The 57,671-nt window shown below is 71.2% G+C and carries 41 protein-coding genes and 1 tRNA gene (2 of these 42 running past the window's edge); 9 read left to right on the top strand and 33 right to left on the bottom strand.

From position 1 onward, the window contains the following. Positions 1-1,242, top strand: the 3' portion of a protein-coding gene (locus WQ53_RS08510) for a mannose-1-phosphate guanylyltransferase/mannose-6-phosphate isomerase (RefSeq protein WP_052631775.1). The gene continues 156 nt to the left of window position 1, outside the view; the window shows 1,242 of its 1,398 coding nt (coding positions 157-1,398); the start codon falls outside the window, past its left edge; the stop codon is at positions 1,240-1,242. A gap of 225 nt (positions 1,243-1,467) precedes the next feature. Beyond that, entirely contained in the window at positions 1,468-2,319 is an 852-nt protein-coding gene (gene kdsA, locus WQ53_RS08505; protein ID WP_052631774.1) for a 3-deoxy-8-phosphooctulonate synthase, read from the top strand. Positions 2,320-2,542: 223 nt separating this feature from the next. Here the strand turns inward: kdsA and WQ53_RS08500 are convergent, their stop codons facing one another. Beyond that, entirely contained in the window at positions 2,543-3,181 is a 639-nt protein-coding gene (locus WQ53_RS08500; protein ID WP_052631773.1) for a phosphatase PAP2 family protein, read from the bottom strand. 377 nt (positions 3,182-3,558) lie between these two features. Between WQ53_RS08500 and WQ53_RS08495 the strand changes: the two genes are divergently transcribed. Further along, positions 3,559-3,635: transfer RNA gene (locus tag WQ53_RS08495), tRNA-Arg, on the top strand. A 106-nt stretch (positions 3,636-3,741) separates the two neighbouring features. On the opposite strand, the gene WQ53_RS08490 is transcribed toward WQ53_RS08495, so the two are convergent. The 29 genes from WQ53_RS08490 to WQ53_RS08355 all read right to left on the bottom strand — a co-directional run bounded on the left by WQ53_RS08490 (position 3,742) and on the right by WQ53_RS08355 (position 44,031). Then, positions 3,742-4,674 carry a hypothetical protein gene (locus tag WQ53_RS08490; RefSeq protein WP_052631772.1) on the bottom strand — a complete coding sequence of 311 codons (933 nt, stop codon included), beginning with the start codon at positions 4,672-4,674 and terminating at the stop codon, positions 3,742-3,744. A gap of 20 nt (positions 4,675-4,694) precedes the next feature. Next, positions 4,695-9,419 (bottom strand): DUF4157 domain-containing protein, encoded by a 4,725-nt coding sequence (locus WQ53_RS08485; protein ID WP_052631771.1) that lies wholly within the window; start codon positions 9,417-9,419, stop codon positions 4,695-4,697. 25 nt (positions 9,420-9,444) lie between these two features. Next, complete coding sequence (locus tag WQ53_RS08480) at positions 9,445-14,712, bottom strand: eCIS core domain-containing protein (protein WP_082112919.1); 5,268 nt, start codon at positions 14,710-14,712, stop codon at positions 9,445-9,447. 11 nt (positions 14,713-14,723) lie between these two features. Continuing rightward, complete coding sequence (locus WQ53_RS17040) at positions 14,724-15,290, bottom strand: hypothetical protein (protein ID WP_158497827.1); 567 nt, start codon at positions 15,288-15,290, stop codon at positions 14,724-14,726. 24 nt (positions 15,291-15,314) lie between these two features. After that, complete coding sequence (locus WQ53_RS08470) at positions 15,315-16,817, bottom strand: hypothetical protein (RefSeq protein WP_052631768.1); 1,503 nt, start codon at positions 16,815-16,817, stop codon at positions 15,315-15,317. Positions 16,818-16,827: 10 nt separating this feature from the next. Beyond that, entirely contained in the window at positions 16,828-21,129 is a 4,302-nt protein-coding gene (locus tag WQ53_RS08465; protein ID WP_052631767.1) for a DUF6519 domain-containing protein, read from the bottom strand. Further along, positions 21,126-23,807 (bottom strand): hypothetical protein, encoded by a 2,682-nt coding sequence (locus WQ53_RS08460; RefSeq protein ID WP_052631766.1) that lies wholly within the window; start codon positions 23,805-23,807, stop codon positions 21,126-21,128. Before WQ53_RS08460 ends, WQ53_RS08465 begins: the two co-directional genes overlap by 4 nt. Then, positions 23,804-26,680, bottom strand: coding sequence for a hypothetical protein (locus WQ53_RS08455; protein WP_052631765.1), 2,877 nt, complete (start codon positions 26,678-26,680; stop codon positions 23,804-23,806). The genes WQ53_RS08460 and WQ53_RS08455 overlap by 4 nt, the downstream gene beginning before the upstream one ends. Continuing rightward, on the bottom strand, positions 26,680-28,569 hold the full coding sequence (locus tag WQ53_RS08450) for a hypothetical protein (RefSeq protein WP_144409277.1): 1,890 nt from the start codon (positions 28,567-28,569) through the stop codon (positions 26,680-26,682). The genes WQ53_RS08455 and WQ53_RS08450 overlap by 1 nt, the downstream gene beginning before the upstream one ends. After that, positions 28,562-28,951, bottom strand: a complete 390-nt coding sequence (locus WQ53_RS08445) for a GPW/gp25 family protein (RefSeq protein WP_052631763.1) — start codon at positions 28,949-28,951, stop codon at positions 28,562-28,564. Before WQ53_RS08445 ends, WQ53_RS08450 begins: the two co-directional genes overlap by 8 nt. Before the next feature lie 10 nt (positions 28,952-28,961). Then, on the bottom strand, positions 28,962-29,237 hold the full coding sequence (locus tag WQ53_RS08440; protein WP_052631762.1) for a hypothetical protein: 276 nt from the start codon (positions 29,235-29,237) through the stop codon (positions 28,962-28,964). A gap of 16 nt (positions 29,238-29,253) precedes the next feature. Beyond that, complete coding sequence (locus WQ53_RS08435) at positions 29,254-29,595, bottom strand: hypothetical protein (protein WP_144409276.1); 342 nt, start codon at positions 29,593-29,595, stop codon at positions 29,254-29,256. 15 nt (positions 29,596-29,610) lie between these two features. Further along, a complete protein-coding gene (locus tag WQ53_RS08430; protein ID WP_052631760.1) occupies positions 29,611-30,513 on the bottom strand; it encodes a phage baseplate assembly protein V in 903 nt (300 codons plus the stop codon). Between the two features lie 9 nt (positions 30,514-30,522). Then, positions 30,523-31,734 (bottom strand): phage late control D family protein, encoded by a 1,212-nt coding sequence (locus WQ53_RS08425; protein ID WP_052631759.1) that lies wholly within the window; start codon positions 31,732-31,734, stop codon positions 30,523-30,525. Between the two features lie 9 nt (positions 31,735-31,743). After that, on the bottom strand, positions 31,744-32,028 hold the full coding sequence (locus WQ53_RS08420; protein ID WP_144409275.1) for a LysM peptidoglycan-binding domain-containing protein: 285 nt from the start codon (positions 32,026-32,028) through the stop codon (positions 31,744-31,746). Then, the gene (locus tag WQ53_RS08415; protein ID WP_052631757.1) at positions 32,018-32,680 is read right to left on the bottom strand and encodes a hypothetical protein; all 663 of its coding nucleotides are present in this window, start codon (positions 32,678-32,680) and stop codon (positions 32,018-32,020) included. The genes WQ53_RS08420 and WQ53_RS08415 overlap by 11 nt, the downstream gene beginning before the upstream one ends. 14 nt (positions 32,681-32,694) lie before the next feature. After that, positions 32,695-32,970 (bottom strand): hypothetical protein, encoded by a 276-nt coding sequence (locus tag WQ53_RS08410; protein ID WP_052631756.1) that lies wholly within the window; start codon positions 32,968-32,970, stop codon positions 32,695-32,697. Next, positions 32,967-33,416, bottom strand: a complete 450-nt coding sequence (locus tag WQ53_RS08405) for a hypothetical protein (protein ID WP_052631755.1) — start codon at positions 33,414-33,416, stop codon at positions 32,967-32,969. The genes WQ53_RS08410 and WQ53_RS08405 overlap by 4 nt, the downstream gene beginning before the upstream one ends. Before the next feature lie 89 nt (positions 33,417-33,505). Continuing rightward, positions 33,506-34,621 (bottom strand): hypothetical protein, encoded by a 1,116-nt coding sequence (locus tag WQ53_RS17035; protein WP_052631754.1) that lies wholly within the window; start codon positions 34,619-34,621, stop codon positions 33,506-33,508. Continuing rightward, a complete protein-coding gene (locus WQ53_RS17030; RefSeq protein ID WP_158497826.1) occupies positions 34,618-34,773 on the bottom strand; it encodes a DUF6760 family protein in 156 nt (51 codons plus the stop codon). The genes WQ53_RS17035 and WQ53_RS17030 overlap by 4 nt, the downstream gene beginning before the upstream one ends. Next, on the bottom strand, positions 34,770-35,531 hold the full coding sequence (locus WQ53_RS08395; protein ID WP_144409273.1) for a hypothetical protein: 762 nt from the start codon (positions 35,529-35,531) through the stop codon (positions 34,770-34,772). The genes WQ53_RS17030 and WQ53_RS08395 overlap by 4 nt, the downstream gene beginning before the upstream one ends. 13 nt (positions 35,532-35,544) lie before the next feature. Then, entirely contained in the window at positions 35,545-36,024 is a 480-nt protein-coding gene (locus tag WQ53_RS08390) for a phage tail protein (RefSeq protein ID WP_052631752.1), read from the bottom strand. A 36-nt stretch (positions 36,025-36,060) separates the two neighbouring features. After that, a complete protein-coding gene (locus tag WQ53_RS08385) occupies positions 36,061-36,546 on the bottom strand; it encodes a phage tail protein (RefSeq protein ID WP_052631751.1) in 486 nt (161 codons plus the stop codon). Positions 36,547-36,556: 10 nt separating this feature from the next. Continuing rightward, complete coding sequence (locus WQ53_RS08380) at positions 36,557-39,232, bottom strand: phage tail sheath family protein (protein ID WP_082112918.1); 2,676 nt, start codon at positions 39,230-39,232, stop codon at positions 36,557-36,559. 69 nt (positions 39,233-39,301) lie between these two features. Further along, positions 39,302-39,655 (bottom strand): hypothetical protein, encoded by a 354-nt coding sequence (locus WQ53_RS08375; RefSeq protein ID WP_052631749.1) that lies wholly within the window; start codon positions 39,653-39,655, stop codon positions 39,302-39,304. Continuing rightward, complete coding sequence (locus WQ53_RS08370; RefSeq protein ID WP_144409272.1) at positions 39,652-41,916, bottom strand: ATP-binding protein; 2,265 nt, start codon at positions 41,914-41,916, stop codon at positions 39,652-39,654. Before WQ53_RS08370 ends, WQ53_RS08375 begins: the two co-directional genes overlap by 4 nt. Further along, positions 41,913-42,473 carry a DUF4255 domain-containing protein gene (locus WQ53_RS08365; protein ID WP_052631747.1) on the bottom strand — a complete coding sequence of 187 codons (561 nt, stop codon included), beginning with the start codon at positions 42,471-42,473 and terminating at the stop codon, positions 41,913-41,915. Before WQ53_RS08365 ends, WQ53_RS08370 begins: the two co-directional genes overlap by 4 nt. 70 nt (positions 42,474-42,543) lie before the next feature. After that, on the bottom strand, positions 42,544-42,792 hold the full coding sequence (locus WQ53_RS16750) for a hypothetical protein (protein ID WP_052631746.1): 249 nt from the start codon (positions 42,790-42,792) through the stop codon (positions 42,544-42,546). A 228-nt stretch (positions 42,793-43,020) separates the two neighbouring features. Beyond that, positions 43,021-44,031 carry a sigma 54-interacting transcriptional regulator gene (locus tag WQ53_RS08355; protein WP_052631745.1) on the bottom strand — a complete coding sequence of 337 codons (1,011 nt, stop codon included), beginning with the start codon at positions 44,029-44,031 and terminating at the stop codon, positions 43,021-43,023. Between the two features lie 449 nt (positions 44,032-44,480). Here WQ53_RS08355 and WQ53_RS08350 point away from each other — a divergent pair, with 449 nt between their 5' ends. Then, a complete protein-coding gene (locus WQ53_RS08350; protein ID WP_052631744.1) occupies positions 44,481-45,683 on the top strand; it encodes an AGE family epimerase/isomerase in 1,203 nt (400 codons plus the stop codon). 208 nt (positions 45,684-45,891) lie between these two features. Here WQ53_RS08350 and WQ53_RS08345 read toward each other — a convergent pair whose 3' ends face one another. Further along, positions 45,892-46,833: a carbohydrate kinase family protein gene (locus WQ53_RS08345; RefSeq protein ID WP_236685840.1), complete on the bottom strand. Its 942-nt coding sequence runs from the start codon at positions 46,831-46,833 to the stop codon at positions 45,892-45,894. A gap of 4 nt (positions 46,834-46,837) precedes the next feature. Then, positions 46,838-48,148 carry a sugar MFS transporter gene (locus WQ53_RS08340; protein WP_052631743.1) on the bottom strand — a complete coding sequence of 437 codons (1,311 nt, stop codon included), beginning with the start codon at positions 48,146-48,148 and terminating at the stop codon, positions 46,838-46,840. 166 nt (positions 48,149-48,314) lie between these two features. Between WQ53_RS08340 and WQ53_RS08335 the strand changes: the two genes are divergently transcribed. The 4 genes from WQ53_RS08335 to WQ53_RS08320 all read left to right on the top strand — a co-directional run bounded on the left by WQ53_RS08335 (position 48,315) and on the right by WQ53_RS08320 (position 56,075). After that, the gene (locus WQ53_RS08335) at positions 48,315-48,653 is read left to right on the top strand and encodes a hypothetical protein (RefSeq protein WP_052631742.1); all 339 of its coding nucleotides are present in this window, start codon (positions 48,315-48,317) and stop codon (positions 48,651-48,653) included. A 198-nt stretch (positions 48,654-48,851) separates the two neighbouring features. Continuing rightward, positions 48,852-49,247: an I78 family peptidase inhibitor gene (locus WQ53_RS08330; RefSeq protein ID WP_052631741.1), complete on the top strand. Its 396-nt coding sequence runs from the start codon at positions 48,852-48,854 to the stop codon at positions 49,245-49,247. A 609-nt stretch (positions 49,248-49,856) separates the two neighbouring features. Then, the gene (gene gltB / locus WQ53_RS08325) at positions 49,857-54,332 is read left to right on the top strand and encodes a glutamate synthase large subunit (protein WP_052633998.1); all 4,476 of its coding nucleotides are present in this window, start codon (positions 49,857-49,859) and stop codon (positions 54,330-54,332) included. Positions 54,333-54,596: 264 nt separating this feature from the next. Beyond that, a complete protein-coding gene (locus WQ53_RS08320) occupies positions 54,597-56,075 on the top strand; it encodes an FAD-dependent oxidoreductase (RefSeq protein ID WP_052631740.1) in 1,479 nt (492 codons plus the stop codon). 201 nt (positions 56,076-56,276) lie between these two features. On the opposite strand, the gene adhP is transcribed toward WQ53_RS08320, so the two are convergent. Continuing rightward, entirely contained in the window at positions 56,277-57,305 is a 1,029-nt protein-coding gene (gene adhP / locus WQ53_RS08315) for an alcohol dehydrogenase AdhP (RefSeq protein ID WP_052631739.1), read from the bottom strand. A gap of 162 nt (positions 57,306-57,467) precedes the next feature. Between adhP and WQ53_RS08310 the strand changes: the two genes are divergently transcribed. Next, positions 57,468-57,671 carry the start of a DUF4203 domain-containing protein gene (locus WQ53_RS08310; protein WP_052631738.1) on the top strand. Its footprint extends 384 nt past the window's final position, so the window shows 204 of its 588 coding nt (coding positions 1-204); it begins with the start codon at positions 57,468-57,470; its stop codon lies off the right edge, out of view.

Raw genomic sequence — 57,671 nt, 5'->3', positions numbered from 1 at the left:
CTGGTCGCCAACGAAGACCACCGCTTCATGGTCGCCGAGCAGTTGCGCGAGGTGGACTGCAAGCCGGCCGCGATCCTGCTCGAGCCGGTGGGCCGCAACACTGCTCCGGCCATCGCCGCGGCTGCGCTGCAGGCCACCGCCGATGGCGAAGACCCGCTGCTGCTGGTGCTGCCCTCGGATCATGTGATCGCCGACGCGGCCGCGTTCCGCAGCGCCGTTTCGCAGGCGGCAACCGCCGCCGAGGCCGGGCGACTGGTGACCTTCGGGATCGTGCCCACTGGCCCGGAGACCGGCTACGGCTACATCAAGGCGACTGCAGGCGAAGTCGTGCGCGATGTGGAGCGCTTCGTCGAGAAGCCCGATGCGGCCACCGCCGAGGGCTATGTCGCTTCCGGCGAGTATTTCTGGAACAGCGGCATGTTCCTGTTCCGCGCCTCGCGCTATCTGGCCGAGCTGGAGCGCCACGCCCCGGCCATGTTGACCGCCTGCCGCGCAGCCTTCGCCGCGGCCCGCCGCGACGAGGACTTCGTGCGCCTGGACAAGGCCGCCTTCGCCGCCTGCCCGGCCGACTCGATCGACTACGCGGTGATGGAGAAGACCGCCGACGCGGCGGTACTGCCGATCGCGGTGGGCTGGAACGACGTGGGCAGCTGGTCGGCGCTGTGGGAGGTGGCCGAGCAGGACGGCAACGGCAACGCCCACCATGGCGACGTGGTCGCGCTGGACTGCCGCGATACCCTGGCCTGGGGCGACCGCCGGCTGGTGGCGATGATCGGCCTGCAGGACGTGGTGGTGGTCGATACCGACGATTCGGTGCTGGTGGCGCACAAGGACCACGTGCAGGACGTCAAGACGGTGGTGGCGCGGCTGAAGGCCGCCGGCCGGCCGGAGCCCACCTTCCACCGCAAGGTCTACCGGCCGTGGGGCGCCTACGATTCCATCGACATGGGCGAGCGCTTCCAGGTCAAGCGGATCACGGTCAACCCCGGCGCCGCGCTGAGCTTGCAGATGCACCATCACCGCGCCGAGCACTGGATCGTGGTCAGCGGCACGGCCGAGGTGACCCGTGGCGAGGAGGTGCTGCTGCTGTCGGAGAACCAGAGCACCTACATCCCGCTGGGCGTGACCCACCGCCTGCGCAACCCGGGCAAGGTGCCGCTGGAGTTGATCGAGGTGCAGTCGGGGAGTTACCTGGGTGAGGACGATATCGTCCGTTTCGAGGATGTGTACGGGCGCGCGTGAGGCGCGGCCGGGGCTGTTGTAGGAGTTGGGTACGGCCGGCGACGCGATGTGGTGGGGCGGTGCGGTGCCTGCCTCGTTTCGATCAGCGTGGAGGTTTAACGCGGGGACCATCTGGTCCGCCTCGCGTCGCGCACTGAAGTACGCTCCTACAGGAGGGGCCGGTGCAGCTGTAACGGCGTTTGGGCAGGCGCATAATTGGCGCCTGTCCTCCGCCGGAATCCGCCCATGTCCGTCTCCGTCCAGATCGATGACCGCGTCCGCGTCGCCAACGACGCTCCGTTCGTGCTGTTCGGCGGGCTCAACGTGCTGGAGGACCTGGACTCGACCCTGCACGCGGCGGGGCACTACGTCGAGGTCACCGGCCGGCTCGGCATCCCGCTGGTGTTCAAGGCCTCGTTCGACAAGGCCAACCGCTCCTCGATCAAGTCCTACCGCGGGGTCGGCCTGGAGGAGGGGCTGCGCATCTTCCAGGAGGTCAAGGCCCGCTTCGGCATCCCGGTGATCACCGACGTGCACGAGCCCTGGCAGGCCGCGCCGGTGGCCGAGGTGGTGGACGTGCTGCAGCTGCCGGCGTTCCTGGCCCGGCAGACCGACCTGGTGGATGCGATCGCGCGCACCGGGCGGGTGGTCAACATCAAGAAGCCGCAGTTCCTCAGTCCCACCCAGATGCGGAACATCGCCGACAAGATCCGCGAGGCCGGCAACGAGCGCATCGTCCTGTGCGAGCGCGGCAGCCAGTTCGGCTACGACAACCTGGTGGTGGACATGCTCGGTTTCCGCGAGATGGTCGAGGCCACCGGCGGGCTGCCGGCGATCTTCGACGTGACCCACAGCCTGCAGCGCCGCGAGGCCGGTGCCGAGGCGTCCGGCGGGCGCCGCCGGCAGGTGGCGGAACTGGCGCGCGCCGGCATGGCGGTGGGGCTGGCCGGGCTGTTCCTGGAGGCGCACCCGGATCCGGACCATGCGCGCTGCGATGGGCCCAGTGCATTGCCGCTGGCGGTGCTGGAGCCGTTCCTGGCGCAGGTCAAGGCGATCGACGACCTGGTGAAGGGGTTCGAGCCGCTGCAGATCCGCTGACGCGACGCTGTTGTAGGAGCCGGGCTTGCCAGCGATGGACGGCGTCGGCACAGGCGACGCACTCATGGTTCCGACGCCCGTGTCGCCGGCTGAACCCGGCTCCTACAGAAAAGCCGGGCGGCGTGGCTGTTGTAGGAGCTGGCTTCAGCCGGCGACACGACGACGTCGGCACAGGCGACGCACTCGTGGTTCCGACACCCGTGTCGCCGGCTGAAGCCGGCTCCTACAACGGGGGTGGGGTGCGCCATTGGTGCCGGTCGACTGGTGAGTCGCGGTCGGCCAGGGTCGCGCCGATGGTGGCGAACCAGCGCTCGCTGGGCAGCGTGGGCGCCGGGTGCCGCCACAGCCACAGTGCGGCCAGCAGGCACAGCGCGCCAAGCGCGGCGGTGGGCCCTCGCGGCCAGCGGTAGTCCCGCAAGGCATGCAGTCCATACACGGCTGCCGCAACGCCCAGCGCCGCGCCGGCCAGCACTTCCGACGGCGGGTGCGCGCCCAGTGGGACGCGCGAGATGCCGACGAGCGCGCCGATCAGCCAGCCCAGCCCGGCGGCGGTACGCCGCCAGGCCCGGCGGCGCGGCGGCACCAGCAGGGCCAGCGCCACCGGCCAGAACGCCAGCGCCATGACCGTGTGTCCGCTGAAACAGGTCAGGTCCCAGGCGCGGATGCCGGTGCCCCAGCCGTAGAAGGCGATCTTGCTGGCCGCCACCAGCGCCGCCGCCAGGCCGACGGCGCACCACCAGCGCAGCACGGCGCCGCGCGCGGCCGGTTCGCGCAGCGCCAGCAGGCCACCGAGCGCCAGCACCAGCGGCAGCACGAACAGGGCGCTGCCCGGTGCAATGAACAGGTGCCAGTTCCAGGTCATTCCTGCGTTTCCTTCGCGACGCTTCGCGGCCACCCTGGCCAGGCCCGCATTGTGGCCGATGCATCGTGCCGCTGCGCATCGCGCTTCACCCACCGGTGCTGGTGCCGCAGGGCGTGCAGGTGCCGGCACCGCCATCGTCCCCGCGCAGGCCGGGACCCAGCGTCTTTCGCCCGCAGTCCGGCATCGTCGCAGAGTTGGAGTCACTGGATCCCGGCCTGCGCCGGGACGACGGGTGGCAGGGCGCAGGTGACTTCCTCATCCTCCCGACGCCCAGGTCGCCGGCAAGCCCGCACTCCTGCACGGGAAGGCGGCACGGGGTCCGTGGGGATGCCACGGCAGGGCCCGGCATGGCGTTTTCCGCTACAATGCCCGGCCACGCGCCCGTAGCTCAGCCGGATAGAGTAGTGGCTTCCGAAGCCATTGGTCGGGGGTTCGAATCCCTCCGGGCGCGCCATCTCTGAACTGGCTTTCAGCCACTGCCTGCTCTCTGCCCATGCCGGCAGCAGCCCGGAACACCGGGTCGAGCCCTCCGCGGCCAGGTACGCACCGCCTCGCTTCGATCAGGCGACCCAGTCCGGCGGCGTCGGCGTGGGGCGGTAATCGGTGTCCAAGCGTTGTTCGACGCCGTCGACCACCGTCCAGCATTCGAGTTCGCGCAGCCACAACGCATGCAGGTGGCGCCGCGCGTCCTCCGGCTTCGGGAACACGTAGGCCAGCCGCTTCAGCGGCTTGCCGTCGGCGAGCGCTCCCTGCTTCAGCGCGGCGCGCGCATCGAGCAGTTCCACCGGCTTGGGCTCCCGGCCCAGCACGACCATGCGCAGCATCTGTTCCCCGGCGTCGTAGAGTCCCGCCAGGGCCGTCTCGAAGACGTAGGGAATCTGCAGGAAGCCCCCTTCTTCGTCGATCCCCATGGTCCTGTACCCCGGTCTGGCCTGTGACCACGCGGCCTTCGCGGGCACGTCCAGCGCATGGAACTGGACCAGGCTGACGTCGGCCGCCCCCTGCAGCAGTCGCCATGGCCCGTACTGCAGCCAGCGGCGCGACACCAGGCGCTCATGCCCGGCGCCTTTGAACGCGCAGCCCCAGCCGTGCGGGTAGTGGTTGCGGCCGAAGCTGGGACGGCGGTACTTGGTGCTGGTGCTGGCCCACTCCGGATACAGGGAGGCGAACGAGGCCACCTCGAACGGCGCGCGCTCCAGCAGTTCCAGCGCGGCACCGGGATCGGGCGTGAACGGGAAACGGCCGGCCACCAGGCCGCTGGGATAGCGGATCAGCGACTCGCTCTGGTCGGCCGTGAAATAGGCCGCCACGACGCCCTTCGCATTGGCCGCCGTGCGCTCCAGCCAGTCGGCCGCCGGTCGCCTGTCCTGGTAGTCGACGACCCATTGCTCCGGAACGCGCCCGGCCCAGGCATGGGCCACGAACCAGCGCAATGCGGCCTCCGGGTCCGGGCCTTCCAGCGCGAGGCCCCAGTATTCGTTGTTGTCGGTCATCGGCTGCCTCCGTCCGGGATTCACAGGGCCGGCAGGCCAAGCTTAGTGCGGAAGTCCGGCTTCAGCAGTACGTCCTTGTTGCTGGCCGTGACCTTCACGACCTTGCCGTCGGTGGCGTGGAACTCGAAGGTGAGCGGGGCGCCCGGGTTGGCGCTCAGGATCTGGTGGGCGAGCGATGCGTTGGCGATCCCGCCCTTCGGATCGAGGAAGGCCACCGATACCTGCTCGATCCTGCGCGGCGCGCCACCCGACGGCTGCACCTTCTGGCCGACCATCGCCAGCATGTCCTCGATCTGGCCGCGTTCGCGCGGGCCGAGCCGGGTGGTGACGTTCTTGATCTCGCGCGCGCGGGTGCCGTCCATGCGGTCGATCGTGCGCCCCTGCGCGACGGCGCTCTCGGGGACGCCCTTGGCGGCCGCCAGTTCCGCCGGACTGATGTCCACGTGCACGGTGCTCTTGCCCGAGCCGAACAGTTCGGCGTACACCCGCTCGCCCAGGCTGCCGCGCTCCTCCGGTCCGAGCCGTTCGCTCAACCGCAGCATCTCGTCCATTCCGGCCGCGCGCCTGGCCTGCGCCGGATCGCCCGTGGCCTTGAGCACTTCGCGGTAGCGGGCGGTCTTCTTCAGGTAGGCGGGGCTGGTGATCTGTTCGACCAGCCGGGCCTTGAAGACGTCCTTCACCTTGCCGCGGACGGTGTCGTAGGTACGGCTGCCCGGTTCGGCTATCGCATCGATCACTTCCTTGCGCGACTTGACCAGTCCCTGGTCCAGCAGCATCTCGACGAACGCGCCGAAGGGCGTGTCGGCCTGGTAGCCGCCCAGTTCGCGGAAGGCCTGGAGGGCGTCGGTCCCCGGTTCGAAGCGCTCGGGTTCGTAGGGACGGTCGTCCTTGACGAATTTGCGCTGCTTCTCGTCGTAGTAGATCTTCTCCCTGCCCGGCTTGGCCACCACCTCCAGCTGGCCCTTGCGGAAACGCCATCGATAGCCGTCGGGCGCCGGGGGCAGCTTGCGCTCGATCCGCATGCGCTCGCCGGCGGCCAGCCCTTCGGCTGCCACGTAGCCGCGGCCCAGGGCGTTGCCCATCTCGATGGCATTGAAGACCGCGGCGTGTTCCTGGTACTGCAGTTCGAGCGAATCCAGGTCCCGCATCAGTTCGTTCTGGCGGGCCATGTCGCGCCGGTCCGCGGGCTGGTCGGCGATGGCGGCCAGTTCCGCATGGCGCTCGCGCATCATGCGATCGAGCTTCACCAGCTCGAACCTCGCCTCCCATGCGCGGCTGCCGATCTGCGGCCGCTTGGCCGCGGGTCCCTTGAACAGGTTGATGAAGAGATCGCGCAGCTGGCGGATGCGCCCGCCGGTACCCGAGTACTTGAGCATCAGCTCGGCCACGGCGGCATGCGTCTTGACGTCGGCGGCGGTGGCCCCTTTCCCGATCTGTATCTGCACGTCGGTGATGAGGCCGTTGCCGCCGCGCTTGTAGACCACGCGCGCGTCCGTACCCATGCCTTCGACCACCGCCACCTTGCCGTGCAGCGATCCGGGCACGCCGCGCAACTGTGCCTTGCCGGGCTTGTAGCCCACTGCGGCGGGGGCGGGGGCGGGAGCCGCGGCCGCGTCCCCGGCCGGCGTGGCGGCGGTGGCTTCCGGCGTGGCGGCTTTCCCCGGCGCCTTGGCGACGGGTTCCGGTGCGGCGGCCTTCGCCGGCGCCTTGCCGGCGGGTTCGACGAATTCGCCCTCCTTCACCGTGCGCTTGCGCGGTTTGCCCTGCACGTCCAGCGGTTCCTCGAAGCTCAGGCTCGCGTCCTTGCCCTTGCTCGATTTGTCGGGGCGCTTGCCGGGCCCATGGGCTTCGCTGAACAGCTTCTCCGAGACGGGAATCGCGGCCTGCTCGAACCAGTTCAGCAGCATCGTCAGCTTCTTGCGGCGCAGCTCGCGCGGGTCCGCGTCCGGATCGGTCTGCGATTCCATGAGCGTGTTGAACAGCTGGTAGCTGATCACGATGAACTGGCCGCCGTTGATCAGCTTGATCGCGATCCTGCTGCTGCTGGCCACTATCTCCAGGCCGCGCGAGCCGGCCTTGCCCACGGTCGACAGCTTGCCCAGTCCGAGGGTGGCGATGTTGATCAGGTCGAACACCGCTTCTTCGTCGACCTGGAGGTCGTCGTACACCGCGCGGTTGACGATGTTGTAGAGGCTGGATCCGGCCTGGATCGGGGCCAGCACGGCCAGGATTCCCAGCGATGAACCGCCGGTCAGGGGCGCCGCCAGGATCGCCGCGATGGTGAGCGCGTGGGCGGCATCGTCGACGGTTTCCTTCAGCTGCGCCTTGATCGACATCTCCAGCTTCATCGGATTGGGCAGTTCGGACTTCCACTTCTCGTAGGGCTTGGGCACCTCGTAGCTGATCCAGCCGCGCCCGCGGTTCAGGTTGCGGCGCAGGTCGGTCATCGCATCCAGCCACGCGTCCTGCCGCCCGGCGCCCAGGAAGCCGCTGGCGCTGCCGGTGAAGGTGCGGCCCGTGGCACCGGTGACGTCGGCGATCACCACCTCGAGCTTGTCGGCGGCGATGTACCTGCGTTCGCCGACGTGGAACGACAGCTCGGTCCTCTGGCTGGTCACCTCGTCGACCAGCATCGCGCGCATGTATCCCACCGGATCGATCTGCGAATCGCGGCTCGACAGTGCGCCGCGCATGCGCGCGATCACCGCGTCCAGGATCTTGAGCCGCGCCCGCAGCTTCTCGAGCTTCGCCTCCTTGAACGCGAGGTATTTTTCGCCCGGTGGATACTCGTCGGATTCGAAATAGGCGATCTGCGACCTGAGCAGGTTCTGCTCGGCCACCTTCGCGTTCAGTGGATCGCTCCCGGCGGCGGCGAGGTCCTCGAAGTAGCCCAGCATCAGCGCCTTGTAGGCGCGCTCGGACCGTTTTATGACCACGTCGCCTTCGCCGCTGGCGATTTCCTGGTCCAGATCCGCCAGCGCGGCTTCGACCTGGGCGCGGTTCTTCTCCGCGTCGGCCTTCAGTTCATCGCCTCCCGACAGCGATTCGCGGGCCACGTCCTCGATGTCGTACACCGACACCATGACCCCGGACACGGAAGTGGCGCGGCGGTACTTGGCGTCCTTGGGAACCACCTGGGTCGCCAGGCAGCGGACGAAGTAGTCCCCCTGCTCCTTGAACGGGACGTCCATCACGTCCTCGGTGGTCAGCTGGTTGGGGCCCCCGGTGATCGCATTGATGACCGTCATCACCGCCTGCCCGGTCATGGCCAGCGCGGTGCGCACGTTCCGGGTCTGCGATTCGACCGCGGAACGGAATACGCTTTCCGGGATGCTCTGCCGGCGCCGGTCGCCCAGCATGGCCTGGCGATCGTCCTTGAGCTGGCGCTTGCGGCGCGCGAAGCCCTCGGCCGCCGCATCCCAGCCGGTCGTGCGCTTCTTGTCCTTGACCCGCAGCGTCTCGTCCAGCTTGAGCACCTCCCACCTGAAGCGCGTCGCCTGCATCAGGTTGGTGACCCGGTCCAGGGTGTTCACGCCCTGGTTCTTGTCCACCTTGCAGATGAAGGATCCGGTGCTGTTGACGGTGGCCAGCTGCGAGGTCAGCGGCAGGGTCGCCGACGGCCAGGCCGGCAGGTTGGCCTTGCTCTTGGCCTCGAACTCCATGAATTCCGGCAGGTTCTCGATCGGGACCGGCGCCGGGGCATCGGCGGTCGCCGCCACGGCGGTGCTGTTGGGGGATACGTAGTAGATGTACTTGGCGCCTTCGAGCGCCTTGTTGAATCCTTCCTGGTCGTCGATGTCCTTGGCGAAGTTGAGCGTGCCCTCCATGTTCAGGTGGCCGATGCCGTAGCTGCCGTCCTCGTTGATGATGATGGGCCGCAGCCGCGCGCCCTTGGTCTGGCGGTAGACGCCCACCGGCACGGTGACCGGGCTTTGCAGGTGGAAGAAGGTCTTGACCACCGGTTTTCCGGTCTCGTCGAAGACCCTGACGTTGGGACCGTTGACGATGACGATGCGGGCTTTGTCCGACTCCTGGTGCTGTTGCAGGAGTTGCGCGAAGTTCGCCGCCGCCTCCTCGAACGTGGCGCCGTTCACCGTGAGCGCCGGGACGCTCTTCGCCGGGGCCTTCTTCAGCTGCACGCGCGGTCCGGCATGGCGCTGCTGGACCACGTGCGCCAGTTCGTGCGCGATCAGCGCCTGTCCGCCGGGCGATCGGGGCGCGTACTGCCCCGGGGCGAACACCACGTGGCGGCCGACGGCATAGGCGTGCGCTCCCAGCGCACCGGTCGATCGTGCGGCCGGCGCGTCGCGATGGATGGACACGTTGCCGAAATCGAAGTCGAAGGCCCGGCCCAGCCGTTCTGCCAACTCCGGATCCAGGGATTGGCCGCGGGTGGAGACGGCGGCGCGCACGTGCGCGGGCGCGTCCGGTGGCGGCGGCGCGTCGGCGGCGGCTTGCCGGTGACCGTGCACGGGCGGGCCATCGGACCCCGGCGGCACTTGCGGGATCTGCAGTGCCCGTTGCGCCAGCAGGTCGGCGGCGCGCTCGGCCGCCGGCCCCTGCGCCGGGTTCGCACCCAGCAGGGCGGCGAGGCCGCGATTGCCCATGCGCGCCACCACCTGCCCGGCCCCGTGGCCTGCGTCCGCCTCGCCTCGCGCCGGCGCATCGTTCCTGGCGCGGCCGGCTTCCTTGCCGCCACCGGCACGCGTGCGGTCCCGGGCGCTGTGGCGAATGGAGGCCTTCATGCGCGCTGCCCCTCGGCCCGTCCGGTCACAGTCCCGTGGGACGCACGCGCGCGCCGCCGCCGGTGTCGGCCGAAGTAACATTGCCCACGTCGATCAGCTGACGCAGCACTGCCTCGTAGAACGCGGTCTTGAAGTTGTGGACCGGGTCGGCCCAGCGTTGCGATGGATCCAGCACGTGGATGGCGTCCCGGCTCAGCAGCACCTCGATGACGTCCGGCCGCTTGTTGCCGACCAGGCCGGCGCCGAAGCCTTCGCCGCTGCCACCGGGCGCGTCCATCAGGGCCTGGCGGTGCCGTTGGCGGGCCGCGGGAGTCGCGCCCGGCATGCGCTCGGTGCCGAACAGGAAGCGGTTCCACGCGCGCTGCACCGCCGGATTGGTGCTGCTTTCCAGCGCATCCCACGCCGGGCGCAGCACCGGATCGTTGGCGGCCACGCGCTCGCGCACGAAATCGAGCGCATTGCGGCCCAGCACGCCTTCGTTGAGCGTGTGCCCGGTGCCGCCCGCTTCGATCGCCGCGGCCAGGCGCGTGGCCACGTTGCGCAGCGTCTGCTGCGGATTGTCGAGCAGGAAGTCGGTGGCGCTGGTGCGGCCGATCCACGATTGCCGCACCTCGCCGATCACCACCGCCTCGAGCCAGGCCGATTCGGTGGAGAAACGGTTGCGGATCTGGGCGTCGCTCAGGTTGTCCAGCGCCACCCGGCGGCTGCGGCCGCCGCCGAATTCGCTCACCGTGCGGAAACGTCGCCGGATGAAGGCGATGCCGGCATCGGTGAGCCCGCCGGCGTCGTCGGTGAACCGGCCGCTGCTGGTTGGCTCGCTGGCTGCCGCGGTGCGGTCGCCGGGCGCCGGGCGGCCTTCTCCGCCCTCGCCGGCGCGGCGCGGCGAGTCGGCGGCGGGCCCGGGTCCGGCCGCGTCGGCGGCGCCGGGGGTCGGCCGTGCAGCGCCGGCGTCGCCTCCTGCTTCGGTGCGCCGGGCGGGCGCGGCGCCGGCCTGGGCCGGGTCCAGCGAGCGGACGTAGCCCTGGATGTCGCGGATCATCGACTGGTACAGCGGCGACCCGGGTTCGACGAACACGGTGCGTTCGCCCCAGTAGGTGCGGAACGCGCCGTCGTGCGCGAAGCGCAGGGTCTGCGGCGGCTCGCCGGGCCGGTGGATGCGGACATAGAAGGGCTCGGCGTGGCCCGGATCGATGCCGTACTCGGTGCGGCCGCGGCCGACGCCCGGGATGTCGAACTCGACGAACTCGCGCACCGGGCCGCCGCCTTCCAGGTAGCGGAACATCAGGCCCTGGAAGTCGTGGGGCGAGGGCAGGCGGAAGGTCGACCGCGTGCTGCCGTCCGGATGGTAGTGCACCACCGCGTCCCAGCCCGAACGGCCGGGCGCGCTGACCCCGGTCTCGTCGCCGATCATCACCCGGTACTCGCCGGTGCGCGGATTGTGGAACAGCCCCACCTCGCGGCCGGCGGACGCCGCCACCGCGTCGTTGTAGGCGTTGAAGGCGGCCTCGTCGGTGCGCAACCGGCGCTGGCACTCGCCGGCCCGCGGCGGATTGGCCACGTCGGCGGCCGGTGGCGGGCGCGAGTAGTCGATGCCGCCCTCGAAGCGCGCCATCAGCCGGTCGTGGCGGCGGGTGCGCCGCGTCGATGCGCGCGGTGGCGCGGGTGGAGCGCGCGGCGGCGGCGCGGCGGCGGAGGTGCTGCGGTCGGCCGGTCCGGGCGGGGTCGCATCGGCACGCGGCGGGGAGGAGCCCTCGCGCGGCGGCCGGAAGCCCGGCGCGTCGCCGGCCTCCAGGCGCGGATCCGCACCTTCGCGCCTGGGTGCGGCGGACTCGCGTGCGCCCTGGTAGCGCGAATGCATCACCATGCCACCGGCCTGGATGCCGATCTGCATCATCGCCCCGCCCAGGATCATGAGCAGTTGCGCCGCACGCTCGTGCTCGGGCAGGTGGCGCAACGCTTCGATCTGCTGCACCAAGCCGGCGCCCATCATCAGCATGCCGGCGCCGTCGGCGCCCAGGCCGGCCACCATCATCACCCGGCCCATGCGCACCATGCGCAGTGGCGTGGCGGCGTGGGCCAGGCCGATCGCCCCGCCGACGAGGTTGACCACGTCCATCGCCGTGGCCAGGTCGAAGCGCAGGCGGTGTTCGTCGTAGCGCTGGTAGAGCCGGTAGGCCGACGGAACCGCGCCGACCGCGCCCAGCGGCAGCAGCAGCATCAGGCTTTCGCCGGCGGTGAAGGGCGCCGCGACGATCGCCGCCAGCGACAGCACCGTGACCCCGTTCTCGACGGCCTCCATCAGCATGCGGCCGGTGCCGGCCTCGACCCGCAAGGTGTGCAGCGCGCCTTCGAGCTGTACCGCGACCCGGCCTCGACCGTAGTCGCTGTGGTCTTCAAGCAGATCGCGCAGGCCGGCCAGTACCGCGGCCACGCGCGGGTTGGGCAAGCCATTCAAGGGCGAAGAGCCCAAGGTGGCGCCGCTGTCCGGCGTGGTCAGATCGGAGATGTACACCTGGTAGGCGCCGCCGACCACGCCGCGGTCGTACATCTCCAGGCTCAGCGCCAGGGAATGGCCCAGGTCGGACACGAAGGTGGCGTGCGGGGTGAAGCGGACCCCGCGCTCGCCGCGGATCCGCTCCTCGCGCATGTCGATCATTTCCCCCAGCGTTTCCAGTTGCCTCTCCAGGCCGCGCACGTCCTCGCGCTCGGCCCAGGCCGAAGACGTCTCTCCGCCGGCATCGAACAGTTCGCGTCGCAGCGCGGCGAGCGCTCCGGGGTCGGCAGGTTCGGCCGTCTCGGCCGCGGCGATCCGGCGGCGCAGCTCCAGCCTCCGCCGCAGCAGCGCGACCTGGCTCCGCAGCAGTTCGCGCCGGGCGACCAGCGCCTCTCCCGGCGCCGCCAGCATCGCCTGCAGTTCCTCCATCTCCGCCTGCAGTTCCGCGGCGTTCTCCGGCGGCAGCGGCGAATCCAGCAGCGCGCGGATCTCCGCCAGCCGCAGCCGTACCTGGAACTCGTTGCGACTGGACTCGCGCACGCGCGTGATCGCCATCTCGTCGGGGTCGCGTGCCACCACCGGGAGCATCGCCACGCTTGGGGCATGCGTCACTTCCTCGTCGCCAGCCAGTACCGGAACAGCACGGCAAACCACCACGTACATGCCCGGCCTTGGGAACACGATGCGGGTGGTGTAGCGCGGCTGGGTGAGGCGTTCGAGCACGGTGCGGATCACCGTGCCGAGCGTGCGCAGCACATTGTTGAGCCGCACCAGGTCGGCCGCGAACGAGGCGTTGCTGATCGCCCGTCCCCAGGGCGTGGTGCCGAAGCGCGAGCGGACGCGCTCGAGGTCGGCGGCGTTGTAGCGGCGTGCCCGCGCGACCCGGGTGTCGAAGACCGTGCCGAAGTCCGGACGCGTGCCGGCCGCGGTGAGCGGGTCGGGGACTTCCTCGCCGGACTCGGGGTCGGGGATGCGCACGAACTTCCACAGGTAGCCGTAGTCGGCAAAGGCGTCGAACACATCGCCGAACTCCAGTTGCATGGTGAAGGCGTGGTCGGTCCGCAGCGCGGCGTCATACAGCGGTGGGGTCAGCGGCGGCGCGCTCGTCATCCGCGCGTCCCAGGGCGGGTCGGTGGCACGCGCCGGTACGTTGAACAGGCTCTCGTCGCCGCGTGTGATGCGCCCTATGGTCCGGTCCAGGTAGCGGAAGAGCCGTCCCAGCAACTCGAGCCTGGCTTCATGGCCCGCGGTGCCTTCGAGCGTCGCCGCCGCGGAAAGGTCCGGCTGGGTGTGCACGTAGCCCAGCAGCCACAGCGCGATCTCGTTTCGAACCCGGTCCTCGGGCGGTGCTTCGGTCAGCCGCGCGGTCAACGGTGCGTCGATCCGCCACAGCCCGCGGTACGCCACTGCACCCTGGGCACGGTAGCGTTCCCGTAACCCGCGCCCGGTGGTGCCCGCCGCGTCGCCGAGCCGGTAGTCGAGGCGTATCGCCTCGACGATGCGGACCGGACCGGTCAGCGCCGCGAAGATGCTTTCGATCATCGCTTCGCGGTTCTCGGCGCTGTACTCCTCGTGGCCCGGCGTGGTCGGCGCCATGCGCTGCCAGTCGCGCGCAAGCGATCCACGCTGGGCCATCTGCCGGCGGAACATATTCTCGTCGTACCACCTGGGCAAACGCGGCCGCAGCAGCGGCCACGCGCTCATCAGTGCATAGCCGACGCGCAGGAGTTCGCGCTGCTCCTCGCTGAGGTCGGCATGCCATCGGTACGGCGGCGCCTCCAGCACCTCGATCAGCATGAGCACGGCCTGCGCCGACAGGCTCAGGCCGATCATGACCTCGCCGGCAGTGGCTGCGCGGTCTACGCGTAGATCGTTTATCAGGCGCAGATTCTGGGAAGCCCCATGCTGCAGCCAGCTCTCCAGCACGCTCGCATCGCGCGAAGGATCGTGCTGGGTTCCGAGCAGCCGTTGCAGGACCAGTGGCCAGATCTGCGCCCGGGTCGAACCGGCGCTGTAGCGCCGGTTGCCGAAGTAGAAGTCGACGCCGTCGAGGGTAACCGCCATCACCGTCGGGGACGGAGCCGTCGGCGCTGCTGCGTCCTCCTCACCGTCGCGCAGCACCAGAAGGCCGTGCGGGCTCCAGGCCAGCTGCTCCACGTGCACCAGTTCGTGCAGCAGCAGGCGCTCGCCGTGCGGCGTGTGCGGAGCGTAGCGCCCGGTGTCGAAGAACAGGTGCTCGCCGGCCGCGAATGCGCGCGCGCGCAACGCCTGGGCCGCGGCGGCGGCGGGGGCATCGGCGTGGATGCGGGCATGCACCACGGCGCTGCGACGTGGCCGTGACACGGGTGCCGGGGCAGGAACCGCTTCGGCTACTTCGGCCGCCCGACGTGCGGCGACTTCGTGAGCGCTATCAGAGTCGGCCACCAGTACGGCCGGCGATGCTTGTGGTGGCCTGTGCCGCGTCGGCTCGCTTGCCCCGGCATGCACCTGATGCAGGAGCGCGCTCAGGCGTGTCGCGCTGGCCTCGGGCAAGGCCGTTCCCGGCCGCGCGAGCGCGGCGCGGACCAGCTGGCCGGCGTACGCGCTGGCCGGTGCGGCGTGCGGTGTGGACGACGCCGGCCGGCCGACCGCCTGCATGCGGCCCAGTAGCGCCTGCATGCCGCGATTGCCCAGTTGCGACGGCAGCAGGTCGGCGCCTTGCGGAGACGGTGCCTGCGCCGCTGCCGGGACGCGGGTGGGCGTGGCCGCCGACGATGCCCGCTGGCCCGTGGCCTTGGCTTGAGCGGGCTTGCTGCTCATGGCCGCCGCGCTCAGGCCTGCGGCAGCAGGCGCGCCACCAGGAGCTGCGCCGGCAGCAGCGCCTGCAGCGCCGGCGTCACCCGGCCGCCGAGCGCGGCCGCGCAGAGGACGACCTCGGCGGCGCCGGCGGCGCGCTTCGGATACGACAGCCGCAGCAGGTGGCGCCAGCTGCCGTCGACCGGCTGGGCCAGGTAGGCGTCGCCGGCACCGCCGGTCTGGATGTGCACGTGGTCGCAGTCGAGGATCCGCATGCATCCGTCCTGGTCCAGGCGGCCGCGCAGGCGATAACCGCGTTCGCCGGAGCACACCGCGCTGAACTCGCCGCGTCCGCCATGGCGGCCAGCCAGGCTCACCTGGCAGGCGGTACGCGACAGGCGTTCGACGGTCAGCAGGGCGCCATCGACCAGTCCCAGCCAGCGGGCGGCGCTGGAGGGCTTCACCGCCTCCAGTGCCTGGCGCATCGCGTCGGGCAGCGCCACTTCGAGGCGAAGGCGCGTGCCTGGTGCGTAGCGCAGCAGGTCGGGCCACTGCGGGCCAGCCGGCATCGCGTCGTTGGGAAGACGGGTCAAGGCGTGCATGGAGAGTCCTGTCCGCCTGCGGTCTCAACCACGGCCGGGCCCGCTCCGGCCGCCGCTGCGCTTGCCGCTGGCGGTGGCGCCCACGGTCGTTTTCGTGGTTGGTTTCGTGGCTTTCTTGGCCTTGGTGGCCTTCTTGGTGGCGGGGGCTTTGCTGATGGCCGTGGCCTTCCTGGTCGTTGTCGACTTCCTGGTCGCCGCGGCCTTCCTGGTCGCTGCAGCTTCCTTGCTGGTGGCGGATTTCCTGGCGGTGGCTTTCCTGGTGGCGGCGGCCTTCTTTGCCGCCTTGGGCTTCCCGCTCCCGCTCGTCCCTGCGGTCCCTGTCCTTGCCGCAGGCCTCCCGGCCGCGGCAGCGGCACCGGCCTTCTTCGCCGCAGCCGGGCGTGGCCCGCGCACGGGCACCGGCACGGGACCGGCGGGCGACATCAGGTCGATGCGTTTCTCCAGCGCGCTCAACCGCTCCAGCGGCAGGCGCGTGGCCAGGTCGTCCTGGGCGTTGCGCACGGCGACCAGGTCGGTGCGCAGCTTGGCGATCTCCACGTCCTTGGCGGTTGCGGTCTTGCGCATGTCCGCCAGCTCGCCCTGCAGGCGCTCGATCTCCCTGGCCTGTTCGCGCAGGCCGCCGGACTCCTCGCCGATGCGCCGTTCGACCGCCGCGTCCACTTCCTTGAGGTTCTCCACCTCGGCGCGCACGGCGTCGATGCCGCGTACCTGCGCCTTCAGCGACTGCACGTCGCCGTCCAGCCGCGCCACCAGCTGGCCATCGACCGCGGCGGCGTCGACCTCCGGCATGCGGCTGTAGTACTTCACCACGCCGTCTTCCTGGTGCAGCGTGACCCGGTCGCCCGGCCTGAGCTTGAGCGGGTAGTCCTTCAGCGAGCGAAGCTCGGCGCGCGCGCCGCTCTCGGCGACCGGGCGCACTTCCACCACCTCGACCTGCTGCAGCGCCAGCGCGCGCTGCGCGTACCCGATGTCCTGGTTGACGATTTCCCGTTCGCGCGTGCCCTGGGGGCGGACCGGCTGGAAGTCGAAATCGCCGACCGCGCGTCCGGCCAGGCCGCCGATCAGCTTCCCGACCGTGCCGACCTTGTCGGCGCCTTCGCGCCACACCCCGCGGAAGTCCGAGGCGCGCCACCAGTCCACGGCCTTCAGCGTCTGCTCGACGCTGACCCGGTCGACGCCCTCCGGCTGCAGCTGCGGCATGTCCAGTTCGAGCTCCACCTGGATCGTGCCGCGGTCGGCATTCATGAGCGGACGGTCGAACGTGCTGAGTACTTCGCGCTCGTCCAGGAAGACCTTGAAGAACACGTCGGGCGCCCGGTCCGGCGCGTAGTCGCCGAAGTAGGTGCTGTCGAAGCCGATGGCGAACAGGCCATCCTCGTTGGTGACCACCTGCCCCAGCAGGTCGTGGTAGCGGGTGTCGCGGTCCCAGGCCTCCACGCGCACGCCGCGCACGCCGACCCGGCTAGCGCGGTCCACGACGCGGCCGTGGATCGTGTATTCGGACTGTTTCCGGAAGTTCGTGGCCATGGGAGGCTCCTCAGGGCACCAGTTTCAGGCAGCAGAATTTCGCGAAGGCCTTCTTCAGCACCGGCAGCAGGGGCACGGCGGAGAGCCAGTAGCCCCAGGTGCGGAACGACTTGGCGTAGTGGCGCTTGCTGAAGTTGCAGATGTGGAACACCTTGTTGTCCCTGACCTCGATCGTGCCGAGGTAGACCTTGTCGTCCTTGGTGCACTGGTGGCACTCGACCAGGAACTTGTCGCACCAGCAGTCCTTCAGGTACTGGGCGAACACTCCGACCAGGTCGGTGAAGGCATGCAGCATCTGCGTGCGGTAGGCGGCCAGGGTGAGCGGCGGTTCGTGGGTGAAGCTGGGCGTGCCGGCGATCAGTTCGGCGACGTTGACCGCGTTGACGGTGTTGGACAGCAGGTTGAGCGCATACGCTTCCTTTTCGTCCGGCCGCACCGCCAGCGAGATCGGCATGATCTGCAGCGGGATGCGCAGGCGCGTGTCCAGGATGCCGGCGGCGGTGTCGAACAGGCGGATGCGGTAGGTGTTGGCATCGGCCAGGGTCAGCACGTTGCGCGACGGCAGCAAGCCCAGCCGCCACGCACTGGCGCCGCCCAGCGGCGTGCGCTGGACCGCGGCCGGCGACGCCACCGTCACCGGGAAGCGCATGAGCTCGCTCTGCCCGGGCGGGTTGCCGGTCATGTAGACCGCGCCCCGGTGCACCACCAGGTCGTTCCAGAAGTCCTCTCCGCTGCCCACGGCGACCGCGACGGACAACCCGGTGGTGCCCAGGTTGACCCGCCGGATGCCGTTGAATGCGCCCGTCTGCAGGCCTCCGCTGTGCTCGGCGGCGATGGCCACCGCGCCGTCGGTGTCGATCGCGAACAGGCCGGTGGCGTTGAAGACCCAGTCGGGGTTGGGGGTCAGCGGGATGGCGGCCGGGTTGAAGCGGTACACGCCGCGCCGGTTCGGAGCGGTGTCGCTGCGGCCGATCGCGAACAGCACGTCGCGATGCTTCGGGTGCGTTTCCAGGCGCACGAAGCGGACGTCGCACACCACGCTGGCGGCGCTCCAGCTGTAGCCCGGCGCGGCCCCGGCGGTGGCCGGCGGGGTGATCCTGGCGGTGGCGAACACCGAGTCGACCTGGGTGCCGTTGACCAGGGTGCCGACCACGTACATCTCGGTCCCGGAAGGGTCGAAGGCGATGTCCTGCACGTCCAGGTTGCTGGCGCCCGGGAAATCGAGCACCGCCACCGCGGACCGCGCGGCGACGTCGAACACCTGGATGCGGTGGCCGGTGCCGTAGCTGTAGATGTACTCGCCCGAGGGGTCGAGCTTGATCCGGCGATGCAGCAGCCACATGCCGAACAGGGTGTCGATGCCGGTGGGCACGGCATAGGGGTACGCGGGGAACGGCTTCAGGTGGTCGAACATCGCGCAGTAGGTCTTGCTGGCGAGCAGTTCCTTCAGGTCCTCGTGGAACTTCTCCAGCAGGTCGTGCTCGACCTTCGACAGGAAGATGTAGCGCCCGCTCGCCGAGTTGACCAGCTGCCACAGCAGGTTCAGCAGCGAGACCAGGCGCTTGTGCTGGTCCGACAGCGGCAGCGTGGTGTCCGGGAACGGCGTGAGCTGGGCCTTGAAGAAGGCCACCAGCGAGAGGATGCAACCCTCCCAGAAGTCCTTCAGCAGGGTGCCCTCCAGCACCGAGTCCCAGAAGGTCTGCGGCAGGCTCGGCTCCAGGTGCGTGGACACGCCGTTGGCGGCCTGTTCGATCCACATGTTGACCCTGCCGGCGCCGGTGGCATCGAGCAGTCCCTGTTCGATGGCCCGCTTGACCACGTCGATCGCGCGGTCGCCGGAGGCGTGCAGCAGGTCGCCGTCGCAGTCCAGGGCGTAGCCCTTGGTCAGCACGACCTTCTCGCGGTCCTTCGAGCAACGCAGCTTCAGCCCGCAGATCACGCCCATGCCGTGGAGCAGCCGGTTGTGCAGCCGCAGGTCGCCGGTGAGGTCGGCGCGGCACAGCGCGTCGATGGCCTCCTGCACGGTGGTGACCTCGCCCCAGCCCTGGATGTGCGTTTCCGAAGCGCCGGCGCCCGGGTCGTAGGCGATGCGGCTTGCATCCAGGCCCGACAGCGCGGCCAGGCGCGGGCGCAGGTCCTCGGCGAACACCACTTCTTCGTCCGCCGGCCCGTCTTCGCGCCAGCGGTGGATCGCGGCGAGCGGGTAGTAGGCGTGCTGCACGCCGCGCGCGGGCGCCTCGACCAGGCGCTCGACGCTGCGGTCGATGGTGCGGGTGGCGAACTGCCAGTAGTCGCCCGCGCACAGGTCCTGGCCGCCGAACTCGACGACCACGCCATCGGCCAGCACCAGGTCGCCCGCGGTGCAGGCCGCCACGCCGTCCCAGCGGGTCAGCTTGGCGTGCTGCGCCGCGAGCATCGCGCGCGGCAGCGGCGCATGGAACCGCGCCTGCAACGGATCGGCCACGGTCGGATCTTCCCAGCCGATCCGGCGCGTCTGCAGGTTGACGGTGACCACCCTGCGCAGTTCGCCGCGCGCGTGGTCGGTGTGGTCGACGCGGTCCTCGCAGGGGCCGGTCACCAGTTCCACCAGGTCGTCGGCCACCTCCACCAGGTCGCCGATCGCGAACAGTTCCGGCTTCTCGACCACCACCGAGGTGGCGGCGCCGGCGGCGTCCTCGATCAGCGCGCAGGTCGTGCCGGCGTTGTCGCGCGACCACTTGAACCAGGCGGTGCCGGCCGCGTCGGCGGCGCCGATGTTGCCGGCGCGATGGATCTCGATCCGGAACAGGCTGTTCTCTTCGCCCATGTACGGGCCGGCGATGGCCGGCTCGCATGGGTCAGCGCACGGGTCGAACACGGCCGCCGGCTTGTCCTTGGTGGAGAGCACGCCCTTGCCGATGCGGGGCAGCAACGCGAACGCATCGGCCGGTGGCTGCGCCGCGCCGGCCAGCGGCGCCTCCAGGCCCTTGAGCAGCCGCACCTGCGCCACCAGCTGCTTGCGCGTGCAGGTGTCGTCGCCCTCGAGCGCGACGTCGCGCAGCGCGGGGCGCTCGATGTACGACAGCGGCCGCTCCCACAGGTCGAGGTAGGCCCAGTCGATCCGGCGCCGGCCGGGCGCCACCGGATCGAGCGCGGCCGGGTCGGCCTGCGGCAGGTCGGCCTGCGTCCAGTAGGTGCCATGGGCCTCCTTGATCGCCGCCAGGCCCTCGCCGTAGAACCGGCCGGCACCGGCGGCGCTGCCGTCGCCGCCCATGACCACCAGGTCGCGCGCGCGATCGGCTTCGAGCAGGACCGGGCCGAAGCGGTAGCTAGCGGCCGCGTCCAGGTCCGCATAGGTCAGCCGGGTGATCGCGCTCCAGTTGAACGCGCCAGCCTGCGGCAGGGCGAAGGCATGCCGTTGCCAGGCGCCCTGCGCGGTGACGACGGCGCCGGCCAGGGTGATGGTGTTCGCCGGGACGGCATCGTCGTGCAGCACCACCGACAGCGGTGCGGCCGCCGGCGCGCGCTGCACGCCGAGCAGCAGCCGGCGCGCGCGCGAGGCGTCCACCGGCACCGGGAATGCGTAGGCGACGCTCGTGGCCTGGGTGGCCTGCACCGCGGCACCGCCCCACAGGCGCTGGTCGTCGTCCACCGACAGCACCGCCGCCGCCGGTTCGGCGGCGTAGCGGTCGGTCAGCTCGGTGCGCGCCACCACGCTGCGCAGCGGCAGGTCGGCCTTGAGGAAATCGAAGCCGTAGCGGGTAGCCGCGTCCAGGCCGGTGAATCCGTACTCGACGATGCTGTCGGCCGCGAAACCCGCCGGCCAGGCGCCGGGTACCGCGCGCAGCAGCTTCCAGCCGTCGTCGGTGGCGACCTGGGTCATGGCGAAGGCATGGGTGGCCGCCGCGTCCTTGACGTAGAACGCCAGGCCCGCGGTCGACATCGCCTTGACCGCGACCAGCACCTCGCCGACCTCGGCCAGGTCCAGCGGATGGTCGAGCCCGCGGGCGATCGCGGTCGCGCCGGACGCCACCAGGCTGCCGTCGCCGACGCGATGGTCGAAGTAGTCGACGAACACGCTGGCCGCCGCAGGCGTGGCGGTCCAGCCGTGCCGCGATTCCAGCCGGTCGAGCAGGACGTGCGTGTCCACGCGGAAGCCCTCGTTCGGGCTGCCGGTGTGCATCGCGTCCCCGGCCAGGCGCTGGATCAGGCGCAGCACCAGTTCGTTCTGTTCGTTGAAGTCCGATTCCAGCGGCAGCCGTCCCATCTGGTGGAACACGCCGACGAAGTGGTTCAGTTCGTCGAACGACACTTTGGCGATATCGTTTTTCATGGCGACGGATTTCCTGGGAAGCGGGGCCGCGGCAGCACGCGGACCTGGAGGGGGGTCAGGCCCGCGGGGATCGATTCGGCGAGGCGCAGGCCGGTGTTCTGCAGGCGCCATGGCAGGCCGGCGCGATGGAACGCGCCGATCTCGCCGCCTTCCTCGCCGCCGCCGAGCAGGGCGGGCGCGGAGTTGGGATGCAGGTGCAGGTAGCCCGCGTCGCCCCAGTCGATGGAGACGAAGATCGGCGTGGCCGTGGTGCAGCGGAATGCCGCCGCGTCGAAGGCCCTGGGCAGGCGCGAGAAGCGCAGGCAGCTGGCGCCCGGATCGGCCAGCGCCAGATCGCCGTAGCACAGCGTGTTGGACAGCTTCGCGCGCTGCGCCGCCAGGCCGCCCAGCAGGGTGCAGCGCTCGAGCACGACACGGCCGTTGGCGAACTCGACCGCGTCGACGCCGGCCGGTTGCTCGACGCTGGCGGCCGGGTGCTGGATGGCGCTGTCCTGCGCCTGGCAGCTTCCGGCCGCGGCGGCAACGTGCACCGGGCCGCTGATGCAGGACTGGAGCGCCACCTCGCAGTGCCCGGCCTGGACCACCCGCAGCGACGCGCTCGCCGGCTGCAGCGTGCAATGGCGCAGCATCACCGACCCCACCACGCCCTGCACCTCCAGCGCGCCGCCGGCGAAGGCCAGGCCGTCCAGGACCAGTGCCGCGAGCGTCGAGTCGCGCACCCGCAGGGCCCGCGGCGCCGCCGCCGGCTTGACGATGAAGGGGGTCTGCAGCGCCGCGGCGCGGATCACCAGGCCACCGGGGAAATCGCGGTTGCCGATCTGCAGCGCCTCCTCGTAGACGGCGCTGTCCAGGATCTCGATCACGACCGGTACGTCGAACCCGTCGGGGGCGGCGGCGATGGCCGCCTGCAGCGACGCGTGGTGGGCGTCGCGCGTGCGCGCCACCGTGATCCGGGCCGGCGCCAGGTCGGGACGGGCATGGGGACCGGCGCCGATGGCCGCGGTGAGCCCGTAGCGGAAGTCCACGCTCAGTTCGCCGGCCGGCTCCTCGCCGGCAGGGAACGCGAAGCGGCCGCGTTCGGCGTCCACGGCCACCTCACCGGCGGCCAGTGGCGGTACCAGCGGGCGGTCACGGCAGCACAGCGAGCGGGCCACCACCCTACGCCAGCGCTCCGGCGGATGCCCCGGCCGGATGCGCCGCTGGCCTTCGGAGGCGCGCGCCAGGTGCTGCAGCGAGAAGGCGCCGTACAGCGAAGCGTCGGGGTTGCGGTCGGGGGCGCCAGCGCCATGGTCGCCGCGGGCGTGGTAGGTGCTGCCATCGGCGGCGACGTAGAAATAGTGCGCGGCCGCGGGCGCGACCGCGTCGATCGCCGGCAGGTAGGCCTGCACGGCCTGGCCGCGCGCGTTGCGCAGGATCGCTTCGCTGGCGGGGAAATCGGCCGCTGCCGCGCCCTGGTTGACGACCCGGAGCAGCAGCGCCGGATGATGGAATTCGCCGCTGTCCGGTTCGAACGGCGCGACGCCGTCGGTGTAGCCGAAATCCGGGGTCGCGCTGTCGAGCCGCAGCCGGCCCTGCGGATTGCGCAGCTGCAGCTGGCTGGCCAGCGGCTGCCCGGGGGAATAGGCCACCGGCGTGGACACGCTGGCGACCAGGGTGAACACCGCCCCCAGGCGCACCGCCTCGAGCGCGAAGCGCAGGCCCGCGCCGTAGACCGTCGGGTCGGCGGCGACCATGCCGCGGGCGCCGGCCAGTTCGCCGAAGTCCAGCGCCGGCTCGCGCGAGACACCGGGCGCCGGCGGTTCGCCGACCAGGGCGATGCCATCCTCGCGGATCGCGAAGCCCAGCGGCGAATCCACGTAGGCCCGCGCGTGCTCGCGCAGGTCGCGGTTGCGGATGGGAACATCGTCGGCGTTGGCGTGGCAGATGTCGGCGCCGGGCGCACCGGGCCGCGACGCGACCTGCACGCGCAGCGCTTCGGTGGCGCCTCCGGCGTGGAGGGCGGTGTCCAGGCCCAGGGGATGGAACGTGTAGTGCCCGCCGCCGATCGCCCTGGGCGTCGCCGCGAGCAGCGGGAACGAGGCGATCGGCCACTGGAACACCGCGACGTTGCCGACCCGGTGCCAACCTGCGCGCTGGCCGGCCGGCCGCAGGTCGGCCAGCGCGCGCGCCCGCGAGTAGGGCGTGTGGATCGCGGCCAGCGCCTCGCCGCGCCGCAGGTCGAGCGCTAATCCCGCCGTCGGCTTGATGTGCGCCAGGTTCTGCATCCAGGCCACGCGCTCGAACATCTCCACCGCGTGCACGCCCAGGCCGCCGACGTCGCGGGCAATGCCTTCCAGGCCAGCCAGGGTGCCTTTCCGGCGGCGCCAGCGCAGCGTGTTCTTCACGTCGCCGCGGTTGCGCGCGGCCATCCCGAGCAGGCTCGCCGCCTCGCCGGTGTAGAGGACCTCGGTGCCTACCAGGTCGGCGAGGTAGGCGACCGCCCAGTCCTGCGCCGAGTCGATGAAATGGTCGGCGTAGTGCTGCTCGATGCCGCGCCGCAGGCGCCACAGTTCGTCGGCGAACAGGGCGACGAACGCCTGCAGCCGGCCGTCGGCGTCGCGGGCGCGGTAGACGCCGGGCAGCCAGCGCCACAGCTGGGCGGCGACTTCCTGGCGGGACGGGGCGGGCACGTCGATCATGCGAGTCCTCCGGCCAGCTGCAGGGTCAGGCGACCGATGGCCCGGTCGCCGGGATCGCCGCCGGTGGCCAGCGCATCGGCCGGCACGGCGATGCGGTCGGCCACTTCCGGCGCGGCCCCCTCGCGATGGAACAGGGTCGCCAGCACGTGGTCGACGCCGGCGACGGATTCGGCCGCCAGGTAGACCTCGCTCAAGGCCAGGTCGACCCCGAGTCCTCGGCGGTCGAAGGCGAAGAAGCCGCCGCCTCCCGGCTGCGAACCGAAGGCCGCCATGAGCGCGCGCTGCACGGCCGCCTGCGGGTGGTTGGCGGCCACGTTCACCTGCAGCGCCAGGCGCACCGGCCAGGCGCGGTGCCCGCGCACGCGCAGGCGGCCGGGCGCGGCGCTGCGCGTGGACAGGAACGCGAGCAGGGCTTCCTTCTGCGGCAGCGACAACGCATTGCCTCCCGCCGCGGCGCAGGTGACGACGATCGCGCGGCGCCGGGACGCGCCTTCGCGCTCGAGGTCGGCGCGCGCCTTGGCGATGCCGGCGAAGGTGAGCGCGAGATCGGCGTGGTCGGCCAGCGATGCCGCCCGGTCCAGCGTGCGCACGCGGTGCGCGGCCTGATGTTTGGCCACGGCCGGCGATTCCCGCCCGGCGCCGCCGCTGGCCGGCACCGGGTTGAAGCTGCGCTCGAGGAAGGGCGCCGCGCGCGGCATGCTGGCGATCGCCGCGGCCGCGACGTTGGCCGCGGCGCCGTGGCCGACCCGGTAGCGGGCCACGATGTTGTCGCGGCCCGACGGCGGCGCGGCGCCGTGCATGCCGTCGCCGAAGACGACGGTGGCGCGCTCGCGCTCGTCGATCTCGACCATGCAGTGCCGGTCCAGCGGTCCGCTGCCGGCCAGGGTGTCGACCGTGGTCCAGCGTTCGCCGTCCACCCGCACGTCCACGGCCGGTACCACCCCGCGCGGCGCGGCCGCGTCGGGCACGAAGGCCAGCGCCGGGCGCCGCAGGCCGAAGCGCTGCGGCGCGGCGGCGGGATCGCCGCTGCCCAGCACCTCGTCGGCGACCAGGGCGCCGTGCGCGACCGCCGCCACGTTGCCGTAGATGCGCGTATCGCCCAGGGCGTAGGCGTGCTCCAGCGGACGCGCCAGGGCGACCCGGGTGGCGCCCGCGAGTGCCTGCACCTGGCTGATGCGCGCGCCTTCGGCGCGGGTGCCGTCCGCGACCACCAGGTCCAGGCCCGCCGCCAGGCCCGGCGGGGTGCCCACGATGTCCAGCTGCGACGCGCCCGCCGCCAGCACCGCCTCGGCGCGGTCGTGGCCGGCGATGCGCATGGCGTGCTCGAACGGGCCATGCAGGCCCAGCGCGGCGACGCCGAACGCGCCGCTGGCGACGCCATCGAGGGTCAGCACGGTCCTGCCTTCCACGCTGTCGGCCCGCAGCACCCGCAGCGCCATGGCCAGCCGGCCGTCGCTCAGCGCCACCACGGTCTGCGGGGCGAGGCCGTCGTAGGCCTTGTCGAGCGCAAGCACGGTATGCCCGCCCTGGAACACGCCGTCCAGCTCGCCCAGCAGCAGCGGCCGCAGCCGGGTCTGGTGGGTGGCCGGATCGTGGGGCGCGACGCGGTAGAAGCGCACGCGCGCGGTTTCGTCGAAGGACCGCTTCACCGGGCGCAGCGCGCGCGTGGTCGGCTGGGTGAGCGTGATCGTCCTGCCGCTGGCGCCGGCCACGGTCGCCAGTTCCACGCCGCTCGCATCGGCCAGCAGCAGCAGGTCGCCGGGCGCGGGCGTGTGCGGGAAGTCCTTCTTCTTGGAGGTGGAATCGCGGGTCAGCACCGTGGTGCCGGCGCGGATCGTGCCGGTGGCGGCGCCGCACGCGGTGCCCTCCAGTACCCGCGTGGCCGAGCGCCGCAGCGACGCGGCCACACCGCGGTCCAGGGTGATCGTGCGGGCCGCCGCGTCCTTGGCCAGCACCAGCATGGGCATGAGCAACCCGCCGCCGTCGACCAGCACCGCGCCGCCCACGGTGAACATGGCGGCGTTGGCCACCGGCAGCGTGTTGTGGCCGAGCACGATCTCGTCGGCGCGTTCGGCCGCGGCCAGCTTCATGACCTGGCTGGCGCGTGCGCGTATCCGCAGGTCGGCGATGGCCAGGTCGCGGTCGGCCGCCGCCGCGCCGGCCGTCCAGCGCAGGTGCGTGGCGCCGGCCTGTTCGACCGCGGCGGCCAGGGGTGCGGCCGCCAGGGTGGCGCCGTCGTCGAAGACGATCGGCGCGCCGGCCCGCAGTCCGGCGTAGACGCCGTCCATCGCCGCGGCCACGTCCTGCGCCGCCGCCGCCGCCGCGCGCAGCCGCAGCGTGCGGCTGGAACGGTCGTGTCCCACCAGCCGCATCAGGTTGCGCGCGGCGTCCACTTCCAGCGGCGCCTGCGTTTCGAACACCAGGTCGGTGCGGTCGCTTTCGAAGGGCAGCGGCGCGGCATTGAGCTGGAAGCCGGCCGGCAGCATGCCGCGCTCGCCCGGCTTGGCGATGAACGCCTGCAGCGCACTGGCGCTGGCGCCGCTGCCCAGGCGATAGTCGATCAGCGCGCACAGGTCGATCAGCGAGCGGTGCAGGGTGGCCGTACGCAGGAAACCCTCGTTGCCGCGCTGGTCCGCGTAGGCGTTGAGGATGGCGGCCAGCTGGGCGAACAGGTCGACGAACACCGTCCCGTAGTCGCCGCCTGCGTCCTTCAGCGCCGGGTTCCAGCCGGGCAGCGCCGCGGGCAGCCGGTGCAGCAGGCGCGCGCGCAGCGCGGCGAGGTCGTCGGCCGCGTAGTCGATCCGCGGCAGCGCCGGGCGGTTGCTGGCGGTGACGGGCAGCGCCTCGAAGGGCAGGCCGGCTTCGATGCTCATCATCCCTCCTTGCCGCCGTGCGTGCGGATGAACAGCACGCCATTCGCGGTGTCGGCCGGGTCGTTGTCGCAGCGCGCCACCTCCAGCGCACCGACCGGGATCGCGCCGGCCGCCTCGCAGTCCGGATAGCGGTTCCCCAGGCGCTTGAAACGGGTCACCGCCACCGAGCGCACCCCTTCGATCGCGCCGACCGCCGCGTACAGGTCCGACAGGTACACCGCCTGCCCGAAACCGAAGCGGCCGGGGCCGAAGAACGGCGTGCGTCCCGACAGCGGGCCCACCAGCGCCCGTTCGACCGCCGCGCGCACGTCGCGCGCGAAATGCGCGCCGTCCACCTCGATCCGCAGGCCCAGGTGCAGCGGGCAGTAGCGCGCGTCCTCCACGCGCACGTCCCCCCCGGCCATCCTGTACTCGGCCAGGCGCGCCTCGAACGCGGCACGCAGCCCCGGCACGGCCGCCAGCGGCCGGCGATCGGGCATGTCCACGCCGACGAACACCGTGTTCCAGCTGCCGGTGGCGCGGCTCCGCGCCTTGCTCTGCACCGGCACGTAGCGGCGCGCGCCCAGCTTCACGCCCTCGGCGAGGCAGGCTTCGTAATCGGCGGGCACCACCGCGCGGTGCTGCCGGCGCAGCTGGTACGGCCCGGCCAGCCGCGCGCGCTCCAGCGGTTCCGGATCGCGTGCTCCGGCCGACGGAAACGGGTTGCGCACGCCCAAGATCTTCTGGTCCTGGTGCTGGAACCGCAGCGCACGGTCGAAGACCCGCAGGCGCCCGGCCGCGACGTGGCCGCCGGCGCCGTTGCCCACGCGGTAACGCACCACGATCCGCGCGCCGTCGGCCGGCGCGGCCCCGCGCTGGCCGTCGCCGAAGACCAGGGTGAAGTGGCCGCTGTTGCTGCGCCAGATGCGGTAGTGGCGGTCGGGCGCCTCGCTGTCGACGAAATCCTCGACCTCGACCCAGCGCGCGCCGTCCACGTCGACCCGCAGTTCGGCGCGGGGCACGCCGTCCTCGCCGGGCACATGGGTGACCGGCGCCAGCTCCAGCTCGATGGCCTGTCCTCCCGCGCCGGTTCCGGCGAGGTCGAGCCGTTGCGAGGCGCCGTGCGTGGCGCGCACCGCATTGCCGTACAGGCGCGCCGGGGCGATGCCGCCGGCGGGGTCGCCGGCCGCGCGGTAGTCCGCGGCCAGCGGCTCGACCAGGGTCAGGGTGGTGGCCGGGCCGGGCGCGACCGCCGCGACCTCGATCCATTCGCCGGCGGGCGCCCGCGTCGCGTCGGCGCGCGGATCGCCGGTGTCGAACTGCTGCAGCAGCAGGCGGTCGCCGGCCTTCACCAGCCCGTCGAGGTTGGCCGCGCACACGACCTGGCGGCGATCCGCGCCGGAGGGTGCATCCGCCGCCAGCGCGATGCGGTTGAGCGCGGGGACCAGCACCGCGGCGTCCGCGGTCTCGTACACGACCGCGTCCGCGCCGGCCGGCGCGGTGGCCACCGCGAACCCTGCCTGCAGGAACAGCGGTTCGCCGCCCTCGGCCTCGACCAGCAGCAGCGCCTCGCCCGCGCAGCCGGGATCCATCGCGTAGTCGACCAGGCGCAGCAGCTTGCGCACCGACTCGTGCTGCATGGCCGTGCGCAGGAATCCTTCCAGCGCCACCCGGTCCTGCAGGTAGCCCAGCTGGTCGCCGGCATAGGCGAACAGCTCCATCAGCACCATGCCCGGGTCGGCTTCGCTGCGGTCGCGCCAGTCCGGCGCGACCTGCGGCAAGCGGTCGAGCAGCGCGCGCAGCAGGCTGTCGTAGTCGTGCGCCATCAGGTCCACGCCCGCGTAGGTGCGCGGGGCGGGCGACGGGACGGGCGGGTCGCGCCCGCAATCGACGGCGATGCAGTCAACCACGGCCGGCTCCCTCCTGGGGCAGCAGCTGGTACACCACGCGGCCGCGCTCCAGGTCGCGCGTCTTGGTGTAGACCACTTCGATGTTCAGCGTCTCCTCCTCGCCGACGACGTGCACCGCGTTGACCATCAGCAGGTGGCCCAGGAACGACTGCAACGCCTTGGCCACGGTGAATTCGGTGGCCGCCGCCAGTACTTCGTTGTTGCCCTGGAACACCAGGCCGCGCGCGCCGCAGCCGAAGCCGGGCAGCATCACCCGCTCGCCCGGGGCGGTGAGCAGCAACTGCTCGATGCGGCCCCGGATCGCACCGTCGAGGTCCTGGGTGGCGACGCCACCGGCACTGGTGAGGCCGAAGGGGAAAGCCAGGTAGCGTTCGCCGGTCATGGCACGGTCCTCACTTCACTGCGCCCGCGGCGCCCGACAGCACGGTCGCGGCCGCCGGTATGCCGGCGCCGAACCGGTTCACCGCCACCGTGATCTCGATGTTCGCCTTGAGGTGCCTGATGACGCCGGTGGAAATGGCGATGAGCGCCTTGCGCCGGTTCTCCGCGGCCTCCGGCGTTTCCTCGTCCAGGTCGATCAGCTCGAGCTCCACCATGGCAAGCTCGATGGCCTCGGCCATGCTGCCCGCCTCCAGGAAGTCGCCGACGAGGAAGCCTGGTTTCAGCATCGCGGGTTCCTCCGGCTCAGCACGGACAGGGCGGCAACGAGGGCAGCGACGGCAAGGAGGGCAATGCCGGCAGCGCGGGGATCGGCAGCGGAATCACCAGCGACGGCAGCGGCAGCGACGGCAGCCGCGGCAACGACGGCAGCTGCGGCAGCGACGGCAACGACGGCAGGGAAGGCAGCGCGGGGATCGGCAGCGGAATCACCAGCGACGGCAGCGGCAGCGACGGCAGCGGCAACCCGGGCAATGCCGGCAGCGCAGGCAGCGAGGGCAGTGAGGGCAGCGCCGGGAGCGCGGGAATCGGCAAGGCGATGACCAGCTGCGGCATGGGCAGCGACGGGATCCGGCAGATGCAGGACATGGCGCACACGGCCTCCTATTTGAGCTTCACCGACTTGGACATCGCCGGGTGCATGGGCGAGGACAACGGCATCGGCACCGGTATCGGCGGGCCCGATGGGCCGAACGCGGTGGGATGGACGTGCGCGTCGAACGCCGCGGCGAAGGCGCGGCCCAGGATCGCCGGCTCCATCGCGCCCTCGCCCAGGGTCACGGTGTCGCTGCGCACCATCACGTTCTTGGCGATCACCTGCACGGACGCATCGACCATGTCCACCACCGTGCCGCCCTTGTTGGTCAAGGTGATGCTGGAATCGCCGAGCCGCACGTTGTTGCCGTTCTCGTCGGCGAACGAGAGCTCGCCCTGGTCGGCGTTGAGGTAGAGGAAGGTCCCGTTCTTGTTGCCGACGGTGACGCTGCCCTTCTCGTCGAAGACCAGCATCGCGCCGTCCTTGTGGCGCAGGGTGACGCTCTCCTTGCCGTCGATGTCGCAGAACTCCAGGACATGGCCGCTGGAGGTCCTGAGCACGCGCCGACGGGGCTCGTCCTGCTCCATGTCCGCCGCCTCCGGCGGGATCTCCGTGTTGCCGCCGGGCGCCGACCAGAACACGCCGACCCAGATCGGGCTGTCGATGCTTCCTTCCTCGAATTCGACCCAGACCTTGCTGCCGGTCTCCGGCACGAAGAACAGTCCCTGCCCGGCCGCGCCGCCGAAGGGCAGGCACGGCCAGGCCCAGTCGCTGACGGCGGGGCTGTCGGTACCGGGCTTGCGGTCGCCTTCCACCGGGAACAGGCTGGGTATCCACACCCGCACCCGGCCCAGCTGCTGCGGGTCCTTGTTGTCGATGACCACGCCGCGGTACTTGCCGAAGTACTGGCCTTCGAGGCGCTCGATGCGATCGCTCTCGGTCCGGTTGCTGTCCGCCCGCTCCATGTTCATGCGCTTCTCCTATGCCGGCAGCACGCGCGGGCCGGCGGCGACCACTTCGATCGGGTCGCTGTCGGCGCCGGCACCGGCGGCCAACGGCATGGACATGTCCGGCGACTCGCCCTGGAAATCCTCGCTGCCGAGCTGGCCCAGTGCGTTGCGCGACAGTTCGAACTGCATCTCGTAGCTGCGCGGCGCCAGGCGGTGCTGGACCTTGCGCACGTAGTAGTTGCCGTTGTAGCGGGCGCCGGCGCCCTTGACCGTGACCAGCTTGCGGATGCGCAGGACGGCGCCGTAACGCAGGCCGTTGAGGGTGCCGCGGGCGGTGATCCACCAGCCGTGGCGGCGCAGCATGCCGGCCGCGTATTCCGCCGCCTGGGTGCCGGCGTGGAAACCCAGGCCCCGGGCGATGCGGCGTGCCTGCGGCATGCGGATCGCGCCGCGCAGCGCGGACAACGGGTCGGCTCCCAGCGACGGCAGGCCCGAACTGTGGGCCAGGTCGGTCCTGGCCTGGCCTTCCATCGCGTCGAAGTAGCTGACCTGGGCCTCGGTGGGCGCGGTGCCGTCGGCATCGAACTGCAGGCCGTGGCAGTTGGTCTGCTCGCCGAAGTTCACCGCGATCAGCTTCTGCGGCTGCCCGCTGAGCACGGCCGGGCGGAAGTAGGCGTTCGCACCCAGCACGTAGAACTCGTAGCCGCGCCGCCGCGCCAGTTCGCGCAGGAAACGGTGGTCGGTGGAACGCTGGGCGACCTGCGGCGGCGCCTCGCCGGTGCCGGGCGGATCGGCCACGACCGCCTTGAAGCCGTAGTGCTCGATGATCTCGCTCGCGATCTTCTCGTAGGTCTTTCCCCGCCAGATCCGGGTCTTCTCCTCCTGGTTCATGTGGTAGGAGGCGTCCACGCCCAGTATCTGCACGGTCATGTTCGCCGCCTCGTCGTTGGTGCGCGCGTTGATGTGCGAGATGTAGCCGTCGAACACCAGTTCGGTGCGGCCGGGGAACGCCGCGTACACGGTCACGCGGTTCCACACCTGGAGATTGGGGTCGGCCAGGTAGGGCCAGCTTCCGTCGTCGTTGCGGCAGGCCTCCAGCTCGACCGCACAGGAGGAGCCGGCATCCAGGTCCTCGTCCACGGTCACCGAGCGGATGCAATGCAGCAGCGATCCCGCCGCCTGGCCGTTGACCAGGACGGCGCAGCTGAAGGAGCGGTCGGACGGGGTCGGGATCGCGGGCATGGCGGCGTCCTATGCGCCCCGGTCGCGGGGGATGCGCAGCTGCCGTCCCGGTACGAGCAGCTGCTCGGGGGCGAGGACGGCGGGGTTGGCGTCGGCGATCAGCCACCACTTGCGCGGGTCGTGGAAGAAGCGGTTGGCCAGCGCGTCGAGCCTGTCGCCCTCGCGCACCTGGTAGACCAGCGCCAGTTCCGTGGCGACCGGTTCGCGCGTGCACTTGAGCTGCACGGTCCTGCCTTCGGCGTCCGCGAAAGCGGCGTCGGGCACCCGGATGTAGCGGGATCCATCAAAGAACATCGGCGAAATCTCCGATATTGGCCAGGTTCATCGCCGCCAGCGCGGTACGCCAGCCGTGCGAGTAGAGGTACGGCGGGTTGAACCCTTCCAGCACCTTGAGCTGGACCGCGATCTGGGCGCGCTTGGGATTCAGGTCGGGGAAGTACTCCTGCTCGGTGATCTGCAGGCTGGTCATCACCACCGGCATCACCCGCTTGCGTCCCCACACGAACAGCAGGATCGGGATGGTCTTGGCGTTCGCGGCGCCGAACTGGTCGTCCCCGCCGAGCAGGTTGCCGATCGGGAAGCCGAACAGCTGGTCGGTCTTGGGATAGATCATCAGTTCCAGCGCCGACAGCTGCGGACCGATGCCGAACTGGCCCGGCAGCATCTGGTTGTCGTCCAGGTCATCGGTGGCGTCGAGCATCAGGGTGAGGCCGAGGGTCTCCTCGCTGACCTGGACCTGCGACAGGCAGGCGCGCTGCTGCGCCTCGCTGCCCTCGCGGCAGCCGTTGCCGCTGCCGTCGGCGCCGGCCGGGGTGTAGCTGGCGGTACGGTTGCGGGTCAGCGTCTCCGGATTGAACTGGAACGCGAAAAGCAGCGGCGGCAGCGACAGCCCGTATTCGACGAAGGCGCCTCGCAGGAGTTTCGGCCGCTGGATGAAATCGGACATGTCGGGGCTCCGCCTCAGTCGGGCACGCGTTCGAGGATCCGCCGGGCCACGGCGGCGGCCAGGCGCGGCAGCGCGCGGTCGTCCAGTTGGTCGCCACCGGCTTCCACCACCAGTTCGCCGATGTCCATCCGGTCGCTGGCGCCGGCCTGCGCCAGCGCGGTGCCCAGCTCCTCGGCGAACCGTTCGCCCAGCGCGCGCGCGCGTCCGTCGCCCAGCGCGCGGTCGGTCACGAACCGCAGCTGCCCGATGTGCAGCGCCGGTGGGGCCGCGGTGGCGTGGCGGCCGCTCATGGCCGCAGCCACCAGACGGCGAACGCGTCTTCCAGGTCGCCGGCCACCAGGCTGCGCACGCCGCCGGCCACCGGCAGCACCAGCTCGGCGACGCTCTTGCCGCGCAGCTGGATGCCACGCGCCAGCAGCAGCCGCGCGGTGCGGTCGGCACGGCTGTGCGCCGGTGCGTAGTCGAAGTCGAGCGCGCATTCGATTAGGCCGAACTGGTCCGGCTCGCGGAAATCGAGCCGCGGCGTGAAGGCGACGGTCTGCGGCACCGCGTTGAAGTCCGCGCGCACCTTCCAGGTGTCCACGGTGAGCGTCGGGAAACTGCGGCCTTGCACCTCATGGGTCAGCGTCGCCATCGCGATCGCCACGCGCGCGTCGATGCCCAGGGCTTCGCGCAGCAGCGCGTCGAAGCAGTCGCACAGCTGGGCGAACTGGGCCACGACGAAGGCGTCGCGCATGGACCGCTCCGCGGCGAGCGCGGCGGCCCGTGCCTGTCGGGCGGCAAGGGTGGGCGCTATGCGGGCGGCGATGCTCATGTCCGTGGCTCCTAGTCCCGGCGGGCGAAATAGCCGGACCACGGGTTGCGCGACGCCGCGCGCGCCGGGGGCCGCGCCGGCGCGGCGGACGGCGGGGCCGGCGCGCCGGCGGCGCGTGGGATGGGCGATGCCGGCGCCTGCACCGCCACCTGCACGCGGTCCAGGCGGACGGTGCGCGACGGCGGCGGCATGGGCCGCTGCAACGCCGCCAGCACGGTCGCGTCGACCGGCCGCACCGGCGGCGGGCGCTCGCCTGTGCCGCTGGCGGCATGGGCTGGCGCAGGTACAGGCGATGAGGCCAGCGTCCCCATCGCCTGGACCCGCGCGACGCACTCGATCGCCACCGGGAACGGCGGTCCCTCCGGCGATCGCTGCTCCACCACCGGCATCGCCGCGACCGTTGCCTCCACCGTGGGCGGGCGCCCGGGCGGCAACCGGGATGCCACCGGCTCCGCCCCGGAGTGGCGGGCATCGCCAGGCCCCAAGGCCGGCGCCTGCATGGCCGTGTGCCGGGAACCGGCAGGGTGCGCATGCGGAGCGGCTGGGGGAGCAACCTGCGCGCCTGCTGCCGGTGCGCGGGCGCGTTCCGGTTCCGGGGCGGATGGCGCACGCGGCGGGCCCGGGATCCGATCGGCCATGGCGCGGCCGGCAGGCGGCTGGATCGTGGCCGGCGATGCGGCCGGTTCCGCGGGCACCGTGGCCACTCGCACCGGCGATCCCGGTGCTGCGTCCGGGTGCACCGCCGGTCCGGCGTCCGGCGTCGACGCTTCCTTCCAGCTCTCGCCGCGGCGCCCCTGCACCGCCGGCGAGGGCCCGGCCGCCTCCGCATGCGGCTTGGGCGCATCCGCTGCCGCGGCAGGCGCACTTGCGCTTCCCGTGGATTCCCGCGGCAACGGCGACAGGATCCCGCCGATTCCGGTTTCGAACCCGTCCTCTTCCCCGGCCTCCGCGTCCACGAAAGGCGCCTGCGGCGCTTCGCGCATGCGTTCCGGCAGCGCGCGGCCCCGCAGCGACGCCGGCAACCAGCGCGCCCGCGGCACGCTGGCCGGTCCGCGCGGCAACGGCATGCCGTGGCGCGCCAGCGCATAGCGTTCGGCCGGCGCCTGCCCGTCGCGATCGGCGTTCATGCCTCAGCCCCCGATGCCGGATGCTGCCGGGCGATCAGCGCGAGGTACCGCTGGCGCTTGCTCCGCGGCAGCGCCAGGATCTGCGGTTCGGACCAGTGGTAATGCATCGCAAGCACATGGGTCTCCTCGTACAGGCGCTCGAGATCGGTCACGCGCTCGGCAAAAAAAAAGCGTCCAGGTCGAAGGCGTAGCTCATGTCCGCCCGGCAATGCGGGCAGACCAGTTCCAGGAACAGTTCCGGCCCCGGGGCGTGGTCCTCGAGCCAGGCCACCAGTTGCGAGCGCATCGCCAACGGCCATGCCCGCACGGTCTCCTCGTCCGGCGCGCCCTGCCCGTCCACGTCGAGCACGATGCGTGCGAACAACCGGGTGTTGGCCGCGGCGGGGTTGGCCATCGCCAGCGTCTCGATCGCGGCCTGGTCGGCGCCGGTGGGCAGCCGCAGCTGCATCGCAGTCCCGGCGATGTCCGCCTGGTACACGGCCTGGGGCCGGTCCAGCCGGCGCACCGGCAGCTCGCTGATCGACAGGTCCACATCGACCCGCTCCAGGCACGCCGGGCAGCGCATCACCTGGTGTACCGCGTCGCCGAGGTCCATCTGGCGCAGGCGCAGCAGCAGGTAGTCGCGGTCGCCCAGCTGCAGGTCCGCGGCGAACGCGGCGTCCACGCCCGCCTCCAGCCCTTCCACCGATTCGATCGCGCTCGCCAGGAAGGCGCTGACGCGCCACGCATTGCCGGGCTTCCCGCGCTCGAACAGCGCCTCCTCGTCGGCGCCGGTCAGTTCGCGCACGCGCACGCAGCGATGCGCGCGTCCGTCGGCGTCGAAAACGCCGGTCGGCAGCACCAGGCGGCGTTCGTCGAGCGACTCTTCGCGCATCGCGTCGGCCATCGCCGGATTCCCGATCATCCCCATCGGCCGTCTCCCGTCACTGCATGACCTGAATGCCTTCGTTCTCCAGCACCAGCGTCTGGATCATCACGTCGGCCGAGTTCGCGTCCAGGTCCGGGATCGCGGTGTACTTCGACACCCAGCACTGGTAGACCCGGTAGGCCTTCACCCGCTCGTTGTTGAGGTTGTAGACCTCGATGTCGACCTCCTTGCGGAAATCGTCCGGCGTCTTCTGCGAGTCCGCGCCCTTGTTGCCGAGATAGTTGGCCATCGCCGTGGCCCATTTCTCGAAGGTCTTGTCGCTGGTGACGCCCTGCTCCAGGGTAATGGGCTCGAACGAGACCATGCCGGGCAGCTTCTGCTTGAAGCTATCCATCTCGCCGGAACGGAATTCCTTGGATTCGACGCTGACCGTGAGCGCCGAGCACTTGGTCAGGCCGGCCACCACCTGGTTGGCGATCTTGATGCGGAACTTGAACTTGCGGAACGGATCGAACTGGGATGCGCGTGCGGGCATGTCGTTGCTCCTTGCTGAAGACGGATACGGACGGATTCAGACTCTTTCCCAACCTTCGTGGCGCAGGCTCACGCTGCAGATGCCCACGCCACCGCCGTCGGCATTGAGTTCCGGCATCGCGACGTACTTCGATACCCAGGCGCGGTGCAGCTTGTAGCGCTGCAGCGGCGGCGAACCGCTCGGGCTGCCGGCGTTGCCCTTGAGGTCGAACAGCTCTATGAAGACCGTGCGCTTGAAGCCCTTGGCGCCGCCCGGATCGGCGTGCAGCCCCAGCACCTGGTTGGCCCAGCGCTCGAAGGTCCGGTCGGCGCTCCAGCCCTGCTCGAGCGTCACCTCGTCGAAGCTGACCATGCCGGGCATGTGCCGCGGCCCGAACGCATCCCCGGCTTCCTTGACCTCGTTCGGCGCGACGCTGCGGCCGAGCGCGGAGACCTTGGTGACGCCGGCGATGATGGCGCCGTCCAGGCGGACCCTGAACTTGAAGGTCCGGTAGGGATCGAACTGGGAGGTGCGCGGCGCCATGGACCGTGCCTCAGCCTTGCGGCCGCTGCGACTTCTGGCTGATGCGGATGATCACGAACTCGGCCGGCTTCAGCGGCGCGAACGCGACCTCCATGTTGACGCGCCCGGCGTTGACCTCCGATTCCGGATTCAGTTCGGCGTCGCACCTGACGCTGAAGGCCTCGTCCGGCGTCGCGCCGGCCAGCGCGCCCTTGCGGAACTCGCCCATCATGAAATCGTCGATGTTGGCCTTGAGCTGCTCCCACAGCGGTGCGTCGTTGGGTTCGAACACCGCCCACTGCGTGCCGCGGTAGATGCTCTGCCGCAGGTAGATCGTGTAGCGGCGCACCGGCACGTAGCGGTACTCCGGATCGGCTTGGGCGGCGAACGTGCGCGCGCCCCAGACCACGATGCCGCTGTCGGCGAAGCGGCGGATGCAGTTGACCCCGATCGGGTTGAGGATGTCCTGTTCGGCGTCGGTCACCGAATACTCCAGCCCGATCGGCCCGATCAGCCCGGTCTCGGTGCCGGCCGGGGCCTTCCATACTCCGCGCTGGTTGTCGATCCGCGCGAACAGCCCGGCGATGAATCCCGACGGCGGCACGTAGCGCCTGGGATTGCGGCCCGCGCCGGCACGGTCGGCGATCTCCAGCCAGGGGTAGTACAGCGCCCCGTAGCTGTTCTTCGGGCTGACCTTGTTGCGCATGTAGTCCTGCGCATGCACCGGTTCGGTCGCCGGCGCGTCGCGGTTGCGCTTGCCGGTCGCGTCGGCGATGTAGAAGCAGTCCTGGCGGATCGCGCAGTAGCCGATGGCCGCGCTGACCACGGCGGGGTCGCTGGCGCCGGGGATGGCGATGAAGTTGACGTCGGTGACGTCGTCGAGCGCATGCAGGCCGGTCTTGCGGTCCGCGGTGCCGATGAGGTCGCTGCCGTTGACCGGGCTGCCGTCGTCGCCGCCGGCCAGTTCGCGCGGCTCGTTGACGCCGGCCACCGGGTTGAAGCCGGGCCGGAAGTAGGGCGAGGCGAGGTCGCCATCGGCGAAGCCCGACTGCTTCTCGGTGCTGAACTTCAGCCGGATGTTGGGGCTCAGCTTGCCGTCCACCACCTGCAGCGTGTAGTAGTTGCCTCGCCTGGACTGGCGCACGACCACGCGTCCGTATTCGACCGTGGCGGTCAGCGCGCCGGCCGCCGCCGCGTTGATCCGGTCGCGCACCTGGGCGGCGGTGACCTGCTGCAGGTTGGGCAGGCTGGCGCTGTCGAAATCGACGACCACGTCGGCGGAATCGGCGCCGCCGGCGCTGTTGTTGACGACGAACTTGAGGTTGGAGCCGTCCTCCAGCGCGAAGGGACCGAGCTCGCTCTGGACGAAGGCCGGTTCGTTGCGGCCCTGTCCGTCCGGCCCGTCGGCGCCTTGCACGGAGCCGTCGAGGCGGCGGAAGTCGAATGCCGCGGCAGCCGGGCCGGCGATGCGCACCCGCGCGTTGCCCGCGCCGCGGTTGGCGGTGGACACGAAGATCCGGTCGCCGTTGCGGCGCACGTCGAGCAGTGGCGCGATGGCCGGCTTGTTGGCCCCGGCGACGGCCTGGTAATGCTGCGCCAGCGCGCTGTTGATCTCGTTCACCGCGGTGTCGATGGGCAGCGCGGCACTGACGGTGAGCGGGATGGCGGGCAGGTTGTCGCCATTGACGGCGATCACCAGTTCGTTGGCGCCGGCCTGGATATCGAAGGTCGCGCCGGCTGCGCTGCGCAGCGTGGCGCCCACGGCCCCGCCTTGTCCCTGCCGGAAGCCGGCCAGGCCGGCGAGCGGGCGGCCGGCGCCGGTGGCGGAGCCGCCGAGGGTGAAGCCGCTTTCGTAGCCCTGGGCGCCGTGCCGCAGGCGCAGCTTGCCCGCACCGTCCGGATCGTCCGGTCCGGTGATGGAAGCAGTGAGGTTGTAGGCGCCCCAGGTCGCGTTGACGAGGTCGGCCAGGTCGCCCGGCGCCGCCGTCGCGCCGAGGACGGCGAACAGGTCGATGGCCGGCGGCGGCGGTATGGCGGTCGGGATGTCCAGCGTCAGCGCATCGCCGGCGATCAGGGGCACCGGGCTGGCGAGTACGGCGGTGGACACGGCCGTGGCGTGGGCGGGGTTTCCGGCCAGCGGCGACGTGGCCGCATGCAGGTCCTGCACCTGGATGTATTCGGACAGGTCGTTGACCGCCGTCTCCACGTACGAGTCCGAGTCGGGGTCCATGGACAGGTCGTCGAACACCTCCACCGGCACCCCGTCGTTCAGCACCACGAGCCGGAACTCGCGCGTCGGGTTGAGCGAGCCGTCCTCCACGCGTACCGCCACGCTGTTGCCCCAGCCGCCCTTGCCCTTGGCTTCGACACGCAGCGTGCTGCGGGACGCGCCGGCAAGCTCGCGCGAGGGCAGGTCGGTCCCGGCCGTGCGCGACGAGGCGCCCGACAGGGCGCGCACCACGTAGCAGCGCTTGCCGCCGTTGGAGAAGAACTGCTCCACGGCGTACGGCAGGTAGGGGCCGTCGCGGGTGACGTCCCCGAACTTGGCGACGAACGTGCGCCAGCTGGTGACGAAAGTGGCCTTGTTCGGAACGCCCTTGGCGGTTTCGCCGACGAACGCCGCGGTCGAAGTGCTCACGCCCTCGATCGGACGCACGCCGCTGGATTTCTCTTCGACGTAGACGCCCGGGTGGAGATACTCTGCCATGTCGAAACTCCTGTCGGTTGCGGTACCGGCGCCGCACGCGTGCGGACCGGCGCCATCGGCTGTCGCCGGTTATCGCTGGTGTTGTTTCCGGGTGCCGGGCTTGCCGCCCGGCTTGCGGGTGGCGGCCGCGGGCGGGCCCGGCGACCGTTTGCGCGGCGGCGCGCGCTCCGCGGCCGGGTCGGCCGCGGCCAGGGCGGCGGCCCGCGCCTGTTCCTCGGCGCGCACCTCCCCCATGCGTGCCGGAACCCGGCGCAACCAGCCCGCGCGCTCCCATTCGGCGACGTAGTGGTTGTCGTACAGCGCTTCCTCGCGCAAGGCCCGGGAGCGCTCGTTGTGCGCCAGGAACAGGACCTCGCCGCCGCGCAGGTCGATGCGCAGCGGGTGGGGATGCAGATTGACTATCCGGCAGGCCATGTCGGTCATTCCTCGTGGGTGGTGCACAGGTCGTGCGTCCGCGGCCGGCGCGCCTGCTGCGGCGCCGGCGCCGCCCTCGCAAGCAGGTGGGCGTGCGGACCGAACTCGCTGTCGGGCATGCGCCGGCCGGCCTTGACCAGCTCGATGCGGACGGCGTTCAACACCTCGCGCATGCCGATGGCGCCGCGCGCCTCGGCGGCCAGGTAGGCGGCGCCCAGGGCGGCGTTGCGGATCGCGCCCCCGGTGAGGTCGAAGCTGCGCGCGAGGAAGTCCCAGTCGATGTCGGGCGCCAGCGGCGCGGCGGCGGGGAAGCTCCTGTCCCACAGGCGAAGCCGCTCCGGCACCAGCGGCGAAGGAAACTCGATGCTCACGTGGATCCGGCGCAGGAACGCATCGTCGAGGTGGTCGCGCTTGTTGGTCGCGAGGATGGCGATGCCGTCGAAGCTTTCGATCCTCTGCAGCAGGTAGTTGATCTCGATGTTGGCGTAGCGATCGTGCGCGTCCTTGACGTCCGACCGCTTGCCGAACAGGGCGTCGGCCTCGTCGAAGAACAGCACCGAATCGGCGCGGTCGGCCTCGTCGAAGATGGCGCGCAGGTTCTTCTCGGTCTCGCCTATGTACTTGCTGACCACCCCGGCCAGGTCTATCCGGAACAGGCTCATGCGCAGGGTGTGCGCGATGGCGTCGGCCGCCATGGTCTTGCCGGTGCCGGAAGCGCCATGGAACAGCACGACCAGGCCGCGGCCGCGCGCCGACACGGCGTCGAAGCACCAGTCCTCCAGCACGGTGCGGCGGTGCTGCACGCGGCGGATGACGTCGTTGAGAAGCTCGAAGCGGTCCGCAGGCAGGACCAGGTCCTCGAGCGGGTGCGTGGCCGGCATCGCTTCGGCCAGCTGGTGCAACCGGGGCGTGGCCACCCGCGCAACCGCTTCGTGCAGCGCGCGCGCGCGACCCGTGCAGTCCGGCGCCGCGTCCAGGGCCGTGCGCGCATGCTGCACGGCCGTTCCGATCTCGCCCTGGGTCACCCGGAACTTGACCGACAGCGACCGCGACAGCGCCGCCTTCTCGTCGTCGTCCAGCCGCGTACCGTCCAGGGCTTCCCGCCAGGCAGCTTCCCGCGCCGCGATTCCGGGAAGCGGGAAGGCGATGTCGGCGGTCTCGGCCGAGGGGAACCAGCCCGGGAACGGCAGCGGCGCCTCCGAGCCCAGCAGGAGGACGCCGCCGAACTCGCGCAGCCAGGCTCGCAGCATTGCGCAGCATTCCGAGCGCCGCTCCGGTTCGTCCAGCAACCGGTCCGAGTGGTGGATGAACACGACGCTCCCCGCGAGCCTGGCATCGCGCAGCGCGGCAGCCAGGGTGGCGTGCAGGTCTGCGGCGCAGCGGCCGAGTTCGCGGCCGTCCAGCGACAGGCAGCCGATCCCCGCCTGCCGGCAGGCCGACCGCACCGCGTCGGCGCGGCCGCTGCCGTCGCGGCCATGCAGGTTGGCGACGAGCGGAACCGGCGCGGCGTCTTCCGCGGCAGCGGCCGTCCGCGCTTCCAGCAGCGCCGCCAGCACGGCGCGTTCGTCCCGGGCGCGCCAGAGCCGGTGCAGCAGCAGCGGCGCCTCTTCGTCCAGCAGGACGCGTGCGACGCGCGGGTCGGAGCCACCGCGCCCGAGCAGGTGGCGCACGATGCCGTCGGCCACGCGGAACAGCCCGACCTGTGCGACCCGGTCGCCGCCGTCGCTCGCCAGCAGGCCATGGCGCAACAGCGTGGCGTCGGCCATCAGGCATGCCTGCAGGTGTACGTGCTCGTGGCGCGCAGCGAGCATGCGAAGCAGGGTGTCGGTCGAGGGCCGCGGCTTCGCCATGTCGTCGTTGAGGTAGGCGAACAGGCGCTCGAAGCGGCGGTCTATTTCCGGCGCCAGGCAGACGAGCAGCGCATCGAGTTCGAATGCGCCCAGTCCGAAGCTGTGCTGCAGGGCCGACAGCCGCCACGGCAGCGTCCCGGCCGGGTCCTGCAGCGATCCGGCCAGGCTGCCCGGGACAAACCCGTCGCCGTGTCCGGCCCTGCCGGAAGCCAGCATGGCGTCGACTTCCGCGTCGGTGACCACCAGGCTCCTGAGCGCGATGCCGCCGCCGTCCCGCAGCTCCTCGACCAGCAGGGCCGCACGCCGGTCCAGTTCGGCCACCAGCACCCCGGTCCAGGCCAGGCAATCGGCTGCGCGGCCTTCCGTCGCGGGTCCGGCGGCCGGCGCTTGCGGCAGACGTGGACCGTCCAGGCGCGTCATCGGCGCGGGCTCACGTCCAGCACACGTTCCTGCACGCGCCTGACCGTGCGGGTGACGCGGCTGTCGATCAGGACCGTCGACACTTCGTACGTCGTGCTCAGCCGGTAGGCCGCCTTCTCGAAGCCGCGCCACAGGTCGAGCATGTCGCCCAACGGCAACGTGCGGGGCACGATGCGCAACTCTTCCGTCATGTCGGACAGCGGCAGCGCGAGCGCAGCATGGTCCTGGCGCAGCAGCGCGTTCTCGTGGAACACGCGCATCACTTCGCCGAGCGTGCGTTGCGTCTCCAGCTCGTCCGGGCCGTACGGCGTGACCAGGTAGTGCAGGTTGAGGCCAAACGGAGGCGCCACCAGCCGCGATTCGGTCAGCGCCTGCCAGTCGAGGTTGGACGCGAACGCGTTGTGCTCGACCCGGTACAGGTACAGGCTCACCTTCGGCGCCACGCCGCCCAGCTCGACCGGCGACTTGAGCACCTCGACCGCCAGGCCCGGCAACTCCTGCTCGAGAAGCGCCTTGAGCGTTTCGGTTACCGCTGCAATGGCCTTGAAGTCGCTCATCGCGTGGTGGGATTCCCTGCATTGTCGTTGCGTTCCATTGCGGCGCCGGGCCGCGTACCGTCGCCCGCGCTCATGTCCGCCGCCGGGCCGCGCGGTACACCGTTCCGCCATCCGGCATCGCCGTGCGCTCGATGACGCCGCGCTGCCACAGGATTTCCAGCGCGCGGTGGACATGCTCGATCGGCGGGTCGAGTCCCTGCGCGGGCAACCACCACTGCGCGACGCCCTGTTCGCTGTCGGCGGCGGCAGGGTGTCGCGCCAGATAGGCCTCGATCGCCGAGACGGTGCGCTCGATCGCAAGTCCGGACTCGTCGAGCATGGCGGCCTCCCGGCAATGACGCCGATACACGGCGCAAGTCACGTGCCAATCGCACGCGGCACCCAAGCCATTGATCTGCAACGCCTGGAGTGCGTGCCGGCGGCGATGCGGGTCGCCCGTGACCCGGTTTCGATGTGCAGGTGGGTCGACGATCACCCTCGGGTGTGGGACCCGGGCTGCGGTGGGAGGGTGGCCGCACATCTCCGCGCGCCAGCGCGCGGATGGCCGCTACGCGTGTGCCGGCTCGTGGAAGCTGGCGTGGTCGAGGCCGTGCTTCTTGAGCAGCTTCCCCAGCGCCCGGCGTTCCTTTCCGGCCAGGCGGGCCGCGCGCGTGACGTTGCCGGCGGCCGCGGTCATCAGGTGTTCCAGGTAGTGGCGCTCGAAGCTGGACATGGCCTGGGCGCGGGCGTCGCTGTAGCTCTGCAGCTGCGAAGGCGGCCTGCCCGGCGGCGGCATGCCCGGCGGCGACGCGACGCCCGCTTCGGCGGCATGCAGCGAAAAGTCCAGGCATTTCCCGTCGGACAGCAGTAGCGCGCGCTGGATGAGGTTGTCCAGTTCGCGTACGTTGCCCGGCCACGGGTAGCGCGTGGCCCATTCCCGGCTGCGGGCGTCCAGGTGCCGGGGCGCCACGCCGTAGTGCGATGCGTGCCGCTCGATGAAGTATTCGGCCAGCAGCAGCGCGTCGGTGCCGCGCTCGCGCAGCGGCGGCATCTCGAGCATCAGCACGTTCAGGCGGAACGCCAGGTCGTCCCTGAACGCGCCGGCGACCAGCATCTCCTGCAGGCGCGGGCTTGCCGCCGCGATCACGCGCACGTCGCTGCAGTGCACCCGCATGCTGCCGACCGGGCGATAGGTCTTGTCCTGCAGGAAGCGCAGGAGCGAGACCTGGGCGCGCAGCGGCAGCGAATCGAGCTCGTCCAGGAAGAAGGTGCCGCCGTCGGCGGCCGCCACCAGGCCCGTGCGCGCCTGGCGCGCATCGGTGAACGCGCCGCGTTCGCAGCCGAACAGCTCGGTTTCGATCAGGCCTTCCGGCATCGCCCCGCAGTTGAGCGCGACGAACGGCGCCTGCTGCCGCGACGACAGGTAGTGGATGGCGCGCGCCGCCAGTTCCTTGCCGGTCCCGGTCTCGCCCTGGATCAGCACCGGCGCATCGAAGCGCGCCATGCGTTCGATCAACCCGACCGCGCGCAGGAACACCTCCGATTGGCCGATCAGGTTGGGCAGCGCGCCCGTTTGCATCGCCGTCGCCGACATGGAGCCTCCTTGTTGTCTTCCCGTCCGGTCGGCTGGTAGACGCTTCCCGCCCTTCGCCGGCTCGCTGCCGCATTCCAGTGCGGCTACGTCACCAACGCGCTGAGCGCTCGGGGGAGGACAGCTGGCGGCAATCGTTCCGCCGGCGGCAGCACGGGCGTTCCGCATGGCGGCGGTCGCAGTGGATCCCGCTGCGGATTGCACCGCGGCTCCCGCCCATGGCATCGCGTCTTCATGTCCTTGAACGATCTTCATGAACGCGACGCCGTGCGGGAGGCGGGCGCGGGAAACGTCGCCACGGCACCGGTGCGACGAACGGATGCCGCAACCGGCAGGTTTCGTCCGCCGCCTTCCGGCCGGCGGCTCGGGCGGCTTGGTAACCTTGGCTGCATGCCCGGCCGTCCCGGGCGCCGATCCTGTCCACAGCGAGCGCCCGCATGAGCCCAGCCGAGGCAGACCGCAGCCCCGCCCCGCCCGATTTCCGTGCGCGCGGGTTCCTGCTCGGCCACATCCGCCGCACGATGGGGTTCTACCACCCGCACTGCATCGATCCGGCCGGCGGCTTCTTCCAGTTCTTCAAGGACGACGGCACGGTCTACGACCGGCGTACGCGGCACCTGGTCAGCAGCACGCGCTTCGTCTTCAACTATTCGATGGCCTGGCAGGCCTTCGGCGAGCCGGCGTACCAGGACGCGGTGCGCCACGGCATCGCCTTCCTGCGCGATGCGCACCGCAACCCGGACACCGGCGGCTACGCCTGGGTGCTGCACGACGGCCAGGTGCAGGATGCGACCAACCACTGCTACGGCCTGGCATTCGTGGTGCTGGCCTACGCCAAGGCGCTGGAAGCGGGCATGCAGCAGGCCCGCGCCTGGCTGGAGGAAACCTGGGAGCTGATGGAACACCGCTTCTGGGAACCGGAGCCCGGGCTGTACGCCGACGAGGCCGGCGCCGACTGGACGGTCTCGCCGTACCGCGGCCAGAACGCGAACATGCACGCCTGCGAGGCCTGGCTGGCCGCCTACGAGGCCAGCGGCGAGCCGCGCTACCTGCAGCGCGCGCAGTTGCTGGCGCGGAACATAACCGGCCGCCAGGCCGCGCTCGCCGGCGGGCTGGTGTGGGAGCACTACCAGCGCGACTGGTCGGTCGACTGGGACTACAACCGCGGCGACCGCAGCAACATCTTCCGCCCATGGGGCTTCCAGCCCGGTCACCAGGTCGAATGGGCCAAGCTGCTGCTAATCCTCGACCGGCATGCGCCCGATCCCGCCTACCTGCCGCGGGCGCGCGAACTGTTCGACCGCGCGGTGGCGATGGCCTGGGACCGGGAACACGGCGGCCTGGTCTACGGCAACGACATCAACGGAGGCGTGTACGACGCCGACAAGTACTTCTGGGTGCAGGCCGAGGCGCTGGCCACCGCCGCGCTGCTGGCCGACCGCAGCGGCGACGAGGGCTACTGGCGGTGGTACGGGCGGATCTGGGAGTACAGCTGGACGCATTTCGTCGATCACGAGCACGGGGCCTGGTACCGCATCCTGGGTCCGGAGAACCGCAAGCTCACCGACGAGAAGAGTCCGGCCGGCAAGACCGATTACCACACGATGGGGGCGTGTTATGAGGTGTTGAAGGTGATCTAGGGAACGGTTGTGGGGTGGTACGCGTTGTCGGCGCAGGCGACTTCCTCGTGTTCCCGACGCCCGGGTCGCCCACTGAAGTGGGCTCCTGCAAGGGAGCGGCGACGCTGCAGCTGTTGTAGGAGCCGGGTTCAGCCGGCGACACGACGCCGGCGGCACAGGCGACTCCCCTGGTTTTACCGACGCCCGTGTCGCCGACTGAAGTCGGCTCCTACAAGGGGACGGACGCCAGCAGTGTTTCGACTTCGTCGCGGGTGGGCGCGTGCGCGCCGGGCCGGGTGCAGGCGGCCGCCGCGGTCGCCGCGGCGAAGCGCACATGCGCTTCCATGCCGGCATCGGGCCGCTGCAGCCGGCTGGCGAGGAAGCCGCCGATGCAGGCGTCGCCGGCGCCGACCGTGTCCGCCACGTCCACCGCGAACGCGGGCTGCTCGATCCGGCCTTCGGGCAGGTGCGCGGTCATGCCGTCGGCGCCGCGCGTGTAGAGCAGCGCCGCGCGCGGGGCCAGGCGCCGCACGCGTGCCAACGCTGCATCGGCATCCAGCGCCGGATAGATCTGGCGCAGGTCCTCGTCTGAGATCTTGATCGTGTCCGCCAGCGCGGCCATGCGCTCGAACAGCGGCGGGTAGTCCGCACCCATCAGGTTGCGGCAGTTCGGATCGAAGCTGACCGGCACGCCGGACGCGTGCAGCGCCCCGGCGATCGCGACCAGGCGCGCGCCCAGCGGCTGCCGCACCAGGCTGATGCAGCCGAAGTGGGCGTACGCGCAGGCCCGCTCCCAGCCCGACGGCAGCCGCGCGGGGTCGAACGCGAGGTCGGCGCTGCCGAGGAAGAAGTACTGCGGCGGCGACAGCGCGTGGACCATCGCCACCAGCGGCGGCTCCGCCACCACCTGGGCGAAGCGCAGGTCCAGCCCGGCCGCCCGCGACTTCTCCAGGATCTCGCGGCCGAACAGGTCCTCGCCCACCGACCCGCCCCAGCCGGTCGCCACGCCGAGCGTGGCCGCCACCCGCGCCACGTTCCAGCAGGCGCCGCCGGCGACGCTGTGCCAGCGGTCGGTGCCGGTGCGGACGAAGTCGGTCAACGCCTCGCCGAACACCACCAGCCGCGGCAGCGCCCCGCCGTGCGACTCCGCCGCCGCGGCCGCGGTCGCCACCGCCTCAGGCGTCCGGCGCCACCGCCACGGCGGCGCGGCCGGAGCCGATCGCGCCGGACTTCACCAGCAGTCCGTAGCTGGCGATCCACAGGTAGCACACCGCCGGCACCAGCAGCGCCAGCGCCAGGCCGATGCGGTCGGCGGCCACGCCCATCAGCAGCGGCACGATCGCGCCGCCGACGATGGCCAGGCACAGGATGCCCGAGGCGCCCGGCGTGTCCTCGCCCAGCCCGTCGATCGACAGGGTGAAGATGGTCGGGAACATCACCGAGTTGAACAGGCCGATCGACAGGATCGCCACCGCCGCGGCGGTGCCTTCCAGGGTGGTGCCGGCCAGCACCGCCAGCACCGCGGCGGCGACCGCGCACACCGCCAGCACCAGCCCCGGGGCGACGAAGCGCAGCACCCACGAGCCGATGAAGCGGCCGACCATCGCCAGGCCCCAGTACACCGCGATCAGGTTGCCGGCGGCGTGCTCGGAGGTGGTCGCCCCGACCATGATCAGGTAGTTGACCAGGGCGCTGCCGATCGCCACCTCGGCGCCGACGTAGAGGAAGATCGACAGCGCGCCCAGGCTGACCCGCGGGATGCCGAGCAGGCGCCGGTAGTCGCCGTGGCCGACCGGCCGCACCGCCGGCACCGGCGCGCGCCGCACCCACCAGCACAGCGCCGCCAGCCCGACCAGCACCGCGGCGATGATCATGTACGGCAGGCGCACGTGGCTGGCCTGCTCGACCCGGAAGGCCTCCAGCGCCGCACCGCTCAGGCCCGGCTCCGGCTCGGCCACGCCGGCGGCCAGGATCATCGCCGAGCCGAACAGCGGGCCGATCATGGTGCCGAACGAGTTGAACGCCTGCGCCAGGGTCAGCCGGCTGTGTGCGCGCGCCGGATCGCCCAGCCCCGCCGCCAACGGGTTGGCCGCGACCTGGACTAGGGTGATGCCGCCGGCCAGCACGAACAGCGCCGCCAGGAACGCCGGGTACCAGCCCATCGAGGCCGCCGGCGAGAACATCAGGCAGCCGCCGGCCATCACCAGCAGGCCTACTACTATTCCGCGCAGGTAGCCGACCCGGCTGACCAGCAGCGCGGCCGGGATCGAGACCACGAAGTAGGCGAGGAAGAAGCAGAACTGGGTCAGCATCGCCTCGGCATAGCTCAGCGAGAACGTTGCCTTGAGCTTGGGGATCAGCACGTCGACCAGCACCGTGCAGAAGCCCCAGGCGAAGAACAGGGAGATCACCAGCGGCAGCAGCCGCGACGATCCCCGGGCAAGCGCGGCGCCGGTGTTGCCGGCCTCCGGTGTGTTGACGTGCATCGACGCTCCTCCCCTCTAGTCGAAGCGCCGATCATGGCGCATCGCCCGGCCGCTGTCGCATAGCCGTTGTGCAGGGGCGGGCATCGCGCCGCGGAATACCCGCCTTCATCCCGCGCCGACGCGACCGGGCACAGGCTGGGCGCCTCCTCCCAACGGAACCGCCGCCATGTCCCGCCTGACCCTTTCGAGCCTCGCCGTGGCCACCTGCCTGCTCGCCGGCTGCGCCGGACCGCAGATCGCCGGGGTGGCGCCGATCGACGGGGTGATTTCCGGCCAGTGCCATGTCGACATGGTTCGTGGCGCGGTGGGCCTGGCCGCCTCCGACGCCACCATCCAGCGCGCCCGGGTCGACAGCGACAGCACCCAGGTCCGCGTGATCCGCGGCGCCGACGACCGCCCCGCCACCGCCACCCTGCCCGAGCCGGAGGCGACCGCGGACGGCGGGCCGCGCCTGACCGTGGAGACCGGGCGCAACAACGCGATCACGGCGCTGCATTGCGGGTGACCCACGCGGCCGGCAAGTGGCCGGCCGATCCTGGCAGTCACATCGCGCCTTCCGGCGCCGGTGGCGTCTTCCTGCTCAAGAAAGGCAGACCGCTGACAGCCGCGGCAACGACGGCGAGACCGGAGGCGGCGGTGCCGACTTAACGCAACGCGAATGTTTGGTCCTGCAAGCTGGGGCACCGCAACCGGGAATCGCCCAATGCCTGTCCGCACGCTCCGCCTCCTTCCCTCCCTGGTCCTGCTCTCCGCCCTCTGCGCCTGCTCGGCCGAGGTCGCGCCTGGCGAGGACGATGGCATCGAACAGGAACAGGCGCTCACCGACGCGCAACAGGCTGCCGAATCGGCCGCCACGCCCCCCGCGGACGGCATCGCCGACGCGCCGCCGCCGGCACCGACCTGCGATGCCAGCCAGGTGCAGGGCCTGGTCGGGCAGAGCAACGACGAGGCCAAGGCCGAACAGGCACGCGTCGACGCCGGTGCCAGCCACGTGCGCGTGCTCGAGCCGGGACAGATGGTGACGATGGAGTTCGACGGCGAACGCCTGAACATCGAAGTGGACGACGGCGGCCGCATCATCGCGTTGCGCTGCGGCTGAAGGACCTCGGGCCGGAACTCCGGCGCGTGGGCGGGGTGCGTCAGCCCCTGCCCGCGCCTGTCTCCGCGCAGGGAAAAAGGTCGTCGGTCCCGCGCAGGCGGGAAGCGCTTTTCAACAGCCGAAGCGCCTCACAACAGCCGAATGGCTGGTCATGGCTGGTCACCCGGCGTCTTGTCGCTCGCTGCAAGGTCACCGCCGCAAAGTCGCTGGATCCCCGCCTACGCGGGGATGACGCCCACTCTTGGTTCAGGTGCAAACGAACTTGCTCGCCTGCGCGAACGACGAGTCGGGACAGGTGCAGACTCAGCCTGCCGTCATCCCCGCGTAGGCGGGGATCCAGCGACTTTCGCTTCATCGCTCAGCCGATCAGACCGTCCGCAGGTATCTGGGCTCCCGCTGCGCGGGTCGGCCGAGCGACGTGCCGCAGACAGTTGCAAATGCACCTTTTTCCGGTGTCCAAGTCCGGTTGCGGCACTGCAACACTTATGCTCTAGTCGCATGACCGGTGGCACAGACAGGTAGCGTCAGTTTCTGGGGAAACTGTGCGCGGTGCCGCCTTCGCTCCGCGTCCGGCGAACAGCACGCCGTGCGCCGTTTTTCGAGATGCAGATGGCCCCTCGCAACCGCCACGGGCTCTACGACCCGGACTCCGAACGCGACGCCTGCGGTTTCGGCATGATCGCGCAGCTGGACGACCAGCCTTCGCGCGCGCTGGTCGACACCGCCATCGCCGCGCTCTCGCGCATGACCCACCGCGGCGGCGTCGCCGCCGACGGACTGACCGGCGACGGTTGCGGCCTGCTGATCCGCAAACCGGCCGCGTTCCTGCGCGCCATCGCCCACGAGGCCGGCATCGCGCTGGCGCCGGAGGGGCGCTTCGCCGCCGGCCTGGTGTTCCTGCCGCACGACGAAGCCGAGGCGGCACGGTGCCGCGACCTGCTGGAAGGCGAGCTGCACCGCGTCGGCGTGGCGGTGAAGGGCTGGCGCGCGGTGCCGACCGACGCCGGCGTCTGCGGCCGGCTGGCGCGCGACACCCTGCCGGCGATCCAGCAGCTGTTCGTCGAGGCCGGCAGCGGCCAGGACGACGAGACCTTCGCCCTGGCCCTGTTCCTGGCCCGCCGCCGCAGCGAGCAGCGCCTGCGCGCCGGCTCCAGTGAAGGATGCGCCGACTACTACGTGGTGACCCTGTCGCCGCATTCGATCGGCTACAAGGGCATGGTCCTGCCGGACAAGCTGGCCCGCTTCTACCTGGACCTGCAGCGCGCGGACCTGGCCTCCAGCGCGATCGTCTTCCACCAGCGCTTCTCGACCAACACCCTGCCGCGCTGGCCACTGGCCCATCCGTTCCGGATGCTGGCCCACAACGGCGAGATCAACACCATCGAGGGCAACCGCCGCTGGGCGCAGGCCCGCGGCAAGGTGTGGAAGACGCCGAAGTTCGACATCGCCGAACTCGAGCCGATCGTGTCGATGCACGGCTCGGACTCGCAGAGCCTGGACAACATGCTCGAGCTGCTGGTGTCCGGCGGCATGGAACTGATCCAGGCGCTGCGCATCCTGGTGCCGCCGGCGACCCAGTCGCTGGAGTTCAAGGACCCGGACCTGGCCGCGTTCTACGAATTCCACGGCCTCAACACCGAGCCGTGGGACGGCCCGGCCGGCATCGTGTCGCTGGATTCGCGCTACGCGGTGTGCACGCTGGACCGCAACGGCCTGCGCCCCTCGCGCTGGCTGCTGACCTCCGACCGCCACTTCATCGTCGCCAGCGAGGCCGGCGTGTGGGAGGTGCCGACCGAGCGTGTGGTGCGCAAGGGCAAGCTCGGCCCGGGCGAGATGATCGCCATCGACCTCAAGCGCGGCGACCTGCTCGACTCGGAGGCGGTGGACCGGATCAACCGCGGCCGCGCGCCGTACAAGCAGTGGCTGCACCAGGGCGTGACCTACCTGCAGACCGAGCTGATCGACCCGTCGCTGGCCGAGGAGCCGTTCGACGAGAAGACCCTGCGCAGCTACCACAAGCTGTTCCAGCTCAGCACCGAGGAGGTGGAGCTGGTGCTGCGGCCGATGGCCGAGACCGAGCAGGAAGCCACCGGCTCGATGGGCGACGACACGCCGATGGCGGTGCTCAGCCGGCTCAATCGCCCGCTGTACGACTACTTCCGCCAGGCCTTCGCGCAGGTCACCAATCCGCCGATCGATCCGTTGCGGGAAGACTGCGTGATGTCGCTGGCCACCCAGCTGGGCAAGGAGACCAACATCTTCCACGCCGGCCCGGAGACGGTGAACCACATCATCCTCAACTCGCCGGTGTTGTCGCAGCGCAAGCTGCGCCAGCTGATGGTGATGCCGCAGTACGCGGAGAAGAATCGGCTGATCGACCTGTCCTACGGCGTAGAGGAAGGCCTGAAGGCGGGCCTGGAGCGGATCTGTCGCGAGGCCGAGCAGGCGGTGCGCGACGGCATGGTCATGCTGCTGCTGTCCGACCGCTACCCGGTGCCGGAGCGGCCGATGGCGCATGCGCTGCTGGCCACCGGCGCGGTCCACCACCACCTGAGCAAGGCCGGGCTGCGCTGCGACGCCAACCTGATCGTCGAGACCGGCACCGCGCGCGATGCGCACCACATGGCCTGCCTGCTCGGCAACGGCGCCACCGCGGTGTATCCGTACCTGTCCTACCAGACCCTGTTCGACATGGGCCGACGCGGCATCCTGCAGCTGAAGAAGGGCGGCGAGACCGCGCAGGTCGGCCGCAGCTACCGCAAGGGCGTCTACAAGGGCCTGTCCAAGATCATTTCGAAGATGGGCATCGCCACCATCGCCAGCTACCGCGGCGCGCAGCTGTTCGAGATCGTCGGCCTGGAGCAGGACGTGGTCGAGCTGTGCTTCCCCGGCACGCCCTCGCGGGTCGGCGGCGCCGGCTTCGAGCGCCTGGACCGCGACGCGCGCGAGCTGCAGGCGGCGGCCTGGAACGAGCTGAAGAAGCCCGAGATCGGCGGCCTGATCAAGTATGTCCACGGCGGCGAGTACCACATGTACAACCCCGACGTGGTCATGACCCTGCAGAAGGCCACGCGCACCGCCGATGCGGCCGACTGGAAGGCGTACACCGAGGCAGTGCACTCGCGGCCGCCGTCGGCGCTGCGCGACCTGCTGGAACTGAAGGCCGCAGACACGCCGGTGCCGCTGGACGAAGTGGCCCCGGCCGCCGACCTGCTGCGCCGCTTCGACACCGCCGCCATCTCGCTCGGCGCGCTCTCGCCCGAGGCGCACGAAGCGCTGGCCATCGCCATGAACCGCCTCGGCGGTCGCAGCAACTCCGGCGAAGGCGGCGAGGATCCGGTCCGCTACGGCACCGAGAAGCGCAGCAAGATCAAGCAGGTCGCCTCCGGCCGCTTCGGCGTGACGCCCGAGTACCTGGTCAACGCCGAGGTGCTGCAGATCAAGGTCGCCCAGGGCGCCAAGCCGGGCGAGGGCGGCCAGCTGCCGGGCCACAAGGTCAACGAGCTGATCGCGCGGCTGCGCTACGCGCGCCCGGGCATCGGCCTGATCTCGCCGCCGCCGCACCACGACATCTATTCGATCGAGGACCTGGCCCAGCTGATCTACGACCTCAAGCAGGTCAATCCGCAGGCGCTGGTCTCGGTCAAGCTGGTCTCGCACGCGGGCGTGGGCACGATCGCCGCCGGCGTGGTCAAGGCCGGCGCCGACCTGATCACCATCTCCGGCCACGACGGCGGCACCGGCGCCTCGCCGGTCAGCTCGATCCGCTACGCGGGCGGGCCGTGGGAGCTGGGCGTGGCCGAGTCGCACCAGGCGCTGGTCGCCAACGACCTGCGCGACCGCACCATCCTGCAGACCGACGGCGGCTTCAAGACCGGCCTGGACGTGGTCAAGGCCGCGCTGCTGGGCGCCGACAGCTTCGGCTTCGGCACCGCGCCGATGATCGTGCTGGGCTGCAAGTACCTGCGCATCTGCCACCTCAACAACTGCGCCACCGGCGTGGCCACCCAGGACGAGCGCCTGCGCGCCGAGCACTTCACCGGTCTGCCCGAGCGGGTGGAGAATTTCTTCCGCCTGCTGTCGGAGGAAGTGCGGCAGTGGCTGTCGTTGCTGGGTGCGCGTTCGCTGGACGAGATCGTCGGCCGCACCGACCTGCTGCACCAGATCGATGCCGCTCCGCGCGAGGGCGTGCGGGTGGATCTTTCGCGGTTGCTGCACCCGGCGCCGCGCGACGAGGACCGCTGCGCCGCCTCGCGCCTGTACGAGTCGCCCGACAGCCTGGCGACCCAGCTCGACATCCAGCTGGCCGACGCGATCGCCAACAAGACCGGCGGCGAGCACCGCTACCTGATCCACAACACCGACCGCAGCATCGGCGCGCGCCTGTCCGGCGCGATCGCCAAGGCGCACGGCAACCACGGCATGGACGAGGCGCCGATCACGCTGCACTTCCGCGGCACCTCCGGGCAGAGCTTCGGTGCGTTCAACGCCGGCGGCCTGCAGCTGGAGCTGGAAGGCGAGGCCAACGACTACGTCGGCAAGGGCATGGCCGGCGGCCGCCTGGTGGTGCGACCGCCGCGCGGCGCGCGCTACGAGGCGCGCAGCACGCCGATCCTGGGCAACACCTGCCTGTACGGCGCCACCGGCGGCGAGCTGTTCGCGGCCGGCCGCGCCGGCGAGCGCTTCGCGGTGCGCAATTCCGGCGCGCTGGCGGTGGTCGAGGGCGCCGGCGACCACTGCTGCGAGTACATGACCGGCGGCGTGGTGCTGGTGCTGGGCAAGGTCGGCCTGAACTTCGGCGCCGGCTTCACCGGCGGCCTGGCCTACGTGCTCGACCAGGACCGCGACTTCGTCGACCGCTACAACCACGAACTGATCGACATCCACCGGATCAGCCCGGAGGGCCTGGAGAACTACCGCCAGCACCTGCACCGCCTGGTCACCCGCCACCGCGAGCTGACCGGCAGCATCTGGGCCCAGCAGATCCTCGACGAGTTCCGCGACTACGTCGGCAAGTTCTGGCTTGTGAAGCCGAAGGCGGCGAGCATCGAGTCGCTGGCCGACACACTAAGGAGGGCGGCATGACTTCCATGCTGCGCATGGAAGCCCCCAAGGCTGGCTTTGCCAACCTCGGGCCCCGATGCGCACTTCCGATCCCCGCCCCTTCGGGGCGCCCCCTTACCAAGGGGGCTCTCCTCCAGTGGGGTCCACGAATTACCCCGTCACTCCCGCGTAGGCGGGAGTCCAGTGACTTCAGCGTGCGCGCTCGAAAACCCGACGCCGTCTGAAGGCCCCCAACGAAGCCAGACACTGGGTCCCGGCCGACGCCGGGACGACGACGAGACCGCCATGAGCCGCAAGCAAGTCTTCCAATTCCTCGACCTGCCCCGCGAGATGCCCAAGCGCATCCCGCTGGAGCTGCGCACTTCCGGCGACTGGGGCGAGCTGTACGGCAAGTTCGGCCAGGCCGAGGCCGCGCACCAGTCCGGCCGCTGCCTGGACTGCGGCAACCCGTACTGCAGCTGGAAGTGCCCGGTGCACAACGCCATCCCGCAGTGGCTGCAGCTGGTCCAGGAGAACCGCATCCTCGAGGCCGCCGAGCTGTGCCACAGCACCAACCCGCTGCCTGAAGTGTGCGGCCGGGTCTGCCCGCAGGACCGCCTGTGCGAGGGCAGCTGCACGCTCAACGACGGCTTCGGCGCGGTCACCATCGGCGCGGTGGAGAAGTACATCGTCGACACCGCGTTCGAGCGCGGCTGGCGCCCGGACCTGTCCGAAGTGGTGCCCACCGGCAAGCGCGTGGCGGTGATCGGCGCCGGCCCGGCCGGCATCGGCTGCGCCGACCGGCTGGCGCGCGCCGGCATCCACGCCGTGGTCTACGACCGCTACGAGCAGATCGGCGGCCTGCTGCAGTTCGGCATCCCGACCTTCAAGCTCGACAAGAGCGTGATCGCCACGCGCCGCGAGGTGCTGGAAGGCATGGGCATCGAGTTCCGCCTCGGCGTGGAAGTGGGCAAGGACGTCGCCATCGAACAGCTGCTCGAGGAATACGACGCGGTGTTCCTAGGCACCGGCGCCTACCGCTACACCGATGGCGGACTGCCGGGCCAGGAGGCCGAGGGCGTGCTGCCGGCGCTGCCGTTCCTGGTGCAGAACGGCCGCATCGTCGCCGGCAACGACCCCTGGGGCCGGCCGATCGCCGGCTGGGAAGACAAGATCAAGCTGCCCGATCTGTCTGGCAAGCGCGTGGTCGTGCTCGGCGGCGGCGACACCGGCATGGACTGCGTGCGCAGTTCGATCCGCCTGGGCGCCGGCAAGGTCACCTGCGCCTACCGCCGCGACGAGGCGTCCATGCCCGGCTCGGCGCGCGAGGTGGGCAACGCCCGCGAGGAGGGCGTGCGCTTCCTGTTCAACCGCCAGCCGCTGGCGATCGAGGCCGACGCCGAGGGCCGCGCGACCGGCGTGCGCGTGGTCGAGACCCGGCTGGGCGAGCCGGATGCGCGCGGCCGCCGCAACGCGGTGCCGATCGAGGGCAGCGAGTCGGTGATCGAGGCCGACGTGGTGATCATCGCTTTCGGCTTCTCGCCGGAGGTGCCGGAGTGGATGCAGGCGCTGGGCATCGAGGGCACGCCCAACGGCCGCATCGTCGCCGGCGGCGCCGACCGGCTGCCGTACCAGACCACCCATCCGCGCGTGTTCGCCGGCGGCGACGCGGTGCGCGGCGCCGACCTGGTGGTGACCGCAGTGGCCGAGGGGCGTGATGCGGCGCAGGGCATTGCGGAGTTGCTGGCGGTGGAGGCGCAGCCTGCCGAGCCGGCCACGGCCTGAGCGTCTTCGCCACGGGAGTACAGGAAGGCCCCGGGAAGCCGGGGCCTTCGCTTTTCCTTCTCCCCCCGGGACTAGGTGCTCTCGGGATAGAAGATGCCCGCAAGGCGGATGAGGGTGCGGCAGCGCGACGGCGATCGGTGACTTCGCAGCCCTCCCGACCCTCTCCCCAACCCCTCTCCCGGAGGGAGAGGGGCTTTTTGATCAGGCCGCCAGGTCGAGCACGATGCGGCCCTCGATCTCGCCCTTGTGCATGCGCGCGAACACCTCGTTGATGTTCTCCAGCTTCTCGGTGGCCACGGTCGCGGCGACCTTGCCCTGCGCGGCGAACTCCAGCGACTCCTGCAGGTCAAGCCGGGTGCCGACGATCGAGCCGCGCACGGTGATCCCGTTGAGCACCATGCCGAAGATGTCCAGCGGGAAGCCGCCCGGCGGCAGGCCGACCAGCGACATCGTGCCACCGCGGCGCAACATCCCCAGCGCCTGCTCGAAGGCCCTGGGCGAGACCGCGGTGACCAGCGCGCCGTGCGCGCCGCCGATCTCCTGCTTCAGGAACTCCGCCGGGTCGGTGTTGAGCGCATTGACCGTGACGGCCGCGCCCAGCCGGCTCGCCAGCGCCAGCTTCGCGTCGTCCACGTCCACCGCGGCCACGTTCAAACCCATCGCCCGTGCGTACTGCACGGCCATGTGGCCCAGGCCGCCGATGCCGGAGATCACCACCCAGTCGCCGGGCTTGGTGTCGGTCACCTTCAGGCCCTTGTAGACGGTGACACCGGCGCACAGGATCGGTGCGACCTCGACGAAGCCGACCTGCGCCGGCAGGTGGCCGGCGTAGTTGGCGTTGGCCAGCGCGTACTGGGCGAAACCGCCGTTGACCGAGTAGCCGGTGTTCTGCTGCGCCTCGCACAGCGTCTCCCAGCCGCCCAGGCAGTGCTCGCAGTAGCCGCAGGCCGAATACAGCCAGGGGATGCCGACCCGGTCGCCTTCCTTGACGTGGTTGACGGCGGCGCCGACCGCGACCACGTGGCCCACGCCCTCGTGGCCGGGAATGAAGGGTGGCTGCGGCTTGACCGGCCAGTCGCCTTCGGCGGCATGCAGGTCGGTGTGGCAGACGCCGCAGGCCTCGATCTTCACCAGCAGATCGCCCGGGCCCGGTCGCGGCACCGGCACTTCCTCGATCGCCAGCGGCTGGCCGAAGCCGCGCACCACGGCGGCCTTCATCGTCTTGTCCATGGTTCGGTCCTCGCGGGAGGGGATTTCCACCCTACACCCGCGGCGTTGCTGTCCGGTTGATCGAAGTCAATCGGCCATACCGCCCCGCATGTGCGAACGCGCCGTGGCCGCCGGTTTTGTCTGCTACGCTCCGCCGCACATCCACCTCCGGGGAGTTGTGCGATGGACTACGGATTCCTGTGGGGCGTCATCGCCCTGGCGTGCGGCACGGTGATGATCGTCTACGGTGCCGCGATGTTCCGGGTGGTGCTGGCGTTCGCCGGTTTCTACATCGGCTTCGGCCTGGTCTCGGCGTTCCTCGGCTCGATCGCCGGTGGGCCCAGCCCGGCGGTGCAGACCCTGATCGCGGTCGTGCTCGGCGCCGCA

Origin of the sequence: Pseudoxanthomonas suwonensis, from assembly GCF_000972865.1 — a bacterium.
GTDB classification, from domain to species: Bacteria; Pseudomonadota; Gammaproteobacteria; order Xanthomonadales; family Xanthomonadaceae; genus Pseudoxanthomonas; species Pseudoxanthomonas suwonensis_B.
This window is presented reverse-complemented; position numbering and strand designations above follow the sequence as displayed.

What these genes read in the sequence shown, in the direction of transcription:
- WQ53_RS08405 (WP_052631755.1), bottom strand. Translation starts at nt 33,416, where the DNA reads ATGCGCGACGCCTTCGTCGTGGCCCAGTTCGCCCAGCTGTGCGACTGC.
- WQ53_RS08465 (WP_052631767.1), bottom strand. Translation starts at nt 21,129, where the DNA reads ATGAAAAACGATATCGCCAAAGTGTCGTTCGACGAACTGAACCACTTC.
- WQ53_RS08480 (WP_082112919.1), bottom strand. Translation starts at nt 14,712, where the DNA reads ATGAGCAGCAAGCCCGCTCAAGCCAAGGCCACGGGCCAGCGGGCATCG.
- WQ53_RS08460 (WP_052631766.1), bottom strand. Translation starts at nt 23,807, where the DNA reads ATGATCGACGTGCCCGCCCCGTCCCGCCAGGAAGTCGCCGCCCAGCTG.
- WQ53_RS08440 (WP_052631762.1), bottom strand. Translation starts at nt 29,237, where the DNA reads ATGCTGAAACCAGGCTTCCTCGTCGGCGACTTCCTGGAGGCGGGCAGC.
- WQ53_RS08435 (WP_144409276.1), bottom strand. Translation starts at nt 29,595, where the DNA reads ATGTCCTGCATCTGCCGGATCCCGTCGCTGCCCATGCCGCAGCTGGTC.
- WQ53_RS08490 (WP_052631772.1), bottom strand. Translation starts at nt 4,674, where the DNA reads ATGACCGACAACAACGAATACTGGGGCCTCGCGCTGGAAGGCCCGGAC.
- WQ53_RS08420 (WP_144409275.1), bottom strand. Translation starts at nt 32,028, where the DNA reads ATGTTCTTTGATGGATCCCGCTACATCCGGGTGCCCGACGCCGCTTTC.
- kdsA (WP_052631774.1), top strand. Translation starts at nt 1,468, where the DNA reads ATGTCCGTCTCCGTCCAGATCGATGACCGCGTCCGCGTCGCCAACGAC.
- WQ53_RS08370 (WP_144409272.1), bottom strand. Translation starts at nt 41,916, where the DNA reads ATGACGCGCCTGGACGGTCCACGTCTGCCGCAAGCGCCGGCCGCCGGA.
- WQ53_RS08425 (WP_052631759.1), bottom strand. Translation starts at nt 31,734, where the DNA reads ATGCCCGCGATCCCGACCCCGTCCGACCGCTCCTTCAGCTGCGCCGTC.
- WQ53_RS08350 (WP_052631744.1), top strand. Translation starts at nt 44,481, where the DNA reads ATGAGCCCAGCCGAGGCAGACCGCAGCCCCGCCCCGCCCGATTTCCGT.
- adhP (WP_052631739.1), bottom strand. Translation starts at nt 57,305, where the DNA reads ATGGACAAGACGATGAAGGCCGCCGTGGTGCGCGGCTTCGGCCAGCCG.
- WQ53_RS08365 (WP_052631747.1), bottom strand. Translation starts at nt 42,473, where the DNA reads ATGAGCGACTTCAAGGCCATTGCAGCGGTAACCGAAACGCTCAAGGCG.
- WQ53_RS08320 (WP_052631740.1), top strand. Translation starts at nt 54,597, where the DNA reads ATGAGCCGCAAGCAAGTCTTCCAATTCCTCGACCTGCCCCGCGAGATG.
- WQ53_RS08355 (WP_052631745.1), bottom strand. Translation starts at nt 44,031, where the DNA reads ATGCAAACGGGCGCGCTGCCCAACCTGATCGGCCAATCGGAGGTGTTC.
- WQ53_RS08380 (WP_082112918.1), bottom strand. Translation starts at nt 39,232, where the DNA reads ATGGCAGAGTATCTCCACCCGGGCGTCTACGTCGAAGAGAAATCCAGC.
- WQ53_RS08445 (WP_052631763.1), bottom strand. Translation starts at nt 28,951, where the DNA reads ATGACCGGCGAACGCTACCTGGCTTTCCCCTTCGGCCTCACCAGTGCC.
- WQ53_RS08485 (WP_052631771.1), bottom strand. Translation starts at nt 9,419, where the DNA reads ATGAAGGCCTCCATTCGCCACAGCGCCCGGGACCGCACGCGTGCCGGT.
- WQ53_RS08390 (WP_052631752.1), bottom strand. Translation starts at nt 36,024, where the DNA reads ATGCCCGCACGCGCATCCCAGTTCGATCCGTTCCGCAAGTTCAAGTTC.
- WQ53_RS08375 (WP_052631749.1), bottom strand. Translation starts at nt 39,655, where the DNA reads ATGACCGACATGGCCTGCCGGATAGTCAATCTGCATCCCCACCCGCTG.
- WQ53_RS08395 (WP_144409273.1), bottom strand. Translation starts at nt 35,531, where the DNA reads ATGGGGATGATCGGGAATCCGGCGATGGCCGACGCGATGCGCGAAGAG.
- WQ53_RS08410 (WP_052631756.1), bottom strand. Translation starts at nt 32,970, where the DNA reads ATGAGCGGCCGCCACGCCACCGCGGCCCCACCGGCGCTGCACATCGGG.
- gltB (WP_052633998.1), top strand. Translation starts at nt 49,857, where the DNA reads ATGGCCCCTCGCAACCGCCACGGGCTCTACGACCCGGACTCCGAACGC.
- WQ53_RS08455 (WP_052631765.1), bottom strand. Translation starts at nt 26,680, where the DNA reads ATGAGCATCGAAGCCGGCCTGCCCTTCGAGGCGCTGCCCGTCACCGCC.
- WQ53_RS08470 (WP_052631768.1), bottom strand. Translation starts at nt 16,817, where the DNA reads ATGGCCACGAACTTCCGGAAACAGTCCGAATACACGATCCACGGCCGC.
- WQ53_RS08330 (WP_052631741.1), top strand. Translation starts at nt 48,852, where the DNA reads ATGCCTGTCCGCACGCTCCGCCTCCTTCCCTCCCTGGTCCTGCTCTCC.
- WQ53_RS08340 (WP_052631743.1), bottom strand. Translation starts at nt 48,148, where the DNA reads ATGCACGTCAACACACCGGAGGCCGGCAACACCGGCGCCGCGCTTGCC.
- WQ53_RS08430 (WP_052631760.1), bottom strand. Translation starts at nt 30,513, where the DNA reads ATGAACATGGAGCGGGCGGACAGCAACCGGACCGAGAGCGATCGCATC.
- WQ53_RS08500 (WP_052631773.1), bottom strand. Translation starts at nt 3,181, where the DNA reads ATGACCTGGAACTGGCACCTGTTCATTGCACCGGGCAGCGCCCTGTTC.
- WQ53_RS17040 (WP_158497827.1), bottom strand. Translation starts at nt 15,290, where the DNA reads ATGCACGCCTTGACCCGTCTTCCCAACGACGCGATGCCGGCTGGCCCG.
- WQ53_RS16750 (WP_052631746.1), bottom strand. Translation starts at nt 42,792, where the DNA reads ATGCTCGACGAGTCCGGACTTGCGATCGAGCGCACCGTCTCGGCGATC.
- WQ53_RS17035 (WP_052631754.1), bottom strand. Translation starts at nt 34,621, where the DNA reads ATGAACGCCGATCGCGACGGGCAGGCGCCGGCCGAACGCTATGCGCTG.
- WQ53_RS08385 (WP_052631751.1), bottom strand. Translation starts at nt 36,546, where the DNA reads ATGGCGCCGCGCACCTCCCAGTTCGATCCCTACCGGACCTTCAAGTTC.
- WQ53_RS08415 (WP_052631757.1), bottom strand. Translation starts at nt 32,680, where the DNA reads ATGTCCGATTTCATCCAGCGGCCGAAACTCCTGCGAGGCGCCTTCGTC.
- WQ53_RS08335 (WP_052631742.1), top strand. Translation starts at nt 48,315, where the DNA reads ATGTCCCGCCTGACCCTTTCGAGCCTCGCCGTGGCCACCTGCCTGCTC.